Origin of the sequence: Parabacteroides sp. AM17-47, from assembly GCF_003434625.1 — a bacterium.
GTDB classification, from domain to species: domain Bacteria; phylum Bacteroidota; class Bacteroidia; order Bacteroidales; family Tannerellaceae; genus Parabacteroides; species Parabacteroides distasonis.
Map to the genome: position 1 here is coordinate 58,251 of NZ_QTLI01000008.1, position 57,671 is coordinate 115,921.

Genomic DNA, 57,671 nt, shown 5'->3' on the forward strand with positions numbered 1-57,671 from the left:
GTAGTTCTGTATGAACTTAGTTAATCAACCATTAAAATGCAGAGAAAACATTTTTAAGTATATAGTTAATAAATAAGTGTGTTTATGAAGAAAAAGTTGACTTCTGTGCTACTATTTCTTGCATTGAGTGCAGGTGTGGTTTCAGCACAGACCTCGAAGGTTACCGGTAAGGTAATTGGGGAAGATGGAGAGCCGGTGATCGGTGCCTCTATTATCGTAAAAGGGACAACCGTGGGAACAGTCACGGATTTTGATGGAAACTTTGAACTAGAAGTACCTGCGAATGGTAAACAATTGGTTATTTCATACATCGGTATGAAATCTCAAGAAGTTGCGGCCACTTCTAATGTAAATGTAAAACTATTAGCCGATACCCAGAACTTGGATGAGGTCGTGGTTACGGCTATGGGTATCTCAAAGGAAAAGAAAGCTTTAGGTTATGCGGTTCAAGATGTGAAAGCGGATGAGTTGACGAAAGGAGCTAATACTAGTTTGTCTGGCGCATTACAAGGTAAGGTTTCTGGAGTGGAGATCTCTCCTTCTTCCGGTATGCCGGGTGCCTCTTCTAAGATCACGATTCGTGGTTCCAGATCTTTTACAGGGGATAATACTCCTTTGTATGTGATTGACGGTATGCCTGTCGCTTCAACGGCTGATGTGGACACCGGTAGTTCTGTTTCCGGTACGGACTTTGCATCTCGTGCGGTGGATATCGATCCAAACGATATTGAAAGCATTAATATATTAAAGGGACAGGCCGCATCTGCCTTGTATGGTATGCGTGCAACAAATGGAGTAATTGTCATTACGACCAAAAGTGGAAAGGGAGCCCGTAAAGGTAAACCTCAGGTCGCTTTTAATACCAGCTTATCTTTTGATAAGGTTTCAACGATGCCTGAATACCAAAAAGTGTATGCGCAAGGTACAAATGGCAAGTATAGCCCGTATGCTTCAACTTCTTGGGGACCACTAATCAGCGAATTGCCTAACGATCCGACTTATGGAGGAAATACGGATAATGAGTTTACCAAGCAATATGGTAAGCATGAAGGTATGTATTATGTACCTCAGCGGGCCGCTGCGGGATTAGACCCTTGGGCTCAACCACAAGCTTACGACAATATCAAGGATTTCTTCAACGTGGGTACGACATGGAGTAACTCCGTGAATGTAGCTCAAGCTTTTGATAAAGGTAACTATTCCTTCTCGATCGGTAATACTACGCAAGATGGTATTATTCCAAATACAGGCATGGACCGATACAACGCAAAAATGAGTGCCGAAGCTCAATTACACAAGAACTGGTCTACTGGATTTACCGGTACCTATGTAAATTCGAAGATCAGCAAGCAGTCTAGTGCCAATAATGGAATCTTAGCTACTGTTTACGGAGCTCCTTCTAGCTACGATTTAGCCGGTATCCCAAGTCATGTTGAGGGTGACCCGTATACACAAAATACATTCCGTAGCACATCAGGTTTTGACGGAGCTTATTGGGCGGTAGATAACAACGAGTTCTTGGAACGTTCACAACGTTTCTTTGGAAATACTTATTTGAAATATTCTACGAAGTTCAATACCGATAATCACAAATTGGATGTCAAGTATCAATTGGGTGTGGACTCTTATACGACTAATTATACGGATTCTTGGGGTTATGGACATGCAAATGGTTATGGAGAGATTGATCACTATGGATATTCAATCACGGAGTTGAACTCTTTGTTGACCGCTGCATATACTTGGAATATCAATGAAGATTGGTTGTTCGATGCCCTTGTTGGTAATGAATTGGTAGAGAATCAGCGGAAATTTTACGAGTCTTATGGAGCGAACTATAACTTCCCGGGTTGGAATCATATAGATAATGCTACAACTATGGTAGCATCCGAGTCATTACGCCGGAAACGCACAGTTGGTAACTTTGCTAGCATTTCATTGTCTTACGCTAACATGGTTTACTTCAACGCAACTGTTCGTAACGATATCGTATCTAATATGCCTCGTAACAACCGCTCATTCACTTATCCATCTGTTTCCTTGGGCTGGATTTTCACAGAATTAGAACCATTGAAGAATAATGTCTTGACTTATGGTAAATTACGTGCTTCTTACGCCGAAGTAGGACAGGCTGGAGATTATTATGATTCTTATTATACTACACCTGTTTACGGTGGTGGTTTTTATGGTTCTACGCCTATACAATATCCTATGAGTGGAATTACGGCGTTCACTCCATATGCTCGTGTGTATGATCCGAATTTGAAACCTCAGAACACGAAGTCTTATGAGTTAGGTGTGGATTTGACCTTCTTGAATGGTCTTTTCTCATTGAACTATACCTTCTCTCGGCAGAATGTGAAAGATCAGATATTTGAGGTTCCTTTGGCTGGTTCTACAGGCTCTGCAGAATTAGTAACCAATGGTGGCGCTATCCATACGAACGCTCATGAGATTACGTTGGGAATCAATCCGATCAATACGAAGAATTTTAAATGGGATATGGCATTTAACTTCTCTAAGATCGATAACTACGTAGATGAGCTGGCTCCGGGTGTAGAGAGTATTTTCTTGGGAGGTTTCGTTGATCCGCAGGTACGTGCAAATATTGGCGATAAATTCCCTGTAATCTATGGTACGACTTTCTTGCGTAATGACAACGGTGATATTGTCGTAGACGAAGATGGCTTGCCTCAGATCGGTAGTGAGGGTGTGATCGGTAAGGTTTCCCCGGATTTCCTCTTGGGTTTTAATACTAATTTTGAGATTTACAAATTCCGTATCGGCGCTACGTTCGATTGGAAATGTGGTGGACAGATGTATAGCGGTACATTGAACACGTTGAACTATTATGGTACAAGTATGGAGTCTGTTGAAAGTCGTACGGCCGAGACTTTCCGTTTTAGTCATCCGGCTGTAAAGCAGTTGGAAGATGGTTCCTATGTAGCTAATGACATAGATATCAAAGGCGAAGACGCTTTATCATATTATGACCGCATGACGCTTATTTCCGAAGCTGGTATCTATGACAGTGGTTTCTTGAAACTACGTGAGTTGTCCGTTAGTTATCCGGTATGGGATAAGAATGGAATCAACGTGAACTTAAATGTTTTTGCCAGAAATATCATTCTTTGGTCTGAGTTGAAAGGTTTGGATCCTGAGGCTTCTCAAGGTAATAATAATATGGGCGGTGGCTTCGAGCGCTTTTCTATGCCGGGTGCTTCGAGCTATGGCTTCGGTTTAAATGTGAAATTCTAATAAAGGAAACAAAAGATGAAACTTCAAAATATCTCAAAAAAATTATTGACGGGAGTTGTTTTCACCGCAGCCTTGGTCTCTTGCTCTGAGGATAAGATGGATGAGATCAACAAAGATCATAATCATACCACAGCAGTTCCCGCAAAGATGATCCTTACGGATGTCATGACTTCGACTGCGTTTAGCGTGGTTAGCGGCGATTTCAATTTATATGGTGGTATGTATGTGGAACATGAGACAGGTTCGCATAATCAATTCTACTATGCGGAAACCCGTTCTTCTTGTACATCGGCTTCTACCTTTAATAACTCATGGGGGGGAACCTATTCGACACTGAAAGATGCTTTGATCTCTGTCAAAGTCGCAGAAGAAGAGCAGAACTTCATAACAAAAGGCATTGCGGAACTTTTCGTGGCTTACAATTTGGCGATCTTGACAGATATGTATGGTGATACACCTTGGAAAGAGGCTTGTGACTATACAGTATCTATGACTCCCGCTATCGATAAACAAGAGGAGATTTATAAGGATATCATGGCCTATGTGGATGCCGCAATTGAAGATCTTCAGAAATCAGATCTGACGAGCCTGTCTAATCAAGATTTGATTTATAAAGGTGACGCTTCGGCTTGGCTAAAGACAGCTTATGGCTTGAAGGCTCGTTATACGATGCGCTTGATGGGACGTAGCGCTGATGTTAAGGGCGATATGGAAAAGGTGTTGGATTATATTTCCAAGTCGTACACCTCGGCAGCCGAGCAATGTAGCTATGCTATGTATGGTGTGGGTGTTAATATCAACCCATTTTTCGGAGTATTCTATTCTCGTTTAGGTGAAGTAGCCAGCCGAAGTATGTTTGATAAATTGAATGAGCGTAATGATCCGCGTATCAGACGTTGCTATGTGGAGGCTAACAGCCAAACGATGATTGCTTCTAAGGATGATCCATTATTGAATCTTGCTCATAATGGTGATTTAGTGCAAAGTCAGTTAGAATATACTGTTTCCATGTTCTGTGCAGCTCAAACCGCTCCGACTCACATCTTAAGTTATCATGAGGTATTGTTCTTAAAGGCAGAGGCTTTGTGTCGTTTAAATCGTAAGGATGAGGCAAAAGCAGTGTTGAAAGAGGCTGTTGTCGCAGGTATGGCTAATATGGAGGTTAATATCAAGTCTGCCCTCGCTTCTGATTATTGGGGAGGTTTCTTGAATGTAACAAACGAGGTGACACCGGAGGAGGCCGCTTCTTACTTTGATGAGAATGTCGCTCCCTTATTCGATGCTAATCCTTTGAAAGAGACGATGATTCAGAAATATATTTCTTTCTGGAACGCGGATGGAGAGTCTACCGAGTGCTATAATGACGTACGTCGTTTGAAGAGCTTGGGTGAGGATATTTATGGCTTGCAAAATCCGGGTAAGTTCCCGTTAAGATGTCCGTATGGTAACGATGATACTACGACTAATCCTAATATACAAGCTGCTTATGGTGATGGTCAGTATGTGTTTACCGAAAACGTATGGTGGGCTGGCGGAACTCGCTAATCAAGATATAAAAGCATAACGAGTGACAACATTCAAAAAAGGGGAAGAATATCTTAATGATATTTTTCTCCTTTCTTATAAATCCACATTCTAGCCGAACTTCAATCGTGTCTCAATCTTCTCAAGATCGCGGACAATCGTCATATCCATGATATTGCTATAGATCTCGGTAGTACGAACACTTTTATGCCCTAACAACTTTTGTACCGTAGTTATATTCGCTCCATTATATAATAATAAGGTAGCATTTGTATGCCGAGCCGTATGAAAAGATACCTTCTTATCAATACTTGCCAATTGGCTGATTCGGCGTAATTGCTTATTCACGTTTGAATTAGAGGATAAGGGAACACCAAACAGGGTTCTCGGCGCATTCTTATATCGCTCATAGATAGGTAAAGATTTACCCTCGAACAAGAGAAATAGCGGCAAACGGACACTCACGTCTGTCTTCACCGATGAATAAACCAGCCAAACCTTATCATCAATAATCAAAAAGTTCTCTTTCGTTATACTTACTATGTCTGAGAAACGTAATCCCGTGTAGCAACTAAATAAAAACATATCCAGACACCGGCGCAATGTACGCTGCCCATCCAGCTTTAAGTTTTCCAAACGACCTAACTCCTCAGGCGTTAAATGAGTACGCTTACTCTCTTGATATTTAATCTTATATTTCCGAAATGGATATTTGTGCAACTCGAACAACTCCTTATTAATCGCCAAGTTGATATATCGTTTCAAATGCTTCATATGTTTAGCGATCGTATTTCGATGATACTCCTGCTTCAATAAAAAATATTCAAAATCGCATAAGAAATTGAAATTAATATCCTTAAACAGAACGTCCTTCTTGTATAAGGATAGAACATGCAAAGTGGACAAATGGTTTTTTAACGTCGATTCTTTTAAATTACTATGTAAAATCTCCTCACGCATGAAAACAAGAAAAGAGGAAGACGTAGATATCGAAGAGGTCTCCTCACGCAGATCCTTCAACGAAAAACCGTTATTCGCTTGTCTCTTCTCCAGCTCATCTCTCTCCAACTCCATAACATAGTTCTGAAGATACAGGTTTAACGCATCCATATTCGGATGATTCTTTATGGAACGTCTCTTGTTGTCCCATTGACAAGGTTTCACATAAACCTTCGTTGAAAAATACCTCTTTTGCCTATTCAAATAGGCCTCTACTTGAATCAAAGCTTTTCCTTCCGCATTCAATTGCTTTTTTCGATTAAACACTAAGTTGTAAATTACTTTTTCCATGATACATTTATATATTATCTGATTGTAAACACGAAGGAACAATAATAAGTTCTTTGTAGCACAATCTACAAACTAAAAGTTTGTTATCACGGATTACCAACTAATAAAAAACCATATATCAAAGTAAATAAAAAGGGCCTGCCAAATACATGGCAGGCCTCTCCTACTTTTCAAGATATTAAATCATATCAATAATCTTCACCTTCCCAACCTGTTTTACGGAATCCTTTAACCGTCATCGACTTTCCATTTTGAGTCAAGGTAAATTCAATGGCATCCACTTTTGTATTGGCTTGAGTAGTATAACCATCCACAATTACTTTACCAGAGATATTGAAGGTTACAGTAGAATTTATACCATCATCCGCATGGAGCAGATTAGCGATACCATCCCCATCAAAAGATTTAGAAGCTACATCGCAATGAATCTTGCCACGTACTCCCCAGTCGTTTGTGGCAACACTCATTTTTATCCACATCTTATCCGTGGCATCATCAGTCGTATTGTAAGTATTGCAGGTCACACCTTCCGCCAAGACACCACCATCCTCACCTGTAACATTAACTACCCATTCGCCACATAAAGGATAAATGGCCGTGTATTCTATCTCGTAATCACCATAGGTCTCACAAGAAGAAAAGGTGACCAACGCCAATAAGATAACCAGTAATTTATTTATCTGTTTCATATTCAAAAAGCTTTTCTGATTAATATACATTTATAACACCCATTTATTTATGCCACCATTGTTTTTCCGCTAACGGAACTACCGCCGGAGTATTAGGGTTATAGTCTGAAGATGACTTCGGATACAATAAACGACGAGGATATTCACCCGGAGCCAACGCAGAACCAATGCAAGGAGTCAACTGCCCCCAAATATATCCTTCCTCATCCACATGCTTTGTCCCTAAAACAGGAATACCGGTACGATTGATATCAAACCATGCGTCCCATGCTTGACAACGAGTGGAAGCGATCCACTTCTGGGTCAAAATAGAGGTAAGCATTGAATTTTGGTCCGTACTATCGAAAGCATAAGGAGCACCTTCCGAAATAAACTCGGCAGCAGAATATCCCCAACGTTCAAACGCATAGTTCACACCTTGTTCATAAGCCACTTTCGCTTTAGCCACATCATTCAAACGAGCGTAAGCTTCCGCTTGCAGGAACGCTACCTCAGCAGCAGACATAAAATAAACAGGATCCGTAGGACCTAGCTTAGCCACAGAGATCATACGAGTTGTTACCGCTACCGAGTTTGGGCGGTCACCATACTTCAAAGCTGTTGTCTCGCCGGAGCCATCCGTATTAGGTGAATAAAAATCATTTAAACGAGGATCCTCATATTTTTTCAAATAATCGCAAACCGTAGCGCACGCACGAATATTTACAGTTGAATTCAATTTACGACGGTCATTCTCATACAATGGATTTGATTTATTTTCCAAATCTTGAAAACAGTCCATCTTAGCGTCTACACTCAGCAAATCTCCTTCGTCGAGCAATGCCTTGATAGCAGCTTTATTCGTATCGAAATCACGCATCAACAATTTTAGCTTTAAACTCTTCGCAAATTGAATCCACTTATTCACGTCACCAGCGAACACCAAGTCTTGTTTTGTAACCGAAGGCAAACCACCTGCGGTAGCCTCCGCCTTTTTAGCGATAATCTCATCCAACATCGCTAATAATCCCGGATAAACCACAGTCTTACTGTCATCATACTTTGGTGTAGTATTCTCATTTCCAAGGATAGCTTCTGTAAAAGGAATAGAGCCATAAGAGTCCACTAGGATATGATACATAAAGGCAGTCATAGTCTTACCCATTACCCAATAATTCCATTCTTGAGCCGATTCAGAGCTTTTGATAACCAAATCCAAGTCTGGCAGTGCTATTGAATAAGGTATAGACCACAAACGAGAATCGGATGCGTTAGTTATCGTATAGTTAACCAATGTATTATACTGGTTGGATGTATGTCCCTGCGTACATTGCTGAGACCACATGCTACCATATAATTCGTAAGTACCACCTACAATACTTGCTACTCCTGCGATACCAGAAGGAAGCAAAGTAGAAGAAGAGGCTTCCGTTGGATATTCCGGATTCTGGTTAATATCCAAATAATCGGAACAAGCTGTAGTCGCCATCAACAAGCAGCTAACCAGTCCTGTATATATTAAATTGTTTCTTTTCATACTATCTTTACTTTTTAAAGTTACTTATTATAATACGACTTTAATACCACCACCAAACGTACGGTTTGTCGGAGCCGCACCAAATTCACCAATTTCAGACAAGATGTCATTACCATAATTCGTACCTTCCGGATCTACGTAGTTGTTCTTTTTCGGGGTCCACATAAATAAATTACGTCCGATCAAACTAACTTGAACCATAGAGAATGGGGTTTGTTTCAACCATGCTTTCGGCAAAGAGTAAGAAAGTGTAATCTCTCTTAATTTCAAGTAATCTTTAGGTAAAATCCAATTTCTATACTGAGCGTAGTTGGAGGCGTTATTATAGTAGGTATTAACAGCGCTAGAAGCACCTCCCCAATGTACGATAGGTATATCATTCTCTACGTATTGACCATTTACGACTTTCACGGAATTAGGAACCACAAATGGTTCACGATTATTAAACACCGTATAAGTAGAGTTTCCGGCAAATGTAAGCAATTGAGAGGTATATGAATAGAACTCACCGCCATTACGCCAATCTAATACCGCTGATAAAGTAATCCCTTTCCATGTGAAATGCGTATTAAAGCCCATCAAGAAATTAGGAGTAGACGTTCCTACGATCTCTTTCTTGCTAGCATCAATTGTCGGCATACCGTTATTATCAACGATCACCTTACCATCATCGGTCGTGGCCAAAGCCGGAACCTTGAAAACGCCCAAAGGCTGACCTACTTCCGCAACGAAATCCACTTGATAGGAACTTGTCAATTTATACTCAGTTACATCATCCCATAACTCTTTCACCTCACTCCAGTTCTTACTGAAAGTAAAACCTAATCCCCACTCGAAATCTTTCGTACGAACAGGAATGCCATTCACTGCCAACTCGACACCTTGATTCGCAATCTTACCTACGTTGCGGGTCATAGACGTATAGCGAGACTCCGGAGCCAGACTAGCAGATATTATCTGATCTTTCGTACTCTTATTATAATAAGCAGCATCAATATCCAAGCGATTGTTAAACAGATGCGTTGTTAAACCGAACTCCCATTCTGTCGTGATCTCCGGACGAAGATCCATACTCGGCAAACGATTATACTCTGTCAAGCCTAATGTATTATTAATAGGTAAATATAAATCTCCAAAACCTAAACTGATTTGAGTCGGTGTAAAATAACTGCTAGTACGGTAAATCGGGGCATCGTTACCAGTCTGTCCCCAAGCTGCACGAACCTTCAAGAAATTCAGATAATCAGATTTCAAATCCTCAAACATATCCGTGATGATCAATGAAGTATTCACGCCACCATAGAAAAAGCTATTATTTCCTTGAGGTAAAGTAGATGACCAGTCGTTACGAATAGAAGCATTCACAAACCAGAAATTCTTGTAACCAAACTCACCTTGAGCGAACAAACCAACCAAACGGCGTCTATCAGAGTAAGTCGTAGTCATGGGCTTATCAACACCATTCGCTAGGTTAAACCATCCCGGTTGCTCCAAACCATACAGATAAGATTTCAAATAAGAACTCGTTTGTTGATTCAAGTTCCATCCAATCATACCATTCAAAGCGATATCCTCACCGATTTTATAATCCGCGTTTAAGAAAGCGGTCGCATCAATTTGCTCCACCTTGTCACGACGTTCCGTATAAGTACCGGGCTGCTGCTTCTTACCACCTAATTCACTCCAAGACCCTGAAGCGAAAGTCACTTTTTCATTCCATCTCTTTTGAGTAGCGTTCGTAAAGTCACCACCTAAACGTCCAACTGCCTTCAAACCTTTCATAATCTCAAAAGCAAGCTCGATCTTACCATAGACACGGTCGTCTTGATATTTATTACGATTATGATCTAACACCCAATATGGATTCTCCGCATAAGCTGTATAGAAGTTATCCGTATTAAAATAAGGATTCGTATAATCTTTCATTGAGCTAATATCTACATCCACGGCATGTTGCAAAATCTCAGAAAACATCGTTGCACCATCATCTCCTTGGCCAGCAGCAGCTTGTGTGATATCTTTACGGACATAGTTCAAGTTTAATTCCGCAGAAAAACGTTTATATTTCATATTACCTCTTAACGAGATTGTATTACGAGCATATGAATCAGCGTCACCCGGTAATACACCGTCAGACTTCACATTACCATAGGAGGCAACAAAACCAAGTTTATCATTACCCATACGAATCGAGACGTTATTATTCGTCTCAAAACCAGTTTCATAAAAATCACGAAGATTGTTCTTTACATACGAGAAAGGCTTAGAAAGCGGAGTTAATAAACCTTCTGAGCCGTCTGAGTAAGGTCCCCAGATATGATCACGACCATCCAAAACCGGTCCCCAAGAACCATTCTCCATAGGTCCGAAAGATCCCCATCCTTGTCCGAAACGATCTTGTGTTTGAGGAACACGCAATACGCTAGATCCCATAAATGAGCCATCGTACGTAACAGAAAGCTTCTCAGCCCCAGCCCGTTTTGTTGTCACCATGATAACACCATTAGCAGCCCGGCTACCATAAAGGGCAGTAGCGGAAGCACCCTTCAAGACTGTTACAGACTCAACATCCTCTGGGTTAATGTCATTAGCTTGGTTACCAAAATCCACGGAGTTAGAGAAAGAATCCTCACCTTGGAAATCATTCATAATAGGCACACCATCCACCACATACAAAGGTTGATTAGCACTGAAAGAACTGATACCACGCACGATTACTTTCTGAGAAGAGCCTGTAGCACCACCGCTAGTAATATTCAAACCCGCAACCTTACCAGTCAAGCCTGACATCACTGATCCAGACTTAGCGGCATTCAAATCTTCACTCTTCACAGTAGAGGCTGCATAGCCCAACGCCTTTTCCTGCTTTTTCATACCAATCGCAGTTACGACAACCTCCTCAAGATTCTGGGTACCAGACTGAAGGACTACCCTCAACACATCTTGTACCGGAACCTCACGAGCAATCATGCCCACATAAGAAATTACCAGAGTCTTCGCGGAACTTGGTACATCCAAACTGAACGCACCATCAAAATCCGTTACTGTTCCTGTAGTAGTACCTTTGACTATTACAGACGCACCAATAATCGGTTCACTGTCTTCGGCGGAAATAACAGTTCCTGTTACTTTCCTCGTCTGAGCTGTGGCCAATCCAATGCCTAAAACTAGGCAAAGTAAAAGATAAGTCAACTTCTTCATAGACACACTCTTTTTTTGTTTAACTTACATATAATTAATTCGCAATAGATTTATAGCAACATGGAAATTAAGGTTCGGACAAATGCAAATGTAACAATAAATTTATTATAACAAATAAATAATTAAAAAATTTCAATAAAATAATAAGAAAAGATAAACGGGGTAGAAAATTTGGAGACTTTTTTAGCCCCTAATTTAAATATTATAATATATACACAAGAGATTACGGCTTACATCAAGTATAAAGAATTACATATTTAACACTATGAGAGATAAAAATATACATAAAATAACAGCGAACGATTCCTGCGTACATCATGATTTTCAGACTATAACGAGGTTCCGCGAAAACTAAGTAATAATAAAAAATAACATATTGTTCATAGGTTCCGCGAAGACTCTGGTATTCTCTTATGTGGGAATGGTGGCGAAAGAAGTTCCTATCGAGCCTGTAATGAAAGTGGAGCTACAATCAGGGGCACAGAACCTAAGTGAAGTCGTTATTACAGCCATGGGTATCTCCAAAGAGAAAAAAGCTTTAGGTTATGCGGTACAAGATATAAAGTCTGATGAGTTAACGCAAGCGGCAAACTCCAGCCTATCGGGAGCCTTACAAGGAAAAGTCTCCGGATTAGAGATTAAACCATCTAGCGGTATGCCCGGTGCTTCTTCTCAGATAACGATTCGTGGAGCCCGTTCATTTACAGGGGATAACTCTCCTCTATATGTTGTAGATGGCATGCCTATTTCTTCTGCCGCAGACATGAGTACTTACGATAGCGTTAGCGGAGCAGATTATGCGAACCGAGCAGTCGATATCGATCCTAACGATATCGAGAGCATTAACATCCTGAAAGGACAAGCAGCTTCCGCCTTGTATGGTATCCGTGCCTCTAATGGTGTAATCGTTATTACAACAAAAAGTGGTAAAGGGGCAAAAAAAGGGAAACCACAAGTATCGTTTTCTTCTAACTTGAGTTTTGACAAGATTTCCAGAAAACCTCATCTTCAGAACATATACGCTCAAGGTAGTAACGGTAAATTCAATCCTAACGCTTCAACTAGCTGGGGACCTAAAATCTCAGAATTACCCAATGATCCTACCTACGGAGGAAATACAGATAATACATACACCAAGCAATCGGGCAAACATGAAGGTATGTATTACGTTCCTCAACGTGCCAATGCAGGAATGGATCCATGGACTACTCCACAAATTTATGATAATATAGGAGAGTTCTTTGATTTAGGTACGACTTGGAACAATTCATTAAATGTCGCACAAGCATTGGATAGAGGCTCTTATTCCTTTTCTTTGGGTAGTACTACCCAAGATGGTATAGTCCCTACTACAGGTATGGATCGTTACAATGTAAAATTAACAGCGGAATCCCGATTGGAAGAGCATTGGACTACCGGTTTTTCCGGAAACTTCGTGAATTCAAAAATCCAAAAATCTACCGGAGCTAATGACGGTATCGTGGCGACCGTATATCCCGCACCCGCTCATTATGATTTAGCAGGTATACCATCCCATTATGCCAATAATTTATACCAACAAAATACGTATCGCGGCACAGGAGGATTCGACGCAGCCTATTGGTCTGTCAACAACAATGAATTTACAGAAAAGACCAATCGTTTCTTTGGTAACGCATATGTAAACTTCGGTACTAAATTCAATACCGAAAATCATAAGTTAGATGTAAAATATCAAATGGGTGTAGATGCTTATACTACCCATTATCAAGATATTTGGGGATATGGACATGCGAACGGAAAAGGACAGATAGAAAACTCGGGATGGACAACAACAACGTTCAACTCTCTATTAACCGCGACTTACGCATGGAAGATCTCCGAAGCTTGGGACTTTGATGCCTTACTAGGTAATGAGATCGTACAAGACAATAATAAATATTACTGGCAATATGGTGGTACATATAATTTCCCGGGATGGAATCACATCAATAACACCGTAACTAAAGATAATGAAGAAAAGCAGAGCAGCCAACGTACAGTAGGTTTCTTTGGCAGTCTTTCTGCTTCGTATAAGAATATGTTATATTTAAATGTTACGGGCCGTAATGACTATGTATCTACAATGCCGGCAGGTAACCGCTCATTTTTCTACCCCTCCGTATCGGTAGGCTGGATATTGACAGAATTAGAACCTTTAAAGAATGAAATCGTAAATTACGCAAAAATACGTGCTTCGTACGCTGAGGTTGGACAAGCCGGGAAATACTATCAGAACTACTATACGACTCCTTCTTTTGGTGGAGGATTTTATAGCGGGACACCTTTGATGTATCCTATCGATAGCCAAAATGCTTTCACGGAATATGGGATCGTGTATGACCCTAATTTGAAACCTCAAAATACTCGTTCTTATGAACTAGGAGCGGATATTAGTTTCTTCAACAATTTGGTATCGATTAATTACACTTACTCTCGCCAAAATGTAAAAGATCAAATTTTCGAAGTACCATTAGCTTCTTCCACGGGATCAAGCAGTTTTATGACAAATGGAGGAAAGATTCACACGAACGCTCATGAGTTAACGGTGAATATCAATCCAATCCGTTTGAAGAATGTAGATTGGAATATCGGGATCAACTGGAGTAAGATCGATAATTATGTAGATGAATTGGCTCCCGGAGTAGAAAGTATCTTCTTAGGCGGATTTACGACTCCTCAAGTACGTGCGGGTATTGGTGATAAATTCCCGGTAATATACGGAGTCTCTTACGCAAGAGACGATAACGGTAACTTGATTGTCGACGAGGATGGAGTTCCCATGGCTGGTAAAGATGATGTAATCGGTAAAGTCTCTCCTGATTTCATCCTTGGTTTCAATACAAATTTACGTTTGTGGAAATTCAACATTAGCGCTGTATTCGACTGGAAGCAAGGAGGACAGATTTATTGTGGTACAAATGGTCTTCTTGACATGTATGGTGTAAGTAAAAACACTGAAAATCGAGAAGGATCATTCCTTGTTGAAGGAGTTAAGGAAGATGGTTCCAAAAACACGACACCTATATCCGGAGCGAACGAGATGCAACATTATTATGAGACTATCAATAATATCAATGAATCTTCCGTATATAATAGCTCGTTTATTAAATTAAGAGAATTAGCTGTTAGTTATCCTGTATTCCAGAAAAAATGGTTAGAAGTCAACTTGAATGTTTTCGCAAGAAATATCTTGGTTTGGTCCGAACTTGCTAACATAGACCCGGAATCCACTCAAGGAAACACGAATATGGCTGGTTCTTTTGAACGTTTCTCATTACCAACAACTTCTAGTTACGGTTTTGGTCTAAATGTTAAATTCTAAAATGATTACTCATATGAATAAATATAAGTTAACGCATGGATTATTGGCTCTGGCATTGCTGGCAGTTCCTATGATTTCTTGTACAGATAGCGTAATGGACGATATTAATGTAGACAAAAATCACGCACAGGATGTACAAGCCAAATTTATTGTAACAGACTTGATCACTTCTACCGCATTCAGCACCGTAGGAGGCGATTTCTCTACTTATGCATCTGTATATATTGAGCAAGAAGCAGGTATTCATAATCAGTTATTCAATGCCGAGACTCGAAATGGAGAACCATCTTCAACAAATACTTATAACAATGTATGGTCTTCTACCTATACCAACCTAAAGAACGCTAAAACAGTAATAGCTAAGTGTTCCGGAGAAGGAGAAGAAGCAGGTAACCAAATCACGCTAGGAATCGGACAGTTTTTCGCCGCCTATAACCTAGCGGTACTTACCGATTTATTTGGAGATGTGCCTTGGACAGAAGCTTGCGATATGAATATTAGCATGCAGCCTAAAATAGACTCTCAAGAATCTATTTACAGTGACATCTTTAAATTAATAGATGACGCTATCAGTAATTTCGATGGTACAGATGCCATGGGAGCGGTAGGAACAAACGATCTGGCTTATGGGGGCAACGGAGGTAAATGGAAAAAAGCGGCTTACGCCTTAAAAGCCCGATTAACAATGCATCTCTTAAATAGAGCATCGGACAAGACCGCTTCATTGAACACTGTCCTAGATTGCATATCTAAATCGTTTGAATCTTCAAGCGAAGAGTTAAAATTTAATTTCTATGATGGTGTTACCAATATCAATCCTCTATTTGGGTTCTGCTTTACTCGTGATGCTCTAGCCGCTAGCCAAAGTATAGTGGAAAAGTTTGTAGAACGTAACGATCCGAGGGGAACACGTGCCTTTATGGACCCGGACTGGGTACAACGTGAAGATCCTTCAGAGGTTAACGCCGCACCAAACGGGAAGCCTGAACAAGTGCAATTCACATACGACACATCCATATTTTATGGCTCTTCTTTAGCTCCGACAATGATGCTAAGTTATCATGAATTATTATTCCTGAAAGCAGAAGCTCTTTGTCGATTGAATAAAAAAGACGAGGCTGAACCAATACTAAAAGAGGCGATACAAGTAGCATTTAATAACATGAATCGTTCTATCCAAGCAACGATCAATTGCCCGGATTTATTAAATTATGGAGGGGCTACAGCAAAAGCCGATCTAACAGAAGAGGTTGCCGCTGAATATTTTGATAAGAACGTAAAACCGTTATTCGAGGCTAACCCGCTGAAAGAAACCATGATCCAGAAATATCTTGCTTTCTTTGGCGCATCAGGTGAGGCTGTCGAGGCTTATAACGATTATCGTAGATTAAAAGCGGCGGGTGAAGACTTTATCACATTAAAAAATAAAGGTAAATTCCCATTACGCTTCATTTATGGCTCTGGTGACGCAACAGCAAATAACAATATCAAGGAAGCTGTTGGCGATGGCCAATATGTATACAGCGAACCGGTCTGGTGGGCGGGTGGTAGCCGTTAAATGACCTTATAAATTCATAGTTATGATTTTTTCAATTCATACTTATCTTTTGAAAAATCATAACTATGTTTTTTTCAAGTCCTTATAAGGATAATTTACGCATGCTTCACTAGCTCGAACCGCTTGTCTACGCAAGCAGGTAATTCATGCGGGTAATGGGTTACGTAAATCAAGGTTTTCCCCGGGCGATCGCAGAATTGCTCAATAATAGCAGCCGCCTTTTTCTTATTGCTCACATCCAGACCGTGGAGAGGCTCATCTAATATAATTAAATCGGGATCTTTCACGAAAGCTCTCGCTAATAAAGCCAAACGTTGTTCTCCCGATGATAAGGTCAAGAATAAACGGTCTTTCAAATGTTCGATGCCAAAAACTTTCATCCACTCCAAGGCTACCGTTTCTTGCTCCGCATTACACTTACGAAACAAGCCGATCGAATCGAAAAAGCCGGAACCGACAATATTCAAGGTAGGGACATTCTCTTTATAATATAAGTGCATCTCCGGCGATACATATCCGATACGCTTCTTGATATCCCAAATACTTTCCCCGGAACCTCTCTTTCTATCAAACAAATACAACGTATTCGCATACGACTGGGGATTATCCGCGTAAACCAAACTCAGCAAGGTAGATTTACCAGCGCCATTCGGACCGAATAACGCCCACTTCTCCCCGTTCTTGATTTCCCAATCCAAATCTTTCAAGATCGTACGGCTACCATAGCGTATTTTCACATGTTCCATGCGTAAAGTCACCTCATGTAAAGAGGCTATCTTGTTCATATCCACAGGTAAACGAACCTTACCAACTTCCTCGCATGCATGAATGCCTTCCGTTGGAAAAAGACGGGCGATTAATTCCGTATCCGACATAAACTCCTCTCGAGTCAGCGGAGGCAAGCAAGTACGATCATGGATAGGCAATACATGCGTGATCATTGCCGGTATGTCATTGGGGTTAGATAATAACAAGACAACTTGAACACCATTCAATTTTGTCATTTGCCCTAGCATCTCTACCAATAAATCCCGGGAAGGAGCGTCTAAGCCGATAAAAGGATTATCCAAGATCAAGACACGAGGACGGCTAAGCAACGTCCGGACAATCAAGAATTTTCGTAATTCACCACTTGATAAGAAGATCAACCGCTTAGGCAATAAATCCTCTATACCGAAAAGAGTCAATATCTTCGCTAAATTATCAGAGCCCGCATATTCCTTCAACAATTCCTCGACAATAGGCATCTCCTCCGTCTCTGTCGAATGCCAACGTTGTTGGTAATAAGAATTCCGGCAATCCGCCAACGAATAAATATCCTTAAACGCTATACTCTTGATAAAGTCACTCACCTTACCATCCCCGGAGAACACGACCTCACCTTCCTTAAAAGCGAATTTACGCTGCATAATATCCGCTATCAAGGTTTTACCAGCACCATTCGGACCGATTACAGCCCATTGCTGCCCTTCATCAATTCTCCAATTCACGGGTGTCGTAAACCGCAATTCCGGCAAACGAGTAACGATATTCTTAATATCGACCACCATCATTCCTTCTTTTTCCATCTTTTTTCTAAATAAGCCGGACAAAGGTACATAGTTTATTTAAAAATGACAGCATAATGACAAAAAAAGGGGCCACTCATCACGAGCAGCCCCTCTATAGTATACAGGCACTTGGTATGTCTATGTTAACTAGTAGTTAATGAACGCCTGTACGTGTATCCCACCACATTTGTTTACCCCACAAATTATCCACGACTTCCGCATCGAACGGAGCGCAATTCGCATTGTTCAAATTACGTTCCTTATCAGGATACGGAGAGCGGAACGGGGGTACGTTATGATTAGAATAGTTTGCCGGACGGCCCGGAGCCGGATACAAGTTGTCTGGCACGCCTGTACGGCGATACAATGACCAACCTTCCATTCCTTGCTTGAACATGGCAACCCATTCCTCATAATAAATCTGTTTCTTATCATTCGTGAACTTACCCGCGTTCGCAAGGTAATCCGCTATATCTTCGGCAGATACGCTATTCTCTTCCATGGAATAGGTAACAGCCTTATTGTATGCGTCCTCTGCGGAGATTCCGGTATTCCATCCCAACATAGATGCCTCAGCGACACAGAACCAAGGCTCAGCGACACGCATATAAGGAGAAAAACCAGCCAAGTCCGTGAAGAAACGTGCTCCCCAAATGGAATATTTAGAAGCTACCGCATTCGCTTTCGCCCCGATCGTATAACCTACATACTTAGGCTCACCGGCCTCCACACTTTCTTTTGTGGGTTGGAAATAAGATGAGCGACGAGGGTCCTCACGTGTATTCATATGATCCACGATCACGTCTGCGGCACAATACTCCGTCTTACGTGTACGATAACCGTCTGCCATCGGTTCGTAATAGTTGGGGTCTGTTCCGATCCACCAGAAGAAAGCATTATCATCGTTGCTTTCCATGATCGGATACTTAGTGGGATTACCCATGACTTCCTCTACGGTCTCCTTAGCCAACGCCGGGGAAACCTCTGAGATACGCATCGCTAAACGAAGACGCATAGAATTACAATATCTCTGCCACTTCTCGATATCACCACCGAATAACAAGTCTCCCTCGCCTAAGTCATCACTACCACCATCGGCAAAGCCATCCGCAGCTTCCTTCAACGTAGCCAATAAGCCCGGATAAATATCCTCTTGCTTATCGTATTTCGGCTGCAAGACCCCATCTGTCATCTTAGCGGCATCCGTATAAGGGACATCCCGCCAACGATCCGTGGCTACCTGCATCAAATGAACCTGCATAACCTTCGATACGTTCAGCATATTAGGAGTCTCATTAAACGTGGCACGCTTCTCGATATCTTTTAGGTTATTCAATATACGATACAAATACTCCCAGTTCGTATCCTGTACACCCGTACGGAAATTATAGCGGGACTCGTCGATATAAGTCATCTTCGAAGCATATCCGCAGAAAGTCATCGGCTCATCCATCGCGAACCACCGATCATACAGACGATAGGATGTGTAATATAAAGAATACGCCAGAAGATTCGTCGTAGGCACATCCGTAGGGCTATCCGGGTCTGTATTGACCTCCTCAAACGAATCGGTACACGAGCTACCGAATACAGTAGCACCGATCATCATAGCCATCATGAAATTCTTGATATATCTTTTCATATTAAATTCCTCAGATTAATGTTGATTAAAATGTTACACCTAATTTAAGACCAAAGCTACGAGAAGGAGGATAAGAGTTGGACTCAAAACCTACACCAGAGTTAAATCCTCTGCTTGTAGCCGTAGTCTCGGGGTCATCACCACCGGTACTTGTAGACTCCGGATCAATATGAGCGATATTTGACTTATGCACCCAAAGCAATGCCAAGTTCGTACCAACCAATGATACATGAGCGGCCTTGATACATTTAGTCTTCTCTAGAATTGATTTCGGGAAATTATACGTCAGGTGAGCCTCACGCAATTTCAAGTAAGAACCATCGAATACCGACATCTCACAAATCGTATAATAATTATAGAAGAAGTCCTCTGCGTTGACAGCGACATCATTAATCTTACCATCAGCGGTCTTGAAGACCTTGTCCGTCATATAATTCTGGCCAAGTACGACGCCATTCTCACGCAAATCGCCTTCTGCTGTGTGTTTCAAGATACCTGTCTGAGAACCGAATGCTTGTGTAACAGAATACACGTCACCGCCCAAACGGAAATCCAATAAGAAACCGAAGCTCCAATCCTTATAAGAGAACTCATTGCTGAAACCAGCCAACCACTTCGGCGTAACATCACCGATCTCTTTTCCAGCCTCGTAGACAGGAATACCATCCTCTACCAAGATCGAGCCATCCTCATTATATACGTAACCAGTACCTACCAAAGTACCCCAGCTTTTACCGACCATCGCATAGTTCTTCACGCTCCAGCTACTACCGATTTGGTAAGCGTCCAAAGACTGTCCGGTAACGGGATCTGTATAAAGCTCATCGATTCGACTCTTATCCTTCGCCCAGTTCAACGTAGCCGTCCAGTTGAATCCCTTCGGATTCTTGATGATATCACCGGATACCTGCAACTCGACACCCTTGTTGCTGATCTTTCCAGCGTTAATATACATAGAGGTATAACCGGTAGAGGTAGCCACGTTCGCATTCATGATCTGATCGCTCGTCACCTTATTATAATATGCGGCATCAATATGCAAACGATTGTTGAACAAATTAGCCTCAACACCAACTTCCCAAGTCTTTACGCTCTCCGGACGAAGATTTGTAGGAGGAAGGATTGTCGGATTATAGAACAATGTAGTACCATTGAACGAAGAACTGATCAATGAATAATAAGCGTTCGAACGATACGGGTCCGTTGCGGAACCGATCTTTGCCCAACCACCACGCAATTTCAAGAAATTCAAATAATCGCCATTTTGCAATCCGGGGAATGTCTCGGTCAAGATCCAGCTACCACTGAAAGAAGGATAGAAGAAAGCGTCCTTGATCGTAGAGTCCCAGTCATTACGGACACTGACCTCGGCATAAGCCATATTCTTGTAGCCGATAGAGGCATTAGCGTATACAGAGTTTGAACGACGTTTCTCATGGTCGTTCAAGGTGTACGGGGTTCCATGAGCGTTCGCTACGGTAAACAATCCCTCTGCGGTCAATTCGTCCGCACCTGTCCCCATGATAGCTGTTTGATAATCACGATAGTTGGCTCCAGCCAAACCATTCAAGGCCCAATCACCGAAGTTCTTGTTCACGTAGGCGATAAAGTCCGCGTTAAACTCAGTCATCGAACGGTCGAAGCTACGGAAATATCCATTCGGATAGTCGATATTCCATAAAATACGAGAGAACTGATTAGAATCGTAATGATCCAAGCCCATACGACCTTCAAACTTTAACCAATCGGTCGGTTTGATATACAAGGAGGTCTTGCCATAGAAACGATTACGATCATAACTATTGGTATTCTTATTCAATGTCCAATACGGATTCGCATGGAAAGACTGTATCCAGTTATAATGCGTATATTTTCCATACTCATCCACTTGATCCCAATTATTCTTCAAATCTTTCAAATCAACTTGACGACCAAACCACTGCATGATAGACTGCAAGGCATTCGTACTGTTATATCCCGTACCCGGCAAGTTTGCGCTTTTCGTGCGAATATAATTCGCGGACAAGTCGAAATCAATATACTTATTAAACGTCATTTTCGTGTTCACTGCCATAGCATAGCGCTTCTGATCAGTGTTCGGGGTCGTACCGCCTTGATCACGGAAAGATAAAGACGCGCGTGTAGACGTTTTATCCGTAGAGGCAGACAAAGCCACCGTATGATTCATAGAATAACCCGTTTGGAAGAAATTCTTGATATTGTCCGGGCTGGAAACCCAAGGAGTAGCCTGACGCACGCCATCGATCACCGGGCTATTGTATTGCGGCAAATTCAATCCGATATCCAAGCGAGGTCCCCAAGACTCATCTGCGTTATCGTTGATACCACTACCCATACCATCTACATAATTGTAACCATTCTCCAAGGCAAAAGCTTGATAATCGCCAGAATATCCCCCCGCTTGCGCTTCCTTCCAATCATACTCGGAAGCGTAATAGCCTTGTCCGTACTTATTCTGCAATCTAGGCAAATTATAAACCCGGTCAATCGTGATATCACCCTCATAAGAGATAGATACACCCTTGTCTTTCTTACCGGATTTAGTAGTAACCAAGATAACGCCATTACCGGCACGCATACCATACAAAGCGGCAGATCCACCCTTTAACACAGAGATAGACTCTATATCCTCCGGATTAATATCATTCAAGCCGGAACCCAAGTTTACAGTGGCACCTTTCGCGTTATCATTAGCGATAGGCACACCATCCACAACGATCAACGGTTGGTTATTACCAAAAGAGGAATTACCGCGAACCACGATATTCTGCGACGCACCAACCTGTCCACCTTGAGAAGTAATCTGCACACCGGCGATCTTACCGGAAAGTGAGGTCGCCAAGCTCTGTTGGCCAGCTTTTGTCAACTCATCAGATTTCACCTCTTGCAGGGCATAACCCAAGGCTTTCTTCTCACGAGTCAAACCCATAGCGGTTACAACCACCTCATCCAACGCTTTTGAATCCGAGTCCAAAACAACGTTGATCACGGATGCCACAGGTACTTCCTTCGTTTTCAATCCTACATAAGAAATAAAGATCATCTTAGCGTCTCTCGGTACATCTAAACTAAAGTTTCCCTCAAAGTCCGTAACCGTACCAATCGTAGTGCCTTTCACAACGACAGCCGCACCGATCACGGGTTGCTGATCTTCCGATGATATAACATTACCTGTTATCTTCATCGTCTGTGCCGTTGCGACTCCTATGCCTATAAACAAGCATAATAACAAAAAAGTCAACCTTCTCATAAACACACTTTTTTATTTAACAATTAATTATTTAAATCAAAATTCACACATAACTTACCATAGTCTACGAAGAACTTAGTTTAAAACAGCAGGATTATACATGCATATATATAAAATTACATTAAAATATTCACTTTACTTTCACATACAATCATACATACACCTAATCTTCACACCGCGAATATAAAGAATATTTTCTGTTAAAAACAAATAATACAATGATTTTATGTCATCAAAACAGTCAAATATATTTCATAACGTCATTTTTAGACTTATTAAATGCATATTTTGATACACAAGCAATATCATAATAACACAAAACCAATCAAGCAATAGGTAATTTTCAGTTAATCTATTTTACAACAATAAAGATTATACAAGATTTTAATATCATTTTAACAAACTATTTGATTTTTGATAAAAAAAGAAGATTTCCTTAAGAATCATAGCATTTCAACCTATTTCGCTTTCACTTGTAAATAAAATCGTTCTTCGTAGACTATGTTCCTTCCAAAATAAATGAATACATTTGCCTCACGTAAATCTTTAAAACTAATAGCATGAAACATTTTCTTTTAGCCATGGCTACTTTATGGTGTGTGGCAGGTACATTCTCCTTATTCGCGGCAGATAACAATAAATGGAAGCCTCTCTTCGGTAAAAATCTGGAAAACGCCAACTACAATCCGGAAGTTTGGAGCGAGACTGATGGCGTGTTAGGTGCCGTGAAGGACGAGTCTATCTGGACAAAGGATGAATATGAGAACTTCGAGCTGGATCTTGATTTTAAGACCGACGTGGGCACGAACAGCGGAGTAGTCGTTTACTGTACGGACACGAAGGATTGGATACCCAACTCGGTAGAAATACAGATAGCGGACGACCATTGTGAAAAATGGGGAAACGGCAAGCCGTATGAGAAATGCGGAGCCATTTACGGACATCTAGGCGCCGTGCAAGACAAGGTAGTCAAAAAACCCGGGGAGTGGAATCATATGCGTATCAAATGCTCCGGACAACATATCATGGTTATCCTCAACGGAAAGAAAGTTACCGAAATGGATATGAGCAAATGGACTTCCGGCACCAAGAACCCGGATGGAAGCGATATCCCAAGCTGGTTGCCCAAACCTTTCGCCGAATTACCGACAAAGGGATTTATCGGATTACAAGGAAAACATGGGGATTCATTAATCTGGTTCCGTAATATCAAGATTCGGAGTCTTTGATAGACCTATTATATTTTGATAGACCTATTATATAATGTACGTGAGGGGCCATAAACAGCCCCTCATTTATTTAAAAGACTCTCGTCCCTTTTCCTTGGTGAATCTCCGAGGCTTGCGTAATAATCACTTGCTTCACCCCGGCGTCTATCGCTTGGTAAGCGTTTTCCAGTTTCGGGATCATGCCCCCTTGGATAATTCCTTGTTCTACATATCCCTTAAACGCTATACGATCGATTTCCGGTATCACGCTCTCATCATCGTTCTCGTCCAACAAAACGCCTTTTTTCTCGAAACAGAACATCAATGTCACCTCAAAATGTTTCGCCAACGCTTTAGCGGCTTCTCCCGCTATCGTATCAGCGTTCGTATTCAACATATGGCCTTGCTTATCATGTGTAAGAGGAGCCAGTACCGGCACGATACCTTGATGAATAAGAGAGGCTAGCAAATCAGCATTCACCTCTTTCACGTCGCCTACGAAACCATAATCCACCTCTGCCACGGGACGTTTATCCGAACGCATCAAGTTCATGTCCGCACCGGTCAAGCCTAAAGCATTTACGCCCAACGCCTGCAAGCCCGCTACGATGTTTTTATTCACCAACCCGCCATAGACCATTGTCACGACCTTCAAGGTCTCGGCATCCGTAATACGGCGACCGTTCACCATCTTGCTCTCGATCCCTAGTTGAGCGGCAAGCTTGGTAGCCGAGCGTCCTCCCCCATGCACCAAGACCTTATATCCCTCGATAGCAGCGAAATCGTTCAATAATTGACGAAGCGTTTCTTCTTCCTCAACGATCTTCCCTCCTACCTTTATCAAGACTAGTTTTTCCATACTTAATTCTTTTTTATAAAATTTTCTCGCCAAAGTTACTAAAAAAAGAAAGATTTGTATACATTTGCACTCGCAATGCGGTAGTAGCTCAGTTGGTAGAGCATCAGCTTCCCAAGCTGAGGGTCACGAGTTCGAGCCTCGCCTACCGCTCTATCAGGCATTAGGCGATTATCCAAATAAGGATGGTCGCCTAATTTTGTTTTATCTCCTCAATGCTCCTTCTAAAAGCAACGTCCGTTTCTCTAGCTAGAAACTAGAGTTTTGTGCAAGGGAAACTTCTGTTTCCTCATAGGAAAACTTTTGTTTTCCCTAGAAGAAACTAAAGTTTCTTAAAAAAAAATCCGTAAAAACTGCAACACTCTTATAATCAAAGACGTAACCAAGTTTCCTTTTCCCTTTATAATAAAAACAAAGTTATCTCTTTTCTCGACATAAAGCCATATGTTATGCTTAAACGATCTATACTGTTTAAGAAAAATAATCTACCTTTGCGTCAAATAATCAAGAAGAGAATGACAAAAAGCATATTTCTATTCCTGCTGGGGATTCTTTCCCTATCGGCGATAGCGCAACCCAAACTGAGCGAGGAAGCCCGTATCAGTCTGATGACCAGCGCACCGTACGATGAAGAGGTATTCACCGTGTACGGGCATGCCGCTCTACGCATATACGATCCCAAGCAAAATATAGATTATATATTCAATTACGGTATATTTGATTTCTCCAAACCTAATTTTATCTACCGATTCGCTAAAGGAGAGACGGATTATAAACTGGGAGTAGCCGATTTCCAAGACTACGTGATCGAGTACCAAATGCGGGGCAGCGATATCACGGAGCAAGTATTGAACCTCACCCAAGAAGAGAAAGAGCATATATGGGATGCCCTGCTTATTAATTACAGGCCGGAAAACAGGGTATATCGTTATAACTTCTTCTTCGATAATTGCGCTACCCGCCCTGCCGCGATCTTGGAAAAGGAGATCAACGGGAGCGTCGATTATCAGTATCCCTATCAATCCCAGACCTTCCGGGATCTTATTAATTATTGTACCCGAAACCATCCGTGGCTCACATTCGGATGCGACCTAGCGCTAGGCAGCCCCTCCGACCGGGAGGCCACCCAGCACGAGATGCTCTTCCTCCCCCCTTATCTAAAAGAAGCGTTCTCTAAAGCCACCATCACGGGCCCGGACGGGACAATCCGCCCATTGGTGAGCGAGACCCACGTGATCGGAGCCGGGGAAGCCGACGAGCCGGAAAAAGATATCTGGGATTTATTCACCCCTTTAGTCTGCGCTTGGCTTCTGTTCGGAATCGTTTTAGGGTTTACTTGGATCGAATGGCGCAAAAAAAAATACTTCTTGTGGGTGGATTGTGTCCTTTTCTCGGTAGCCGGAGCCGGAGGTGTCATCCTCTTCTTTCTTAGCTTCATATCCGTCCATCCCTGCACGTGGCCGAACTGGTCTTTGGTATGGTTACAGCCGCTCGATTTGATCGCTGTTATTTTGTTTTGCGTAAAAAAGCTGAAGAAGGCTGCATATTACTATCATTTTATTAACTTTGCGGCGCTTACGCTGATGTTACTGGGATGGTATTTCATTCCGCAACATCTAAACAGTGCCTTTATTCCGCTTGTAGCCTCGATTTGGGTTCGTTCGGGTTGGGGTGTTTACAGAAATATATGGAGAATCGGATGAGAAAAATTATAACGTCACTTATCGCTATCCTCGTGGTAACAAACCTCGAGGCGCAGCAACGTACCCCCAAATTGGTTGTATGTATTACTGTGGATCAGCTAAGGGGCGACTATATAGAATACTTTTATAATACATTTGGCGAACGGGGCTTCAAGCGTTTGATGAACGAGGGGTTGGTGTACAACAATATCCGCTTCGAGTTCTCGGACATAGACCAAGCCAGCGCGTTCGCGACTCTTTTTACCGGAAGCAACCCTTGCTTCAGCGGTATCGCGGGGGAGAAGACGTTTGATTTCGAGAAAGAGAAAGAGGTCTCGATCTTAAATGATCCTGAATATCTGGGTAATTACACGAAAGAGAATTATTCGCCCAAGAATTTATTCAGTTCCACGATCGGCGACGAGTTGAAAATCGCCTCTCAAGGAAGAAGCGACGTATATTCCATCGCCCCGGATGCCGAGAGCGCCATCCTTTCCGCCGGACATGCGGCGAACGGAGCTTTCTGGATGGATAACACCAACGGGAAATGGGCTACCACGACGTACTATAAGGGAATCCCTTGGTACGTAGACCGCTATAATAACGGCCCGGAATCCTTGGCGTCACGCTTGGAAACCATGGTATGGACTCCTACCCTTCCGATGGAGAAATACGATGCCTTTCCTTACGTATTGGATGATCTTCCTTTCCGCTATACGTTCAGCGAGAAGTTCGCGAACTGCTATCCGAACCTGAAGACCTCGCCGTTCATCAATAAGGAGATCAATCGCTTGGCCCTCCAGTTCCTAGAGTACGGAGGGTTTGGTACACGCAGTTGCCCGGATATGTTGTCTATCACGTACTACGCGGGCAATTACCGGGGTACGATGAGCAAGGAATACACCCGGGAGATTCAAGATACGTATTATCAACTCGATCAAGATATCGAGAAGCTACTGGATACGATCGACAAGAAAGTGGGCTTGGCCAATACATTGGTAGTCTTCACCGGTTCCGGTTATTATAAAAGCGAGGAGTCTTATCCGGACGGCCTGATGGTGAACGGTGGCGAGTTCCACCCGAAACGTTGTCTGGCCCTGCTTAATATGTACTTGATGGCCATTTACGGCCAACATACCAGTTGGGTACAAGGATACTACAACAACCAGATCTACTTGAACCGCAAGGCGATAGAAGACGCCAAGCTGGATTTGACGACTTTACAGAACAAGGCCGCCGAATTCATACAGGAATTTAGTGGCGTACAACTCGTCACCACGGGCAGGAGCTTGCTTACGGGCGACTGGAACGAGGGAACCGCCAAATTCCGTCAAGGTACGCACCATTTGAGACGGGGCGATCTGATCATCGAGTTGCAACCCGGTTGGAAAGTAAACCTCGACAATCCGAAAGAAAAAGTCAAGATTATACGCAATAATGCTGTTATCACCCCGCTGGTATTTATGGGCAACGGGTTGAAACCCCAACATATCTACCGCGAAGTCAAGGCCACTGAGGTAGCCCCCACGGTAACCCATGTGCTAAGAATCAGGCCACCAAACGCTACTCAAAGCCTACCGCTTTGGGAATTGAAAATTGGTAATTGAGAATTAAAATTATCATAGAAGGGAAAGGTAGGTGGTTCCCCCCTAAGTATTTTATCTGAATTCAAACAACAAAGTAATAACAGACGATGATTGCTCATTGACAATCGGAAGTTGAACTCTCAATTTTCAATTTTCAATTTTCAATTATCAATTATCAATTAACATAAGAATCATGGGATTTAATGAGTTTATGACGAAGCTGTTCGGCAATAAGTCGCAGCGTGACCTTAAAGAAATCACACCTTACGTAGATAAGGTAAAGGCCGTATATCCGTCAATCAAGGCACTCTCGAACGACGAGTTGCGTGCGAAAACAGATGAGATCAAACAACGTATCCAGGACTACGTAGCCGAGGAGAAAGCGCAAGTGGAAGAGCTTCGCAAAGGCATCGAGGATAAGGAACTGGAAGAACGTGAGGCGATCTGGGCCGAGGTAGATAAAATCGAGAAAGCCATCACGGACAAGATGGAAGTGGTACTGGAGCAATCCTTGCCCGAGGTATTCGCCATCATGAAAGATACGGCCCGCCGTTTCGCCGAGAATGAGGAAGTGGTAGTTACCGCTAACCAATTCGACCGGGATCTGGCCGCTCGTTTCGACTTTGTCCGCATCGAGGACGATAAGGCGATTTACGCCAATCACTGGAAAGCCGGTGGAAACGAGATCACATGGGATATGATCCATTACGACGTTCAGCTATTTGGTGGCGTCGTTCTTCATAAAGGTAAGATCGCCGAGATGGCGACCGGTGAAGGTAAGACCTTGGTGGCTACCCTTCCGGTATTTTTGAACGCCTTGACACGTAACGGTGTACACGTGGTAACCGTGAATGATTACTTGTCAAAACGTGACTCCGAGTGGATGGGACCGCTTTATATGTTCCACGGACTTTCCGTAGACTGTATCGATAAGCACCAGCCGAACTCCGAGGCTCGCCGTAAGGCTTACGAGGCGGATATTACGTTCGGTACGAACAACGAGTTCGGTTTCGACTACTTGCGTGACAATATGGCGATCAGCCCGAAAGACTTGGTACAACGCAAGCATAACTACTCCATCGTCGATGAGGTGGACTCCGTATTGATCGATGACGCTCGTACGCCGCTGATCATCTCCGGACCGATCCCTCGTGGCGAGGAACAATTATTCGAGCAATTCCGCCCGAACGTGGAGGTTGTCGTGAACGCGCAGAAAGACCTTTGCTCCAAATTATTGATCGAGGCCAAGAAGAAAATGGCTAGCGACGACCAGAAGGTCGTTGAGGAAGGCTCTATCCTTCTGTACCGCTCCTTCAAGGGATATCCCCGCAACAAGGCGTTGATCAAGTTCTTAAGCGAGCAAGGCGTAAAAGCTCAAATGTTGAAGACGGAAGAATATTTCATGTCCGAGAATATGCGCCATATGCACGAGGCGACCGATGAGTTGTATTTCGTGATCGACGAGAAGAACAACAGTATCGAATTGACGGATAAAGGTATCGACCTATTGACCGGTAAGACGGACGACCCGACCTTCTTCGTACTTCCCGATATCACTTCCCAATTATCTCAATTGGAGAACATGACAGGAACCGAGGAAGAGAAACAAGCTCAAAAGGACGAGATCTTGGCGAACTATTCCGTTAAGAGCGAGCGTGTACATACCATCAACCAGTTGTTGAAAGCTTACACCTTATTCGAGAAGGATGATGAGTACGTGGTTATGGACAACAAGGTTATGATCGTTGACGAGCAGACGGGTCGTATCATGGACGGACGTCGTTATTCCGATGGCCTGCACCAAGCGATCGAGGCTAAGGAACGTGTAAAGGTAGAGGCCGCTACACAAACATTCGCCACGATCACCTTGCAGAACTACTTCCGTATGTACCATAAATTATCCGGTATGACCGGTACGGCGGAGACGGAAGCAGGCGAGTTCTGGGATATCTACAAATTGGACGTAGTAGTGATCCCGACCAACCGACCGATCGCCCGTAACGATATGAACGATCGTATCTACAAGACAAAACGTGAGAAATATAACGCTGTTATCGAGGAAATCGTTCAGCTGACGGAAGCAGGCCGTCCGGTATTGGTGGGAACAACATCCGTAGAGATCTCCGAGCTATTGAGCCGTATGCTTACGATGCGTAAGATCCAGCACAATGTATTGAACGCTAAGTTGCACCAGAAAGAGGCCGAGATCGTGGCCTTGGCGGGTCAAAAGAGTACGGTTACGATCGCTACCAACATGGCCGGTCGTGGTACCGATATCAAGCTGTCCAAGGACGTGAAAGACGCAGGCGGTTTGGCTATCATCGGTACGGAACGCCATGAGAGCCGTCGTGTAGACCGTCAGTTACGTGGTCGTGCCGGACGTCAGGGAGACCCGGGTTCTTCCGTATTCTTCGTTTCACTGGAAGACGACTTGATGCGTTTATTCGCTTCCGAGAAGATCGCCGGCTTGATGGATAAGCTTGGTTTCAAGGAAGGCGAGGTTCTGGAGCACAATATGCTGAGCAAGTCCGTAGAACGTGCCCAGAAGAAGGTCGAGGAAAACAACTTCGGTATCCGTAAACGTCTGTTGGAATACGACGACGTGATGAACTCGCAACGTAACGTAATCTACACCCGCCGTCGCCACGCCTTGATGGGAGAGCGTATCGGTCTGGACGTATTGAACACGATTTACGATACTTCTACAGCTATCGCCGATCAACACGCCGAGGACTTCGAGGGCTTCAAGTTAGAATTGTTCAAGACATTCGCCATGGAAAGCCCGTTCACGGAAGACGAATTCAAGAGCATGAAACCGGAGCAACTCGTAGAGAAATTGTTCGAGGAGGCATTGAAGACTTATAAACGTCGTATGGAACGCATGACGCAAGTCGCTCACCCGGTCATCAAGCAAGTGTACGAGAATCAAGGAGCGATGTACGAGAATATCATGATCCCTATCACGGACGGCAAGCGCATGTATAATGTATCTTGCAACCTGAAAGAGGCTTACGACACGGAATGTAAGGCAATCGTTAAATCCTTCCAGAAATCAATCGTATTGCATATGATCGACGAGGGATGGAAAGAGCATCTACGTGAGATGGATGAGCTGCGCCACTCCGTACAAAACGCTAGCTACGAGAACAAGGATCCTTTGTTGATCTACAAACTTGAATCTTACAACCTGTTCAAGACAATGGTAGACAACATGAACCGTAAGACAGCCGCCATCTTGATGCGTGGACAGATCCCGGTACGTGAGGAGCCGACCGAGGAGCAACGCCAAGCCATGCAAGCCCGTCAAGCGGCCGTAGCCCAGCAAGCAGCCCAAGCGATCGCCGAGGAAAGAGCCCGTCAACGTATCGCCGTACAAGAGGCCGCCCCGGAGAAGCACGAGGATATGAGCCGTTACCGCACGGAGAAAACAGACTTGAGCGGAAACAACACCCAAGCCGAGGCACCTCAGCCGAAGCAAGCTCCGGTCCGTGCCGAGAAACGAGTAGGACGCAATGATCCATGTCCTTGCGGAAGTGGCAAGAAATACAAGAACTGCCACGGACAAGGTTTATAAGGAACAAGAAATAAGATAAAAAAAGAGGGACAGAATACCAATCTGTTCCTCTTTTTTGTATATTGCAGGCATATAAACCCATTAAATGCTACCATTATGATTATTGGAATTCCAAAAGAAATCAAGAACAACGAGAACAGGGTAGCTCTTACTCCCGCCGGAGCCAAAGAGTTGGTGAAAAGAGGTCATACCGTGTATGTGCAACACACGGCTGGTATAAACAGTGGTTTCGCCGATGATGCCTATGTGGCGGCAGGGGCCCGGATACTCCCGTCCATTGAGGATGTATATGGAATTGCCGAGATGATCGTAAAAGTAAAAGAACCGATCGCCAGCGAATATCCCTTGGTACGCAAAGGACAGCTTGTCTTCACCTACTTCCATTTCGCATCCGACGAGGCTCTCACCCTTGCCATGATAAAGAGCGGCTCCATCTGTCTGGCTTACGAGACCGTGGAGAACCCAGATCATACGTTACCCCTTTTGATTCCTATGAGTGAGGTGGCCGGACGCATGTCCGTACAGGAAGGCGCTCGTTTCCTTGAGAAACCGCAAGGTGGCAAAGGCGTATTGCTAGGTGGCGTGCCGGGCGTGAAACCGGGTAAGGTATTGGTTTTAGGCGGTGGCGTGGTAGGCCACAACGCCGCCTTGATGGCCGCCGGGCTAGGTGCCGATGTCACGATTGCCGACATCTCGCTTCCCCGCTTGCGCTATCTGTCCGAGACGATGCCGAAAAACGTGAAGACGTTGTTCTCTTCCACGCATACGATCGAACAGGAATTACCCACTACCGATTTAGTGATCGGCGCCGTATTAATCCCCGGAGCCAAGGCCCCGCACTTGATCACCCGGGATATGTTGAAGTTATTAAAACCGGGCAGCGTATTGGTAGACGTAGCCATCGATCAAGGCGGTTGCTTCGAGACCTCCCACCCGACTACGCACGCCAATCCGGTTTATGAGATAGACGATATCCTCCATTACTGCGTAGCCAACATTCCGGGAGCGGTCCCGCAGACTTCCACATTAGCCTTGACCAACGCTACCCTGCCGTACGTGATCAAGCTTGCCGACAGAGGTTGGGAAAAAGCCTGCGAGGAAGATCCGGGCCTAGAACTAGGATTAAACATCGTGGAAGGAAAGATTGTCTACCCCGCCGTAGCAGAGGCTTTTCCTTCACTCAAAGCATAAGTTCCAAAGAATCTTTCATTAGTAGGGATTGCTTGCGGCAATCCCTTTTTTATGTTTTCTATTTTTATTGTTTTCTAAAAAACGTAAAATATCTTGGCTCCTTTTCCCGCACACCTTAACTTAGAGCACAAAATCAATTAAATTTAATAATTACCATGAAGAAAATTGTTTTATTAGTGGCTTTATGCCTATGTGTCGGAAACCTATTCGCACAAGACGCTGACAAATTAAGAGATGAAGGTGACGCTGCTTTGAAAGCAAAAGATTACGCTACCGTCGTAACAAAATACGGCGAATACTTGAAACAAAACAATTACCAAGACACCGCCCGTATCTTCAATTGCGGATACGCCGCTAATCAAGCGAAGAACTACGCCGAGGCCGCCAAATACTTCGACATGGCCGTTAAGATGAACTACAACGTAGACGACTCTTATGTAGGCGAGGCTATGGCTTACCGTAACTTAAACAAGACTGAAGAATTCCTGACTACGGTAAAAGAGGGATTAAAAGTGATTCCCGATGGAAACAAGAATAAGACCAATCTGGAAAAGTTGCTTTACGGTTACTGCATCAAACAAGGACAAGCCGCCCAAAAGAAGGGAGATCTGGCCGGTGCCGAGAAAATGTACAAAGAGGTCCTAGCCGTATCGAACAAGGATTACCAGAGCAACGCTTACTACAGCCTTGGCGCCATGCTGTATGGCAACGGAGCGAAGATATTACAGGCCGCTACCCCGATCGCTACTTCCGAGCCGGATAAATACAACGCCGAGAAAGCGAAAGCCGACAAAGACTTCAAGCAAGCGAAAGAATATTTGACAAAGGCTGTCGAACTCGACCCGAAAGACGAGAACTCCAAGAAGATCCTCGCTTCTATCAACGACATCCTGAAATAAGAAAGAGGACTTTATTCATACAAAAAAACCTCCCGGATCACATAGAAAAGTGATCTGGGAGGTTTTTTGTATCTAGTTGTAGAGACATACGCTACTTGAAGAAGAAGCGGAAGATGTCATTTCCATTCGCATAGATCAATAAAGCGAACAGGATAAACATACCTGCCATTTGGGCATACTCTAGGAATTTATCGCTCGGTTTGCGACGGGCCACTACCTCATAGATCAAGAACATCACGTGTCCGCCATCCAAGGCCGGAATCGGCAAGATATTCATGAACGCCAAGATGATAGATAGAAAAGCCGTACGTTCCCAGAAAATCCGCCAATCCCAGACAGACGGGAACAATCCGCCGATCGTACCGAAACCGCCCAAACTGGAGGCACCTTCCTTCGTAAACACATATTTCATGTCGTTCACATATCCCTTCAAGGTATTAATACCTAATTTAATACCGGCGGGGAACGACTCGAAAAAGCCGTATTCGCGGGTCACGGTCTGATAGAGATCCGTAGGCAACATCACCGCTACGCCAATTTTCCCGGCCGAGTCCGTCCTCATGGTCAAGGACTCCAACTGGCCGTTCCGGTAGAAATCTACCGTCACCTCTTCGCCCTTATTCTCTAACAATAACCCGGAGGCATCATAAAACGTCGGGGTAGCCACACCGTTAATAGCCACCACGCTATCCTTCGGCAGCATGCCAGCGAGAGCCGCCGGGGCATTCTTGTCGGGAAGCTCACGAACAACCATCGGGATACGCAAAGGATCGGCGAAGCCTTTTCCGTCACGCATGCAACGTTGCATCATATCCTCCGGTATGGAGATCACGGTCTCCCGCCCGTCACGGAGCACCGTCACGGTCTTCGCCTCCACCACCTTGCGGAAACTGTCGCTACCGAAACGCTCCAACTCCTCATTGTCCGCTCTCAGCAAGATATCACCGTCCTGAAAACCGACGTTCTGGAACGTCTCGCTATAATTCATACCCATCTTCATGTTCTTCAAAGGCAAGTACGTATCGCCCCACGTAAACAAGATCATGGAATAAATAAACAAAGCCAGCAAGAAGTTGAACACCACGCCCGCTACCATAATCATCAAACGCTGTCCGGCCGGCTTGGAGCGGAACTCGTAAGGCTTGGGCGGCTGGGCCATCGCCTCCTTGTCCATACTCTCGTCGATCATACCGGAGATCTTACAATATCCTCCCAACGGAAGCCAGCCTACGCCGTATTCCGTGTCACTGTTTTTCGGCTTGTACTTGAATAGCGAGAACCACGGATCGAAGAAGAGGTAGAACTTCTCTACCCGCACCTTGAAAATCCGGGCAAAGATAAAATGCCCGAACTCGTGGACAATCACCAGTATCGATAAGCTCAAGATAAGCTGTAACGCCTTAATCAAAAAAGTTTCCATCTACTATTGTTTGTTCTGTTTTAAATTATTTCAAAATAACTCGGCCGCCAACCGCCTAGCCTCGGTGTCGGTAGCCACGTAATCCTCATACGAGGGATTGACGATAAACGAGGCTTTCCGCATGGTCTGCTCAATCACGTCGCTCATTTGCAAGAAGCCGATACGATCTTGCAGGAAAGCGGCCACCACCACCTCATTGGCGGCATTCAAGATACAGGGTATATTCCCTCCTTGGCGGGCCGCCTCGAAAGCGAAAGCCAAGTTGCGGAAACGTTCCATATCCGGCTCCTCGAACGTCAAGGTCGAATATTGGTTGAAATCCAGACGGGGCGCCATGCTCCTCATACGTGTCGGGAACGAGAAAGCGTAGGCGATCGGCAATTTCATGTCGGGAATTCCCAGCTGGGCGATCACGGCGCCATCCTCAAACTGCACCATCGAGTGGATCACCGACTGCGGGTGCACCACCACCTGTACCTGATCCGGCGTGACATCGAACAACCATTTCGCCTCGATCATCTCGAAGCCCTTATTCATCATCGAGGCCGAGTCTATCGTGATCTTCGCCCCCATCGTCCAGTTCGGATGCCTCAAGGCCTGCGCCTTCGTCACGGTAGCCAGCTCCTCCAGCGTCTTCTGTCGGAACGGGCCGCCGGAAGCCGTCAGCAAGATCTTCTCGATCGGATTATCGTACGCACCTGTTAAACATTGAAAAATGGCCGAATGTTCCGAGTCCACCGGCAAGATAGGCACCTTATGCTCGGCGGCCAGCTTCATGATCAGCTCGCCGGCCACGACCAAAGTTTCCTTATTCGCCAAGGCGATCGCCTTTCCCGCCTTGATCGCCGAGATCGTCGGTCGCAAGCCGGAATAGCCCACCATCGCCGTCAGCACCATATCGATCGGCTCCGACTGCACCATCTGGGCGATAGCGTCGGCACCCGCCCATACCTTGATCGGCAGGTCTTCCAAGGCCTCTTTCAGCTCGGGATATTTCCGCTCATTGGCGATCACCACCACCTCCGGCATATATTTCCGGGCCTGATTGATCAATAAGTCCACTTGGTTATTCGCGGTCAAGGCATACACTTCGAAAAGATCGGAATGCTCGCTCACTACCTCCAAGGCTTGGGTCCCGATGGAACCGGTCGAGCCTAATATCGCTAACTGTCTTTTTTTCATGGATTATCAAAAAGCTATATATTCTTCCGGATTCACCGGATTGCCCTTATACCACAACTCGAAATGCAGGTGCGGTCCGGTAGACAACTCTCCCGTATTCCCGACCAGAGCGATCGCCTCACCGGCTACCACATGGTCTCCCACCTCTTTCAGCAACAATTCGTTGTGCTTATAAACCGAGATGAATCCGTTCTTATGTTGTATTTGAATTACGTTTCCGTGGTTCGGATCGAAACCGGTATAGATCACCGTACCATCCAACGTAGCCAAGACACTCTCCTTCGGGGCCGCGGCCAGATCCACGCCATAATGATGGACATCCGTCTCATAATGAGAGGTGACCACGCCATTCACGGGCTTATAGAAAAAGACCCCCTCGGTCGGTACCTTGCCCGGGTCGGTCAATACCGATAAATTATATTTCTCCTCTTCCTCGTAATCTTTCACGAAACGAATCTCTTCCTTGCTACGAGGAATCTCATAGTTAATATCGTTGCTAGCCAAAGAATCTATCTGACGGATCGAGTCCAAGGGCATCGTACCGGAAAGGATTCCGGCCACGTTATCCAGATAAAGGGACTGGATCTCCATCATACGCTCCAACGAATCCGCCCGCAAGGCATTCTGCATAATCTCCTTGCGAACCTCCACGTCGAGATAGCCCGGCAAGTAGTTGCGAATCGGTGTCTTGATGATGATAAAGGCGGTAACGGCGATCAAGAAAAAGGCGAACACCGCCAAAGTGACAAACGCCGATAACTGCGAAAGCCGGAAAGACCACACCTCCTCCAACGTCCCCTCATTGATGAAGGAAAGTTTATATTTAAACCGGATCCGGTGCCAAAACGATTTCGTATTCTTCTTTTTCAACCCCTAATCTTCAATTATCAATTATCAATTCTATAAGTCCCTCCGGCAAAGACACCGTGAGACTACGGGCCTCATGGTCGGCCTCGGTGATCAACTCCTCCACGGCGGGGATCAACAGCTCCTCGCCTTTATGATCGACACGCAGAAGGACGTTGATTGTCGTCTCATCCACGTCTGTTATCTCTCCTAAATAACCTTTCTGTACGTCCGTCACGGTATAACCGATAAAACTGTCCCACGTCATATCCCCCACGAGATCCTCCTCGTCCACGGCGTCCAAAGGATAAAACACCTCCTTGCCCACAAACATGCGGGCATCCTCCTCGGAATTCACGTCCTCCAGTTTCACCAAGACCACCGTATCGGTCTTATAGCGGAAATCCTCCACGAAGAACGGAACCAAGATACCATCCATCTCGCAAACAATGTACGGGTCCTCGGCATCTTCCAGCACATCGCTGTTCGTCACCAACGACAACTCCCCCTTGATACCATGGGGCTTGGCAAACTGCCCGATCTTGAAAACCTCTTCTTCTCTAATCATCGCCTAAAATCTTTAAATCCTCGTGATACGTGCCCCGATCTGGTTCAATCGCTTATCGATCCCTTGATATCCCCGGTCGATCTGGTCTATATTATGGATCGTGCTGGTACCTTCGGCGCTCATAGCGGCGATCAGCAAGGCGATACCCGCGCGAATATCCGGGGATACCATCGTAGAGCCCCGTAACTTGAAGCGGTTACCCAGCCCGATCACCGTAGCCCGGTGCGGGTCGCAAAGGATGATCTGGGCTCCCATATCGATTAGCTTGTCCACAAAGAACAAACGGCTCTCAAACATTTTCTGGTGGATCAGCACGCTCCCCACGGATTGCGTAGCCACTACGAGAAATACGCTCAGCAAGTCCGGCGTAAGCCCCGGCCAAGGAGCGTCGGCGATGGTCATGATAGAACCATCGATAAACGTATCGATCTCGTAGGAATCATGCCGAGGGATATAAATATCATCGCCTCGCTGCTCCACGGTAATACCCAAGCGGCGAAAAGCGTCCGGGATGATCCCCAGCTTATCATATCCTGTATTCTTGATGGTGATCTCCGATCCGGTCATAGCGGCCATACCGATAAAGCTACCCACCTCGATCATATCGGGGAGGATGGTATGCTCCGTGCCGGAAAGCGACCGTACACCTTCTATCGTCAATAGGTTAGAACCGACACCTGAGATTCTCGCTCCCATGCGGTTCAGCATCGTGGAAAGTTGTTGCAGGTAAGGCTCGCAGGCGGCGTTATAGATCGTCGTCACCCCCTCGGCCAGCACGGCAGCCATCAAGATATTCGCCGTTCCGGTCACGGAAGCCTCGTCGAGCAGCATATAAGCGCCTTTCAACTGGCGTGCCTCTATCTCGTATACTTGCCGCCCGGCGTCGTAGCTAAAGCAAGCGCCCAGCTTCTGGATTCCCACGAAGTGCGTATCCAGCCGGCGTCGCCCGATCTTGTCGCCACCCGGTTTCGGGATCAGCGCCCTGCCGAAGCGGGCTACCAACGGGCCTACGATCATCACGGAACCCCGCAGGCTACCACTCTTGCGCAGGAACTCCTCAGTACTCAAATACTCCATGTCCACGTCGTCCGCCTGAAAGGTATAGGTATCGGCGGACGGATGCTCCACCTTGACCCTCATATCCCTAAGGAGCTGGATTAAGTTATTCACGTCCAAGATATCAGGCACATTGTGTATGGTCACCTTCTCCGGTGTTAGCAATGTCGCGCAGATCACCTCCAACGCCTCATTCTTGGCGCCTTGCGGAACGATCTCGCCGGACAAGCGATAACCACCTTCTATAACGAACGAGCTCATCTGCCTTTACGCGTAAAGTTCCTTTTGTTGCCGCCACTGTTATTACGGGCCAAGATATCACGGCTCTCGGCCAATTTGTGTTCCTCCTCGCTCAATACGATCTTGCCGCTAGACAGCTCGTCCAGATCCTTGAAGATCTTACGGTCGTCCACGCTTTCCTTGTTCCAAGTAAGGAACGATTTCTTCATCTGGTTGGCCAGCAGTCGCACGAGCTGGTCTTTCTCCATACCGGGTTGCAGCTCCGTGGCCTTGCGGATCATCAGCTCCAAGGTCTTTCCGTAATGGCGGTAGCGTATACGGTTATTGTTGTACGGGATACGAGGCGGACGGCTATACAGGTTCTCCTTCTTGATGATCTCGTACGGATAGTCTATATCGAGCTTAAAATCGGCCATGATCGCCAAATGATCCCAGAGGATATGCTTAAAGTCGTTTACGTCACGCAGGTGCGGGAACATGTTTCCCATGATGTTGATAATCGTGTTGGCGCAACGCTTACGCTCTTCCCTGTCTTGGATAGTCACGCAATAGTCTACCATATTTTGGATATTGCGACCGTATTCGGGCAAAGTCAATCTTTTTCCTTCTGTATTATATTTCATTCTTTACATTTTGTTTATGCGCAAAGATAGGCATAATTAATGGAAATTGAAAATTGAGAATTGAAAATTGAAAATTAACTCAAAAGCCTACAGACTATTCATTTTCAATTTTCAATTCTCAATTCATAATCTACCACGTCTAGCCACCGCTCGAATTTCAGCCCTACTTTCTCGAAGTGGGATACCTTCTTGAACCCCAGCTTCTCATGCAGCGAGCAGCTAGCCTCATTCCCCTCGGTAATGCAGGCAATCAAGGCGTGGTAGCCGCCTGCCCGACATTCCTCGATCAGCCTTTCCATAAGCTGCCGGCCGATCCCCTTGCCCTTGTATCTCGGGGATAAATAAACGGTGGTCTCAAGCGTATATTTATAAGCTGCCTTTTCTTTCCACGCATGGGCATAGCAATATCCCACGACCTCATCATGATCTACGTATACCAGATAAGGATAACTCGCCGAGATCCCGGCTATGCGACCCTCCATCTCCTCCACCCGCAAAGGTTCCGTCTCGAACGTAGCCACGCTATTCACGACATATTCATTGTATATATCCACGATCGCCTTGGCGTCTCGCGAACTCACATTTCGAATCATATTCATTCCGTTAAAACAATCCGATCCGGGAAAGAATCTCTCTCTGCCCGGACCGGATCTATCATCGAATCAAATTACTAATTTTTCGGCTTTCTACTCAGACAACGCCTTGATCACCTCTTGGTTCGCCTTGCGCACCTCGGCCTCATTGATCTTGATCACCTTGCGATCGTAGGTCATAAGGCCGTTCACCTCACCTTCTACGTCCGTGGTTTGCGTATAGACAGCGGCGGAGAAGCCCTTCGGAACCATTTTCTTCAGCTCACGGGCGTACTTCACGTACTCGGCGGTCACCTCATCGCTATTCTTAAACTGTACATAGCCCCAGTTGCGTTTGTTCCACCACAAATGGTTCTCCACGGCCAAGCCGATACCACCATACTCGCCCAATACGTTCACACGCACCGGATCGAACAGGAACATCGCCGGGCCCGGGTAATTATGCAAATCCAAGATATCGCCGCACGCACGGAAATTACCGCCACTGGCCGGATTCACCAGACGGGAAGGATCGTATGTTTTTGTCCACTCGGCAGCCTTCTCGGTATCGAACTGGCCCCAAGCCTCGTTGAAGGGCACCCATACTACTACGCTAGGATTCGAGACGCACAGGTCCATGATCTCCTTCCACTCCTTGTAATAATTACGGATAGACTCCTCGGTACGCTCCTTGTCGGTTCCACCGTTATACGTATGAGGCGCCCATTGGTTACCCATGTCGCCGCTAGGCATATCCTGCCAAACCAACATACCTTCCTTATCGCAATGATAGTACCAGCGGGCCGGCTCTACCTTCACGTGCTTGCGGATCATGTTGAAGCCCCACGCTTTCGTCTTCACGATATCATACAGCAACGCCTCGTCCGTGGGAGCCGTGTAAAGCCCGTCGGGCCACCAGCCTTGATCCAGCGGGCCGTATTGGAACAGGTTCTTGTTGTTCAAGCGCATACGCATGATGCCGTTGGCGTCACGCTCGGCGGATATCTTACGGAAGGCGGTGTACGATTTCACCTCGTCTACCTTCTTGCCATTCTTTGACAAGCTCACCTTCATATCATATAAATAAGGATTGGAAGGTTCCCACAACGTAGGATTTTGCACGGCCAAGCGTAATTCTGTCCCTTGTACGCCCTTGGCGGTAGCAACCACCTGCCCCTTATCGAGCAAGCTGACCTCCACGATGTCCGACACCGGGGAGTCGGAACAAGCCCCGACCGTCACGCTCATCACGCCATTATCGATATTCGGGATCGCCTTGATAGAGGTGATATGCGAGGAAGCGACCGGCTCCAGCCATACGGTCTGCCAGATTCCGGTGACCGGCGTATACCAGATTCCCTCCGGGTTGGCCACTTGCTTTCCACGGGGCTGGTAGCCTTTATCGCTCGGGTCCCATACACGCACCACCAGCTTATGCGTACTTTTGCCATTCAGATAGGGAGTGATATTCAAGGAAAACGGGGTAAAGCCTCCCGTGTGGGAACCGATCAGGATATCATTCACGAACACGTCCGCTTTCCAATCCACGGCGCCGAAGTTCAACAAGATATCTTTTCCTTTCCATGAGGAGGGCACCGTAAAGGTTCGTTTATACCACAACTCATTCTTCTCCCCCACTTCTTTTTGCACGCCGGACAAGGAGGATTCCACGGCGAACGGCACCAAGATATTCCCATCGAAACTCGTCGGCTCTGCCTGTCCTTTTGGAAGGATAGCGTATTCCCACTCGCCGTTCAAATTCTGCCAATCCGCACGTTCCATCCCGGGGCGTGGATATTCTGGCAATACATTCCGGGGATCTACTTTCTCAGCCCAGTCCGTCTTGATCTTGTCTCCGGCGGGCTTCCACTGCGCCCCGGCGCTACAAATCGTTGCGAACGCACAAAAGGCTAACAATAATTTTCTCATGATATTATTTACATTTTGAATTGATAATACACTTTCAGCAGACAAAGATAATAGAAAATATCCAAAATCCACATCGTCCTCGGATACCAATAGGAGAACCGTACCCAAATCGATCTAACCATAAAATACCCGGAATATCTCTTATGACAGAATCTCAGAAGGTAAGGTTATTGTCTTTTTTTAATGTTCCTATTTTACATCAATATCATTTCCGGAAAAACACGTACGTGAATTTCCCAAAACACGTACGACTTTTCGGAAAAACATGTACGTGTTTTAACGCAAACATTACGATGTTTTTTACGACTCTGATTTTCAACCCCTTGCAAACAAAACCTCATTTTCTGCTTATTGTAAAATTCTTCTGATTCAAGGATACCCGGAAAAGAAGGAGTAATGGCACGACCTATTAAAAAGGAGCCGGATTATTTCCCGCTCGACACGGATTTACTAAGCAACCGTAAAATCCGTCAAATAAAGCGCAAATACGGATCTGACGCTTTTCATTATATATTGCCCTGCTTTGTGACATCTATGCCAATGGCTATTATATCACGGCCTACAAGAAAGAGCGTGAGCTTGCCTTCCTCCGCAAGGTATTCCAGCAATACAAGGCCGGTTACCCACTGGAACGTCTCTACCCCGCCCATGTCTACCAATCCCTGCAAGAGCGGAGATTGATCAACGACCCCCCCGAGGAGAAACGCCACGCCATGAGCCTCTTCGCCTATTGGCGACCACCGGGTCACCTGCCCATCAGCGAGGACTATCGGCTGACGATGGTGCGACAGCAGGCGATGGCGTGGTTGCTGCGGAGGTATTTCGATGGGCCGATAACAGAAGAGAAAGCAAAACGAACCATCTCCTTTGGAGATTAAGAAATAAAACATACACATTGTTAATTTAATGCAAAATCATAAATATAATACTTTTTCAAGCCAATAAATAATAATTAAATCATATCTTTGGAAAAAAGATAAAATAAAATTACAAGTCATGCTCTAACAGCCTTCATGTTTCTATAAAATGTAAGACTGAATCTAAACTAGCCAAACCAACTTCTACTTTTTAGTAAAGCGTATGGTTTTCTATTTCTAATAATAAAGATATTAAATTAACATTCTATTTATGAAAATCATTATTTTGCAATTCATGGCAATAATCGCTATGATCCTTATAAGTTGTAACGATAAGGAAAACAGCGTGTACCTAAAAAATGGTTCCTACTCGGAATGCGCCACGGGGAAAAACTTGACCAAGGCGCAAGAAGAGACCGCTTATGTAGAAATCAGTGCAGTTAACACAAACACTCTAAGAGTGGACATGTACCATGTCCAACTGAATTGCGCTCTGGAAAAAATAGAGTCGAGTATCAGTTATAATGAAAAAGTAATCATAATTAAATTCACGCCAATTGGCGATGATGCTAATTGTCTTTGTGGAAGACAATTAACATATGAAATCAGCAACCTTCAAGAAGGGCAGTCTTATGATTGTGTGATCATGCAAGAGAATAGTGAATATGCCTCTTTTAAATTTGATTTCACAAGAGATCTAACACAAACAATTAATCTAAATTAAATTACGACATTATGAAAAAAATGTATTTTATCATCATTTATGTGCTTCTACTATCTATAGGAGCCATAAACAGCGCAAATAAATCCATAACTAAACTCGAAGCTTATAATATAGTTATTAGTGGCATTGATTCGACTACATTAGATTCCACTGAAATATTTGTATCCAAGCAGATATTACCAGCCAACACAGTCATTGAGATTGGTGATAAAAGTATAGAATCCCCGGATTATGGCTCTTGGATGTTTTTCATAAATAAGTATCCTTTATCCAATTGGGGACACTCTTGTAACTATATGCTTATCGGAAGTAACAATGGTGAAGTAGATATAATAGAGAGTAATTTCTACCCTACTAAACCATCATTGGCTGATATGGATAAAATAAAGTCTAGCGTAGTTACATTTGATGAGTCTGTTTTTGTCAAGCCTATGGCAAGGCCTCAGCTCCTTCAAACAAAGGCAACATATGATAGCAACAAATATGCAGTAATAATTAGTGGAGGAGGAAATCCCTCTGTCAATTACCCGAGATATTGGAACGATTGCTCTTCTATTTATCAGACATTGCTTTATACGTATAATTATGACTCTGCCCATATTACCGTTATAATGTCAGATGGAACGAGCAGCAACATCGATAGAAGCACTGGCGATTCTTCGCCGTTAGATTTAGACGGAAATGGAACAAACGATATACAATTTGCGGCGACAAGCAATAATATCAAGACTACTTTTAGCAATCTTGCGTCGAGGCTTACCTCCAACGACTATCTTTTTATTTTCACAATAGATCACGGAAATTATGACTCTTCCGGGAACTCTAGTTTAACATTATGGAACGATGAGAATTTGTATGCATCAACTTTCGCTCCTTGGGTGAATGCCATTAATGCCAAAGCGATCAATATCGTAATGGGACAATGTTTCAGTGGCGGTTTTATCTCTTATTTTAAAAATAATCCAAAGGTTTCCATATCAACGGCTTCCACTAAAGATCAGCCATCTTCTTCCATGAGTGACGGCCGTTACGATGAATTCGTTTACTATTGGACGGAGGCTGTCACGAAGAAAGCTTCTTCTGGATATATGGTAGGAGATGTTAACCAAGACGCTTTTACAACAGCTCATGAAGCATATGATTACGCAAGGACTCATGATAAGAAAAATGAAGATCCACAACACTATTCTTCGGATTTACTCTCTCATTTTTTAGCCCTAAATGGGATGAGAGCAAGAACTACGAGCGGAACGATTGCAGTAGAACGTGGAGAGACATTTAATTATTCCGGTATGGAAACTATCAACTGGACTATTCCCTTAAATTCACCTGTAAATATATCAATCAAATTCCCAACGAATATAGTGTACAAATGGAATTGCAGCGGTGGAAATCCCGGTAATTTTTATTCTTCATCATCTACAACAGCCTCTGTGTTAGCAAATTCAAGTAGCACATCGCCTATTGTCATTACAGCTAAAGCTGATGGCTCCACTTTAACGCAGACATTCCGCCTATATCTAAAAAACACCTATAGCATCATGAATGACAATTCATCTATACTAAATATCAATTTAGAGAATCAAGAAACTAACAATCTATTAAGTAAGTCGCAAGACTCTTATGAAATATACTCTATTAATGGAACAAAATGTAAGTCTGGATTACTAAATAGATACAATTCCATAGATATATCTTCTCTGGCGAATGGAATGTACTTTGTTACGATTCATAATTCGAATTCGATCTTGCAAAAAGAGCAATTCATCGTTAATCATTGAGAAATAAGAAGACTATCCGAGCCGGGTAAGAAATTCTCTTTACCCGACCCATTTCAATCAGTCCTTGCAAGAGCGGGGATTGATACACGATACCCCCGAGGAGAAACGCCACGCCATGAGCCTCTTCGCCCATTGGAGACCACCGGGTCACCTGCCCATCAGCGAGGACTATCGGCTGACGATGGTGCGACAGCAAGCCATGGCATGGTTGCTGCGGAGGTATTTCGATGGGCTGATAGCTAAAGAGAAAGCATAAGAACGAGTAGTATGCACTTGCATATCTGTTAATAATTCGCCAATAAAAACATTGATTTACAAAATATATAGTTATATTTGCATCGTCATGTGGCTATAGCGTTAGTTGAAAAGCATGGCGACATATTATGTATTAGAGCATCGAGTGTTATTCTAGGCATTGTCAAACATCCCTAAAAGCAAAGTCAACTAGAATAACAAACTTCATGCTCACGCTGTTGTATTATCTCAAATATACAATAATGGCGTGAGCTGTCGTTTGTTATAGTTGACAAAGGTATGGGGATACCTGACAAGCCTATAACAATATAACGGCAGCTTCACGCTTTTTTTTTGTGTCTGCCCATAAAAACTCTATTTCTCCAATAATTATACATTTGGCCTATAATTAATCGAATTTAACAACATGGCTTTTCAGAGGAAAAGCTTGGTTATTTAGTTAAATAAAGAAAAGAGCTATCTCGTTCGTGAGAATATAGGTAGCTCACTATTGTTTAACCTTTTTAATGCGTTCACATCCTATTGATGGTAGACTTGTGCCAATAGGCTATAGTTAAATTTTATCATCATTACCCATAATTTCCTTCAAACTATAATGGTATGATAAAAACTAATTGTACATTTAGGGCAATCCTATTTTAGTTGTTAACTAATTAAAACTGATTCAGAAACATGAGAACTTCTTTATTTATATTTTTCATGGTCATTTTTATTGGTTGTAGTGAAAATGACATTATCGATGAAGGGGAAAAACCAGAAGATCCTCAAGCCGAAATAGAGGTTTATTATGACCAAGAAAGTACAAGCTCAAGAAAACCTGATGCAGGCGCAAAAGTGTATTTGTATTATGACATTAATATAACGACAGAGTTTGGTGGCCTTGCATCTTATGAAGGAAATGGAATATTAAAGTATAAAAGGTATAATACAGTCATTAAGCCAGATTCTGTTTTATATACAGATTATTTAGGAAAGACTGTTTTTGATCTAAAGCCTATGGATGAGATGTCTATAGTGGCAGAAAGCTCTTATTTTCCAAATATGATAACCTATACAGTTTGCTTTCATCTAGATGAAAGCATGAAAATAACATTTGTATTCTCATAAGGCTAGGTACGCCCCTAGGTGATATAAAATGGGAACTATCCTTCTCACGCAAGAGAACACCCGGAAAGTATCGGACAAATAGACAACTCAACCCGAAAACCACCGAGGAAAGATTGTCCTCTTATTAAACTTCATCGTGCAATTTGATTATACAATTTAATAACGTACATTCGCGTACAAATAAATTAAATCTGTAGTCCGATGAGAACGCATTTACGCGAAAGCATGCTGGCGCTTCTTTTGATAGGTATCTTAGCCACGGGTTGCGATACCGGAACGAAGAAGGCTTCCGAAAACAGTATCACGTTTGATTCTATCAGCGTGGAAAAGACTTACCATTTGTTAGATAATCCGGATAATCCCAATTGCAATCTAGAGATCAAGTTCGTTTATCCCCGGAAATATTCGGATAAAGAGGTTCTTAAGAATCTACAGAGACAGTTCGTCTCCTCTTATTTCGGCGAGAATTATGAGCAATTATCCCCCGAGGAGGCGGTACGGAAATATACCGACGACTATCTGGCCGCTTATAAGGATCTGGAAGAGGATTACAAGGCTGAGGTGGCGAAATCCGACGAGACACCGGTGGGCTCTTGGTTCTCTTACTATGAGATGTCGTCGGATGATATCGCCTTCAACCAAGACGATATCATCAGCTATACGGTAAGCTTCGAGAACTATACGGGCGGAGCGCATGGCGCACATTCCTACAATAACCATGTAGTGAACCTCAAGACCGGTAAGCCGATCACCGAGGAGGAGATATTCGTGGACAACTATCAAGACAATCTGGCGCGAATATTGGTAGATCAGATCGCCAAGCAAAACAACGTATCCGACGCCAAGGAACTGGAAAATATCGGTTTCTTTAGCGTGGACGAGATCTTCCCGAACGGTAACTTCCTCGTAGACGAGACGGGTATCACCTATTCTTTCAACGAATATGAGATAGCGGCATACGTGGTAGGCGTCACGAACGTCCATCTCCCTTACAAGGAAATCCGCTATTTGCTGCGGGATGACAGCCCGATAAGTCAGTTAATTGAAAATTGAGAATTGAAAATTAATGATAGATAAACCTATAAACAGATGTCCTATGGAACAAAATACAGAGAAATTTTCAATTCTCAATTCTCAATTTTCAATTCTCACATCTTATTTCCCCGATCTCACCGACCGGCAAAAAGAGCAGTACGCCGCCCTATATGACCTATATACGGATTGGAACGCCAAGATCAACGTGATCTCACGGAAGGATATCGAGAACCTATATCCGCATCACGTGCTTCACTCGCTGGGTATCACCGATATGCTGCGTTTCAAGCCGGGTTCCTCGGTGATGGATCTGGGTACGGGAGGCGGTTTTCCCGGCATCCCCTTGGCGATCTTATTCCCGGAGACCCATTTCCATCTGGTAGACAGCATCGGGAAAAAAATCAAGGTGGGACAAGCCGTGGCCGAGGCGATCGGGCTGGAGAACGTATCCTTCCGCCATTGCCGGGGCGAGGAGGAAAAGCAGCTTTTCGATTTCGTGGTAAGCCGTGCCGTGATGCCTCTGGCGGATCTGGTAAAGATCGTCCGCAAGAATATAAAGAAAGAACAGATCAACGCATTGCCCAACGGATTGATTTGCCTGAAAGGTGGAGAGCTGGCGCACGAGATATTGCCTTTCCGGAACCAAGCGATAAGCATGGATCTGAAAGACCATTTTAAAGAAGAGTTTTTTGAAACTAAAAAAGTAGTGTACGTACCCTTATGATTACGATAAAATCTTTCGAAGTAAACTATTTCTCCGAGAATACGTATTTGCTATACGATGATACCAAGGAGGCGGTCCTTATCGATTGCGGCTGCCTGCGCAAAGAGGAACAAAAAGAAGTAAGCGACTTTATCGCCCAAAACGGGCTGACGCTGAAACGTTACCTTTGTACGCACCTCCATCTGGATCACATATTCGGTAACGAATTCATCCATGACACCTACGGATTGAGCCCGGAAGCCCATAAAGCGGACGTGGAGGGCCTTCCCTCTCCCGAGGAGCAAGCCAAGGCATTCGGCCTGCCGATGAAGGCGAAAAGCATCCCGGTAGGGAAATATCTGGTAAACGGGGAAATCATAAAGTTCGGGAAATCCGAGCTGGCGGTATTGAGCGTTCCCGGTCATTCGCCCGGAGGCGTGGCTTTCTATAACAAGAAGAACGGTTTCGTGATCGTAGGAGACTCCTTGTTCGCCGGAAGCATCGGCCGTACTGATCTATGGGGAGGCAACCAAGATGTACTGCTTGCCGCTATCAAGGACAAATTACTGTCGTTGCCGGACGAGACCGTGGTATACCCCGGCCATGGCCCCGAGACACGAATCATTGATGAGAAATTAAATAATCCTTATTTATAAAATACTAGAATTATGGACACAAATAAGTTTGTAAACCGCCACGTGGGCATCTCAGCGGAAGATATTCCCGCTATGTTGGAGACGATTGGCGTGAAGTCTTTGGACGAGTTGATCGATCAGACCATTCCGGCCAACATCCGTTTGAAAGAGCCGTTGAACCTCCCGGAGGCCATGACGGAACGTGAGTTCGCCGAGCATATCGCCGAGCTGGCCTCCAAGAACGAGGTATTCACCTCTTATATCGGTATGGGTTGGTACGACACGGTTTGCCCGGCCCCGATCCAACGTAACGTATTCGAGAACCCAGTTTGGTACACCTCCTATACTCCGTATCAGGCGGAAGTATCCCAAGGACGCTTGGAGGCGTTGCTGAACTTCCAGACCGTTATCTGCGAACTGACCGGATTGCCCTTGGCGAACTGCTCGCTACTCGACGAGGCGACCGCGGCAGCCGAGGCGGTTACCATGTTCCATGGTTCACGCAGCCGTGCGCAGGTGAAAGCGGAAGCGAATACGGTATTCGTCGACGAGAACGTGTTCGCCTCTACGCTGGCCGTCATCCACACCCGCATGATCCCGCAGGGCATCCAGGTGGTAGTGGGCGATTATAAGAAATTCGAGTTCACGCCGGACGTGTTCGCCGCCATCGTACAGTTCCCGAACGCGGATGGTTCGATCGAGGACTATAAGGAATTCGTGGCCCGTGCGGGCGCCGCCGGAGCCAAGGTAGGCGTAGCCGCCGACTTGATGAGCTTGGTATTGCTGACTCCTCCGGGAGAATGGGGAGCGGATGTCGTATTCGGTAGCAGCCAGCGCTTCGGTATCCCGATGTTCTACGGGGGTCCTTCCGCCGCTTTCTTCGCTACGAAGGACGATTATAAACGTACGATCCCGGGACGTATCATCGGTATCTCCAAGGACGCTTACGGCCATCCGGCTTATCGCTTGGCCTTGCAGACCCGCGAGCAACATATCAAACGTGAGAAGGCTACGTCCAATATCTGTACGGCTCAGGCGTTGTTGGCTACCATGGCCGGCTTCTACGCCGTATATCATGGAGCGGAGGGGTTGCGTAACATCGCCGGACGGATTCATTCCACGGCCGGATTCTTGGCCAAGGAATTGGAGAAACTGGGATATACGCAATTAAACAAGGATTATTTCGATACCTTGAAGATACAGCTTCCCGCGCACGTGTCGGTGAACGCGCTGCGTGAGATCGCCTTGGAGTGCAAGGTGAACTTGCGTTACTTCGAGGCCGGACAAGTGGGCGTCAGCATAGACGAGACGACATTGCCTACGGACATAGGCGTATTACTATACATCTTCGCCGGTGCCGCCGGTAAAGACTATATGCTGGACGAGTCTATCCCCGCCCAGACTTATTTCGACGCTAAATTCGCCCGTACCTCCGATTTCTTGCGGCAAGACGTATTCAAGAAATATCATACGGAGACCGAGTTGATGCGTTACATCACCCGTTTGGGACGAAAGGATGTTTCCTTGGCTCAATCCATGATCTCGCTGGGATCTTGCACGATGAAGCTGAACCCGGCCTCCTCCATGCTGCCGCTCAGCCGTCCGGAATTCATGAATATCCACCCATACGCTCCGGAGGAGCAAGTGGAGGGCTATACGGAGCTGATCGAGAACCTGTCTTCTTACTTATGCACGATCACAGGCTTCAAGGGCTGTACGTTGCAACCGAACTCCGGCGCCGCCGGCGAGTACACGGGTCTTCGTGTGATCCGTGCTTATCAGGAAAGCATCGGCCAAGGCCATCGTGATATCGTTTTGCTTCCGGCTTCCGCCCACGGAACCAACCCGGCCAGCGCTATCCAATGCGGATATAAGACCGTAACCGTTAAATGCGACGAGAATGGTAATATCGATCTGGAAGATTTCCGCGCGAAAGCCGAGGAGAACAAGGAGCGTCTGGCTGCCAGCATGATTACCTATCCGTCTACGCATGGTATCTTCGAGGTGGACATCAAGGAGATGTGCGACATCGTTCACGCTTGCGGAGGACAGCTTTATATGGATGGCGCCAACATGAACGCGCAGGTTGGATTGACAAATCCGGGTACGATCGGCGCCGATGTATGTCACTTGAACCTGCATAAGACCTTCTCTTCTCCTCACGGAGGTGGTGGTCCCGGCGTAGGCCCGATCTGCGTGGCCGAGCATCTGGTTCCGTTCTTGCCGCAGCATCCGGTGCTTTGGGGCAGCGACTTGAATACGGTATCCGCGGCTCCTTATGGTAGCGCCGGTATCCTGCCGATCACGTACGCTTACATCCGCTTGCTGGGTACGGAAGGTCTTGAGACAGTGACGAAGACGGCCATCTTGAACGCCAATTACTTGGCCGCTAAGTTTAAGGATACGTACGGTATCGTTTATACCGGAGCGACAGGCCGTGTAGGTCATGAGTTGATCTTGGAATGCCGCACGGTAAAAGAGCGTTCGGGCATCGACGAGGGCGATATCGCCAAGCGTTTGATGGACTTCGGCTACCACGCTCCTACCCTATCTTTCCCGGTACACGGCACCTTGATGGTAGAGCCGACCGAGAGCGAGAGCAAGGCCGAGCTGGATCGTTTCGTAGAGGTAATGGAATGTATCTGGAGCGAGATCAAGGAGGTGGAGGAAGGCAAGGCATCCAAGGAGGACAACGTCTTGAAGAATGCCCCGCATCCGGAATACGAGGTGACCGCCGACGAGTGGAAACACGCGTATCCCCGCACGAAGGCCGCCTTCCCGCTGGAATGGTTGCACGACAGCAAGTTCTGGATTAACGTAGCCCGTGTAGATAACGCTTACGGCGATCGTAACTTAATACCGACTTTATGCGCTTGCGAGATATGAAGAAGCTCTTTATCGCTTTGGCGGCCGTCGCTCTGACGGCTTGCGTCAAGGCTCCCGAGAAAACAGTCAAGGTCTACGCATGGCAAGGCGAAGGTGGGAATACAACCGAGCAAACCTTACAGGCGGACTTTAGTAAATGGCATGCCCACGGAGTAGACGGGATGTGCTACAACGCCGGCCATGACACGGAGAAAATTCAGCGTGCCGCCAAAGCGGCCCATGCCAATGGCATGGAATATCACGCATGGATTCCCGCCATGTTGCAACATGGATTGGACTCCACCCTCTACGCCGTGAACCGGAAAGGCGAGTCGGCCTATTCCGTACAGGCGTATGTGCCTTATTACAAATGCCTGTGCCCGAACCAAGAAGGTACGGCGGAGTTCTTGCTGAATCTGTATGGCAAGGTAGCCGATATCCCGGAGGTGGATTATATCCATCTGGATTATATCCGTTACGTGGATGTCATCCTGGCCCGCGGACTTTGGGAAAAATACGGCTTGGTGATGGACGAGGAATATCCTACGGCGGACTATTGTTACTGTGACAAATGCGTGGCCGATTTCAAGGCCGCTACCGGTATCGACATCAAATCCGTAGAGGATCCTTCCAAATGCGCAGAATGGGCGCAGTTCCGTTGCGACTTGATCACGAAATTGGTAAACCGCATCGCCGACGAGGTTCACGGCAAAGGCAAGAAAGTGAGCGCCGCCGTATTCCCGGGGCCGGACTCTCACGCCAAGTGGATGGTTCGTCAAGAATGGAACAAATGGAATATCGACGCTTTCTTCCCGATGAATTATAACGATTTCTATCTGGAGGACGCTTCTTGGCTGGCTCCGATCGTGAAAGAGGAAGTAGCCTCCGTGCAAGGCAAGAAGCCGGTTTATAGCGGTTTGTTCATCTGCGAGGATTGGCAGAACAAGGCGAATATCAAGGACCCGGAAGGCCACGGACTGATCCCGTCCGAGATCGAGGAGGCCGTAAGAGGCTCCATGGAAAACGGAGCGGCTGGCGTGGCGTTGTTTACGCCGGGCAACATGACGGATGAGCATTGGAAAGCTTTCGATAAGGCGATCCACCAACCGTATACCGTAAAGCCCTAATTCGTAATTACTATACGATAAAACAAAGACGAGGAGGCGCAGCTCTTCATTTTCTCACCTGCGCCTCCTCTTTTACTTATCCATCTAATCTATCTTACTAATAAAAATATCATGACAACTAAGAAACAAGAGAAAATCAAGTTCAGTAAAGCATTCTGGGTAGCGAACACCGTCGAGTTGTTCGAGCGAGCCGCTTATTATGGCGTATTTATCGTTATCACCCTTTATCTTAGCCGCATCTTAGGCTTTAACGACATTCAGGCTGCCAGCATCGCCGGTATCTTTTCCGCCTGTTTGTATTTGCTGCCCACGTTCGCCGGAGCATTGGCCGATAAGATCGGTTTCCGCAACTCGATGCTACTGGCTTTCACTTTGTTAACTTGTGGTTATCTAGGACTGGCAGTTTACCCTACTTGGCTTCAATCCGCCGGACTTGTTGAATACAGCACGACGACTACCTTTACGGGATTGCTGGAGAGCAATCTTCAGTACGGCATTATCCCTATCATGGCCTTGATCGTATGCGGCGGGGCTTTTATCAAGAGCGTTATCTCCGGTACAGTCGCTAAAGAGACTACGCCGGAAACCCGGGCGAAGGGTTTCTCTATCTTCTACGCAATGGTAAATATCGGGGCTTTCTCCGGAAAGACCATCGTGAAGCCGCTTCGCGAGGCGTTGGGTAACGAGGGGTTGATTACCTTGAACTATTTCTCGGCGAGCATGACCTTCCTCGCATTGATAGCGATCTGGTTCTTCTACAAAAGCACTCAGCATTCGGGCGAGGGCAAGACGTTCGGGCAAATCTGGAACGCCCTGATCAAGGTTTGTAGTAACGGACGGTTATTGATCTTGATCCTCATCATTACAGGCTTTTGGATGGTTCAGCACCAGCTGTATGCCACGATGCCTAAATACGTGCTTCGTTTGGCCGGCGAGGGGGCCTCTCCTTCTTGGTACGCCAACGTAAACCCGCTGGTCGTCGTGCTTACGGTCAATCTGGTCACGCAGATGATGCGGAAGCGGACAGCGCTCACCTCCATGACGGTCGGTATGTTTATCATGCCGGTGTCCGCCCTTTGCATGGCATCCGGGAATATGCTGGACGGGAATACGAATATACTGGGCATGCATCCCGTAGCTTTCATGATGGTAGTAGGTATTGTCTTCCAAGGGCTGGCGGAGACGTTCATTTCCCCTCGCTTCCTCGAGTATTTCTCCTTGCAAGCACCCAAGGGAGAGGAAGGTCTTTATCTTGGATTCAGCCATTTGCATTCTTTCCTCTCCTCTATCTTCGGATTCGGGCTGTCTGGTTTCCTTTTAAGCAAGTATTGCCCGGAGCCAACCCTGTTTGCCTCTCACGAGGAATGGCTGGCGGCAAGCGCGAACGCCCATTACATCTGGTATTACTTCGGTGCGATCGCCTTGGTATCCGCCGTAGCGTTGATCGTGTACGGACAAGTCGTAAAGAGGCTGGATAGCCAAAAGATTTGACCCGGTAAAACTACGGGGTCAAATCCATTACCTTTGATTTGACCTCGTAGTTCTAAAATATCTAATCCAAACACATGGATTTGACCTTTAAGACTTGCGATATCCAATCATAATCCGTAGATTTGACCCGGAAGAATCGCAAGATCAAATCCTTGAGAAAAAACAACCTTAAAACAGATCATCATGGAAGAAACATTCAAGAGAATCCCCCCGGAAGATGTCTTTATCACCGTCTTCAAGCGTAAACCCACCGAAGAAGAGCTTTGGATGGGCGTCCCTCCTGACTTCGACGGCAACCGCCCCTCGGGCAACAACCTGATCGATCTCTTCGCCTATCTCATCCGCAAGTACGGCCGGATGGACACCAGCGAATACGCCCGCATAATGCAACTCAAGACCAGCGAGCTCCGGGGCGCCATCCTCGCCATCGGCGGCATGTCGGCGATGGAATGGCGCAACCGCTACCTTCTCCTCGAAGCTCAGGAGCTGATGGAGCGGACGGACATGAGCATCACCGCGATCGCCGCCAAGCTGGGTTTCTCGCAGCCCTCGGTATTCTCCAAGTTCTTCCGCACGCTGACGAAATCGCAGCCTTGGGAATGGCGCGTCGAGAAAAAAAAACCGGGCTCAAACCGGAAGAGAACCTATCATTGCTACGAGTAATCAGCAGGCAATACATGCTCAAACACACGCCAAGTGTGCAATTTCCTCCGCAAAGTTCTTTGTTATAAAGAATGTTTGATTACTTTTGCACCTCGAGATTAACAAGAAAGTAGAAGTATTACATCAATATAAAAATCTAATATTCCTATATAATATGAGTTTAAGAATTATAGTTTTAGCGAAACAGGTCCCGGATACACGAAACGTGGGAAAGGACGCCATGAAGGCGGACGGTACGATCAATCGCGCCGCCTTGCCCGCGATCTTTAACCCGGAAGACCTGAATGCGTTGGAACAAGCGTTACGCTTGAAAGACGCTTACCCCGGGACGACAGTTACGCTGCTGACGATGGGCCCGGGACGTGCCGCCGAAATCATCCGCGAGGGTTTGTATCGTGGTGCTGACGGCGGTTTTTTGTTGACCGACCGTGCGTTTGCCGGAGCCGACACGCTAGCCACATCCTATGCGCTTGCCACGGCTATCAAGAAAATCAACGATTATGATATTATCATCGGTGGTCGCCAAGCGATCGACGGCGATACGGCACAGGTAGGTCCGCAAGTCGCCGAGAAACTGGGACTGACCCAGATCACGTATGCCGAGGAAATCCTGAACGTAGATAAAGAGGCCGGACGTATCACCGTAAAACGTCATATCGACGGGGGTGTCGAGACCGTGGAAGGTCCGCTTCCGATCGTAATCACCGTGAATGGTTCCGCCGCTCCCTGCCGTCCTCGTAATGCGAAGTTGGTACAGAAGTACAAATACGCCATGGGTAAACAGGAACGGAACACGCAACCCGCCTGTCACCAAGATGGAGAACCGACCGTTCGCTACCCGGAATTGTACGAGACCCGCCCGTATCTGGATATCCAGGAATGGAGCGTAGCCGACGTGAATGGAGACTTGGTTCAATGCGGCCTTAGCGGTTCGCCGACAAAGGTAAAAGCGATCCAGAACATCGTCTTCCAAGCCAAGGAAAGCAAGACGATCTCCGGTTCCGACCAAGAAGTAGAGGATTTGATTGTCGAACTGTTAGCTAACCACACCATCGGATAAGATTATGAACAACGTATTTGTATATTGTGAGACAGAAGGCACGAGCGTTGCCGATGTAAGTCTTGAGCTTCTGACCAAAGGTCGTAAGCTAGCCAATCAATTAGGCTGCCAACTGGAAGCGATTGTTGCCGGCTCCGGCCTTGAGGGTGTAGAGAAACAAGTATTGCCTTTTGGCGTCGACAAGGTTCATGTGTTCGACGCTCCGGGTTTATTCCCTTATACATCACTTCCTCATTCTTCCATCTTGATTAATTTGTTCAAGGAGGAGAAACCGCAGATCTGCTTAATGGGCGCTACGGTGATCGGTCGCGACTTGGGTCCTCGTGTATCCTCGGCCTTGACAAGCGGCTTGACGGCCGATTGTACCTCTTTGGAGATCGGCCCGCACGAGGATAAAAAAGCGGGTATTACCTATGAGAACTTATTATATCAGATCCGTCCGGCGTTCGGTGGTAACATCGTAGCCACGATCATCAACCCGGAACACCGCCCGCAAATGGCGACCGTTCGTGAGGGCGTGATGAAAAAAGAAGTCCTTGACGAGAACTATAAAGGTGAAGTGATCCGCCACGACGTAGCGAAGTATGTCCCCGAGACAGACTATGTGGTGAAGGTGATCGACCGTCATGTAGAGAAAGCGAAGCACAACCTGAAAGGCGCTCCGATCGTAGTGGCCGGAGGTTATGGCGTAGGCTCCAAGGAGAACTTTAATTTATTGTTCGATTTGGCGAAAGAGCTTCACGCCGAGGTAGGCGCCAGCCGTGCGGCTGTCGATGCCGGTTTCTGCGACCACGACCGTCAGATCGGTCAGACCGGTGTCACGGTGCGTCCGAAATTGTATATCGCTTGCGGTATCTCCGGGCAGATCCAGCACATCGCCGGCATGCAAGACGCCGGTATCATCATTTCGATCAATAATGATGAGAACGCCCCGATCAATACGATCGCCGATTACGTAATCAATGGTACGGTAGAAGAGGTGATTCCTAAGATGATTAAGTATTACAAAAAGAACAGTAAGTAAAGATGGCTAATTATTATACAGACATACCGGAACTCAAGTATCACTTGAACAATCCGATGATGGAACGTAT

At 45.4% G+C, this 57,671-nt stretch carries 40 protein-coding genes and 1 tRNA gene (1 of these 41 only partly in view); 25 read left to right on the plus strand and 16 right to left on the minus strand.

Annotated elements, in window-relative coordinates:
* Positions 1 to 84: 84 nt before the first annotated feature.
* Both DW205_RS07865 and DW205_RS07870 read left to right on the plus strand, forming a co-directional pair.
* On the plus strand, positions 85 to 3,258 hold the full coding sequence (locus tag DW205_RS07865; RefSeq protein ID WP_005865351.1) for a SusC/RagA family TonB-linked outer membrane protein: 3,174 nt from the start codon (positions 85 to 87) through the stop codon (positions 3,256 to 3,258).
* 15 nt (positions 3,259 to 3,273) lie between these two features.
* On the plus strand, positions 3,274 to 4,803 hold the full coding sequence (locus DW205_RS07870) for a SusD/RagB family nutrient-binding outer membrane lipoprotein (protein WP_005865349.1): 1,530 nt from the start codon (positions 3,274 to 3,276) through the stop codon (positions 4,801 to 4,803).
* Positions 4,804 to 4,893: 90 nt separating this feature from the next.
* On the opposite strand, the gene DW205_RS07875 is transcribed toward DW205_RS07870, so the two are convergent.
* From DW205_RS07875 to DW205_RS07890, 4 genes are all read right to left on the minus strand, one after another.
* Complete coding sequence (locus tag DW205_RS07875; protein ID WP_005865347.1) at positions 4,894 to 6,072, minus strand: site-specific integrase; 1,179 nt, start codon at positions 6,070 to 6,072, stop codon at positions 4,894 to 4,896.
* Between the two features lie 188 nt (positions 6,073 to 6,260).
* The gene (locus tag DW205_RS07880; protein ID WP_008771702.1) at positions 6,261 to 6,761 is read right to left on the minus strand and encodes a lipid-binding protein; all 501 of its coding nucleotides are present in this window, start codon (positions 6,759 to 6,761) and stop codon (positions 6,261 to 6,263) included.
* Positions 6,762 to 6,804: 43 nt separating this feature from the next.
* The gene (locus tag DW205_RS07885; protein ID WP_005865342.1) at positions 6,805 to 8,277 is read right to left on the minus strand and encodes a SusD/RagB family nutrient-binding outer membrane lipoprotein; all 1,473 of its coding nucleotides are present in this window, start codon (positions 8,275 to 8,277) and stop codon (positions 6,805 to 6,807) included.
* A gap of 27 nt (positions 8,278 to 8,304) precedes the next feature.
* Positions 8,305 to 11,478 carry a SusC/RagA family TonB-linked outer membrane protein gene (locus tag DW205_RS07890; RefSeq protein WP_008778503.1) on the minus strand — a complete coding sequence of 1,058 codons (3,174 nt, stop codon included), beginning with the start codon at positions 11,476 to 11,478 and terminating at the stop codon, positions 8,305 to 8,307.
* Between the two features lie 400 nt (positions 11,479 to 11,878).
* Between DW205_RS07890 and DW205_RS07895 the strand changes: the two genes are divergently transcribed.
* The gene (locus DW205_RS07895; RefSeq protein ID WP_082210345.1) at positions 11,879 to 14,821 is read left to right on the plus strand and encodes a SusC/RagA family TonB-linked outer membrane protein; all 2,943 of its coding nucleotides are present in this window, start codon (positions 11,879 to 11,881) and stop codon (positions 14,819 to 14,821) included.
* A 13-nt stretch (positions 14,822 to 14,834) separates the two neighbouring features.
* On the plus strand, positions 14,835 to 16,379 hold the full coding sequence (locus DW205_RS07900) for a SusD/RagB family nutrient-binding outer membrane lipoprotein (protein WP_005865336.1): 1,545 nt from the start codon (positions 14,835 to 14,837) through the stop codon (positions 16,377 to 16,379).
* A gap of 95 nt (positions 16,380 to 16,474) precedes the next feature.
* On the opposite strand, the gene DW205_RS07905 is transcribed toward DW205_RS07900, so the two are convergent.
* From DW205_RS07905 to DW205_RS07915, 3 genes are all read right to left on the minus strand, one after another.
* A complete protein-coding gene (locus DW205_RS07905; protein WP_008778506.1) occupies positions 16,475 to 17,947 on the minus strand; it encodes an ATP-binding cassette domain-containing protein in 1,473 nt (490 codons plus the stop codon).
* Positions 17,948 to 18,083: 136 nt separating this feature from the next.
* Positions 18,084 to 19,571 (minus strand): SusD/RagB family nutrient-binding outer membrane lipoprotein, encoded by a 1,488-nt coding sequence (locus DW205_RS07910; protein WP_005865332.1) that lies wholly within the window; start codon positions 19,569 to 19,571, stop codon positions 18,084 to 18,086.
* A gap of 25 nt (positions 19,572 to 19,596) precedes the next feature.
* Positions 19,597 to 22,842, minus strand: a complete 3,246-nt coding sequence (locus DW205_RS07915) for a SusC/RagA family TonB-linked outer membrane protein (protein ID WP_005865330.1) — start codon at positions 22,840 to 22,842, stop codon at positions 19,597 to 19,599.
* Positions 22,843 to 23,402: 560 nt separating this feature from the next.
* Between DW205_RS07915 and DW205_RS07920 the strand changes: the two genes are divergently transcribed.
* Positions 23,403 to 24,071: a DUF1080 domain-containing protein gene (locus DW205_RS07920; protein ID WP_005865328.1), complete on the plus strand. Its 669-nt coding sequence runs from the start codon at positions 23,403 to 23,405 to the stop codon at positions 24,069 to 24,071.
* A 70-nt stretch (positions 24,072 to 24,141) separates the two neighbouring features.
* Here the strand turns inward: DW205_RS07920 and argB are convergent, their stop codons facing one another.
* Positions 24,142 to 24,909 (minus strand): acetylglutamate kinase, encoded by a 768-nt coding sequence (gene argB / locus DW205_RS07925; RefSeq protein WP_005855613.1) that lies wholly within the window; start codon positions 24,907 to 24,909, stop codon positions 24,142 to 24,144.
* 77 nt (positions 24,910 to 24,986) lie between these two features.
* Here argB and DW205_RS07930 point away from each other — a divergent pair.
* From DW205_RS07930 to DW205_RS07955, 6 genes are all read left to right on the plus strand, one after another.
* A tRNA-Gly gene (locus tag DW205_RS07930) sits at positions 24,987 to 25,059 on the plus strand.
* A 362-nt stretch (positions 25,060 to 25,421) separates the two neighbouring features.
* On the plus strand, positions 25,422 to 26,609 hold the full coding sequence (locus DW205_RS07935; protein ID WP_008778507.1) for a DUF4105 domain-containing protein: 1,188 nt from the start codon (positions 25,422 to 25,424) through the stop codon (positions 26,607 to 26,609).
* The gene (locus tag DW205_RS07940; protein WP_005865323.1) at positions 26,606 to 28,195 is read left to right on the plus strand and encodes an alkaline phosphatase family protein; all 1,590 of its coding nucleotides are present in this window, start codon (positions 26,606 to 26,608) and stop codon (positions 28,193 to 28,195) included. Before DW205_RS07935 ends, DW205_RS07940 begins: the two co-directional genes overlap by 4 nt.
* Positions 28,196 to 28,367: 172 nt before the next feature.
* A complete protein-coding gene (gene secA, locus DW205_RS07945) occupies positions 28,368 to 31,748 on the plus strand; it encodes a preprotein translocase subunit SecA (protein ID WP_005855607.1) in 3,381 nt (1,126 codons plus the stop codon).
* 96 nt (positions 31,749 to 31,844) lie between these two features.
* The gene (gene ald / locus DW205_RS07950; protein WP_005865321.1) at positions 31,845 to 32,939 is read left to right on the plus strand and encodes an alanine dehydrogenase; all 1,095 of its coding nucleotides are present in this window, start codon (positions 31,845 to 31,847) and stop codon (positions 32,937 to 32,939) included.
* Between the two features lie 155 nt (positions 32,940 to 33,094).
* A complete protein-coding gene (locus DW205_RS07955) occupies positions 33,095 to 33,838 on the plus strand; it encodes a lipopolysaccharide assembly protein LapB (RefSeq protein ID WP_005855602.1) in 744 nt (247 codons plus the stop codon).
* Positions 33,839 to 33,929: 91 nt separating this feature from the next.
* Here the strand turns inward: DW205_RS07955 and rseP are convergent, their stop codons facing one another.
* From rseP to DW205_RS07995, 8 genes are all read right to left on the minus strand, one after another.
* Positions 33,930 to 35,258, minus strand: a complete 1,329-nt coding sequence (gene rseP, locus DW205_RS07960; protein ID WP_005865319.1) for an RIP metalloprotease RseP — start codon at positions 35,256 to 35,258, stop codon at positions 33,930 to 33,932.
* Between the two features lie 30 nt (positions 35,259 to 35,288).
* Positions 35,289 to 36,440, minus strand: a complete 1,152-nt coding sequence (locus DW205_RS07965) for a 1-deoxy-D-xylulose-5-phosphate reductoisomerase (RefSeq protein ID WP_005865317.1) — start codon at positions 36,438 to 36,440, stop codon at positions 35,289 to 35,291.
* Between the two features lie 6 nt (positions 36,441 to 36,446).
* Positions 36,447 to 37,310: a M23 family metallopeptidase gene (locus DW205_RS07970; protein ID WP_005865314.1), complete on the minus strand. Its 864-nt coding sequence runs from the start codon at positions 37,308 to 37,310 to the stop codon at positions 36,447 to 36,449.
* Positions 37,311 to 37,320: 10 nt separating this feature from the next.
* Positions 37,321 to 37,854, minus strand: a complete 534-nt coding sequence (gene rimM, locus DW205_RS07975; protein WP_005865312.1) for a ribosome maturation factor RimM — start codon at positions 37,852 to 37,854, stop codon at positions 37,321 to 37,323.
* Between the two features lie 12 nt (positions 37,855 to 37,866).
* A complete protein-coding gene (gene murA / locus DW205_RS07980; protein ID WP_005855586.1) occupies positions 37,867 to 39,171 on the minus strand; it encodes a UDP-N-acetylglucosamine 1-carboxyvinyltransferase in 1,305 nt (434 codons plus the stop codon).
* Positions 39,168 to 39,773: a DUF4290 domain-containing protein gene (locus tag DW205_RS07985; protein ID WP_005855584.1), complete on the minus strand. Its 606-nt coding sequence runs from the start codon at positions 39,771 to 39,773 to the stop codon at positions 39,168 to 39,170. Before DW205_RS07985 ends, murA begins: the two co-directional genes overlap by 4 nt.
* Before the next feature lie 104 nt (positions 39,774 to 39,877).
* A complete protein-coding gene (locus DW205_RS07990) occupies positions 39,878 to 40,366 on the minus strand; it encodes a GNAT family N-acetyltransferase (protein ID WP_005865310.1) in 489 nt (162 codons plus the stop codon).
* Positions 40,367 to 40,459: 93 nt separating this feature from the next.
* A complete protein-coding gene (locus DW205_RS07995; protein ID WP_005865308.1) occupies positions 40,460 to 42,274 on the minus strand; it encodes a glycoside hydrolase family 2 protein in 1,815 nt (604 codons plus the stop codon).
* A gap of 396 nt (positions 42,275 to 42,670) precedes the next feature.
* Here DW205_RS07995 and DW205_RS22490 point away from each other — a divergent pair, with 396 nt between their 5' ends.
* From DW205_RS22490 to DW205_RS08070, 14 genes are all read left to right on the plus strand, one after another.
* Positions 42,671 to 42,955 (plus strand): hypothetical protein, encoded by a 285-nt coding sequence (locus tag DW205_RS22490; RefSeq protein ID WP_227793693.1) that lies wholly within the window; start codon positions 42,671 to 42,673, stop codon positions 42,953 to 42,955.
* Positions 42,956 to 43,402: 447 nt separating this feature from the next.
* A complete protein-coding gene (locus DW205_RS08005) occupies positions 43,403 to 43,855 on the plus strand; it encodes a hypothetical protein (RefSeq protein WP_005865306.1) in 453 nt (150 codons plus the stop codon).
* Positions 43,856 to 43,866: 11 nt separating this feature from the next.
* Entirely contained in the window at positions 43,867 to 45,636 is a 1,770-nt protein-coding gene (locus tag DW205_RS08010; RefSeq protein ID WP_005865305.1) for a T9SS type A sorting domain-containing protein, read from the plus strand.
* Between the two features lie 927 nt (positions 45,637 to 46,563).
* Positions 46,564 to 46,998, plus strand: coding sequence for a hypothetical protein (locus tag DW205_RS08020; RefSeq protein ID WP_005865304.1), 435 nt, complete (start codon positions 46,564 to 46,566; stop codon positions 46,996 to 46,998).
* Between the two features lie 201 nt (positions 46,999 to 47,199).
* Positions 47,200 to 48,051 carry a DUF3298 and DUF4163 domain-containing protein gene (locus tag DW205_RS08025; protein WP_005855566.1) on the plus strand — a complete coding sequence of 284 codons (852 nt, stop codon included), beginning with the start codon at positions 47,200 to 47,202 and terminating at the stop codon, positions 48,049 to 48,051.
* A gap of 13 nt (positions 48,052 to 48,064) precedes the next feature.
* On the plus strand, positions 48,065 to 48,757 hold the full coding sequence (rsmG, locus tag DW205_RS08030; RefSeq protein WP_008778511.1) for a 16S rRNA (guanine(527)-N(7))-methyltransferase RsmG: 693 nt from the start codon (positions 48,065 to 48,067) through the stop codon (positions 48,755 to 48,757).
* Positions 48,754 to 49,392: an MBL fold metallo-hydrolase gene (locus tag DW205_RS08035; RefSeq protein ID WP_005865301.1), complete on the plus strand. Its 639-nt coding sequence runs from the start codon at positions 48,754 to 48,756 to the stop codon at positions 49,390 to 49,392. Before rsmG ends, DW205_RS08035 begins: the two co-directional genes overlap by 4 nt.
* A gap of 12 nt (positions 49,393 to 49,404) precedes the next feature.
* Positions 49,405 to 52,257, plus strand: coding sequence for an aminomethyl-transferring glycine dehydrogenase (gene gcvP, locus DW205_RS08040; RefSeq protein WP_005865299.1), 2,853 nt, complete (start codon positions 49,405 to 49,407; stop codon positions 52,255 to 52,257).
* The gene (locus DW205_RS08045; protein ID WP_008778512.1) at positions 52,254 to 53,363 is read left to right on the plus strand and encodes a hypothetical protein; all 1,110 of its coding nucleotides are present in this window, start codon (positions 52,254 to 52,256) and stop codon (positions 53,361 to 53,363) included. The genes gcvP and DW205_RS08045 overlap by 4 nt, the downstream gene beginning before the upstream one ends.
* A gap of 111 nt (positions 53,364 to 53,474) precedes the next feature.
* Positions 53,475 to 54,854 carry an MFS transporter gene (locus DW205_RS08050; protein WP_005865295.1) on the plus strand — a complete coding sequence of 460 codons (1,380 nt, stop codon included), beginning with the start codon at positions 53,475 to 53,477 and terminating at the stop codon, positions 54,852 to 54,854.
* Between the two features lie 183 nt (positions 54,855 to 55,037).
* Entirely contained in the window at positions 55,038 to 55,517 is a 480-nt protein-coding gene (locus DW205_RS08055) for an AraC family transcriptional regulator (protein ID WP_005865293.1), read from the plus strand.
* Positions 55,518 to 55,671: 154 nt separating this feature from the next.
* Positions 55,672 to 56,577: an electron transfer flavoprotein subunit beta/FixA family protein gene (locus DW205_RS08060; protein WP_005865291.1), complete on the plus strand. Its 906-nt coding sequence runs from the start codon at positions 55,672 to 55,674 to the stop codon at positions 56,575 to 56,577.
* 4 nt (positions 56,578 to 56,581) lie between these two features.
* Complete coding sequence (locus DW205_RS08065) at positions 56,582 to 57,601, plus strand: electron transfer flavoprotein subunit alpha/FixB family protein (protein ID WP_005865289.1); 1,020 nt, start codon at positions 56,582 to 56,584, stop codon at positions 57,599 to 57,601.
* 2 nt (positions 57,602 to 57,603) lie between these two features.
* Positions 57,604 to 57,671, plus strand: the 5' end (the start) of a protein-coding gene (locus DW205_RS08070) for an acyl-CoA dehydrogenase family protein (protein ID WP_005865287.1). Its footprint extends 1,642 nt past the window's final position; 68 of the gene's 1,710 nt are visible here — the first part of the coding sequence; it begins with the start codon at positions 57,604 to 57,606; its stop codon lies off the right edge, out of view.

Bases quoted from the DNA above. Each gene is read 5' to 3' on its own strand.
- DW205_RS07865 (WP_005865351.1), top strand. From the start codon at position 85: ATGAAGAAAAAGTTGACTTCTGTGCTACTATTTCTTGCATTGAGTGCA.
- DW205_RS07870 (WP_005865349.1), top strand. From the start codon at position 3,274: ATGAAACTTCAAAATATCTCAAAAAAATTATTGACGGGAGTTGTTTTC.
- DW205_RS07875 (WP_005865347.1), bottom strand. From the start codon at position 6,072: ATGGAAAAAGTAATTTACAACTTAGTGTTTAATCGAAAAAAGCAATTG.
- DW205_RS07880 (WP_008771702.1), bottom strand. From the start codon at position 6,761: ATGAAACAGATAAATAAATTACTGGTTATCTTATTGGCGTTGGTCACC.
- DW205_RS07885 (WP_005865342.1), bottom strand. From the start codon at position 8,277: ATGAAAAGAAACAATTTAATATATACAGGACTGGTTAGCTGCTTGTTG.
- DW205_RS07890 (WP_008778503.1), bottom strand. From the start codon at position 11,478: ATGAAGAAGTTGACTTATCTTTTACTTTGCCTAGTTTTAGGCATTGGA.
- DW205_RS07900 (WP_005865336.1), top strand. From the start codon at position 14,835: ATGAATAAATATAAGTTAACGCATGGATTATTGGCTCTGGCATTGCTG.
- DW205_RS07905 (WP_008778506.1), bottom strand. From the start codon at position 17,947: ATGGAAAAAGAAGGAATGATGGTGGTCGATATTAAGAATATCGTTACT.
- DW205_RS07910 (WP_005865332.1), bottom strand. From the start codon at position 19,571: ATGAAAAGATATATCAAGAATTTCATGATGGCTATGATGATCGGTGCT.
- DW205_RS07915 (WP_005865330.1), bottom strand. From the start codon at position 22,842: ATGAGAAGGTTGACTTTTTTGTTATTATGCTTGTTTATAGGCATAGGA.
- DW205_RS07920 (WP_005865328.1), top strand. From the start codon at position 23,403: ATGAAACATTTTCTTTTAGCCATGGCTACTTTATGGTGTGTGGCAGGT.
- argB (WP_005855613.1), bottom strand. From the start codon at position 24,909: ATGGAAAAACTAGTCTTGATAAAGGTAGGAGGGAAGATCGTTGAGGAA.
- DW205_RS07935 (WP_008778507.1), top strand. From the start codon at position 25,422: ATGACAAAAAGCATATTTCTATTCCTGCTGGGGATTCTTTCCCTATCG.
- DW205_RS07940 (WP_005865323.1), top strand. From the start codon at position 26,606: ATGAGAAAAATTATAACGTCACTTATCGCTATCCTCGTGGTAACAAAC.
- secA (WP_005855607.1), top strand. From the start codon at position 28,368: ATGGGATTTAATGAGTTTATGACGAAGCTGTTCGGCAATAAGTCGCAG.
- ald (WP_005865321.1), top strand. From the start codon at position 31,845: ATGATTATTGGAATTCCAAAAGAAATCAAGAACAACGAGAACAGGGTA.
- DW205_RS07955 (WP_005855602.1), top strand. From the start codon at position 33,095: ATGAAGAAAATTGTTTTATTAGTGGCTTTATGCCTATGTGTCGGAAAC.
- rseP (WP_005865319.1), bottom strand. From the start codon at position 35,258: ATGGAAACTTTTTTGATTAAGGCGTTACAGCTTATCTTGAGCTTATCG.
- DW205_RS07965 (WP_005865317.1), bottom strand. From the start codon at position 36,440: ATGAAAAAAAGACAGTTAGCGATATTAGGCTCGACCGGTTCCATCGGG.
- rimM (WP_005865312.1), bottom strand. From the start codon at position 37,854: ATGATTAGAGAAGAAGAGGTTTTCAAGATCGGGCAGTTTGCCAAGCCC.
- murA (WP_005855586.1), bottom strand. From the start codon at position 39,171: ATGAGCTCGTTCGTTATAGAAGGTGGTTATCGCTTGTCCGGCGAGATC.
- DW205_RS07985 (WP_005855584.1), bottom strand. From the start codon at position 39,773: ATGAAATATAATACAGAAGGAAAAAGATTGACTTTGCCCGAATACGGT.
- DW205_RS07990 (WP_005865310.1), bottom strand. From the start codon at position 40,366: ATGATTCGAAATGTGAGTTCGCGAGACGCCAAGGCGATCGTGGATATA.
- DW205_RS07995 (WP_005865308.1), bottom strand. From the start codon at position 42,274: ATGAGAAAATTATTGTTAGCCTTTTGTGCGTTCGCAACGATTTGTAGC.
- DW205_RS22490 (WP_227793693.1), top strand. From the start codon at position 42,671: ATGGCACGACCTATTAAAAAGGAGCCGGATTATTTCCCGCTCGACACG.
- DW205_RS08005 (WP_005865306.1), top strand. From the start codon at position 43,403: ATGAAAATCATTATTTTGCAATTCATGGCAATAATCGCTATGATCCTT.
- DW205_RS08010 (WP_005865305.1), top strand. From the start codon at position 43,867: ATGAAAAAAATGTATTTTATCATCATTTATGTGCTTCTACTATCTATA.
- DW205_RS08020 (WP_005865304.1), top strand. From the start codon at position 46,564: ATGAGAACTTCTTTATTTATATTTTTCATGGTCATTTTTATTGGTTGT.
- DW205_RS08025 (WP_005855566.1), top strand. From the start codon at position 47,200: ATGAGAACGCATTTACGCGAAAGCATGCTGGCGCTTCTTTTGATAGGT.
- rsmG (WP_008778511.1), top strand. From the start codon at position 48,065: ATGATAGATAAACCTATAAACAGATGTCCTATGGAACAAAATACAGAG.
- DW205_RS08035 (WP_005865301.1), top strand. From the start codon at position 48,754: ATGATTACGATAAAATCTTTCGAAGTAAACTATTTCTCCGAGAATACG.
- gcvP (WP_005865299.1), top strand. From the start codon at position 49,405: ATGGACACAAATAAGTTTGTAAACCGCCACGTGGGCATCTCAGCGGAA.
- DW205_RS08045 (WP_008778512.1), top strand. From the start codon at position 52,254: ATGAAGAAGCTCTTTATCGCTTTGGCGGCCGTCGCTCTGACGGCTTGC.
- DW205_RS08050 (WP_005865295.1), top strand. From the start codon at position 53,475: ATGACAACTAAGAAACAAGAGAAAATCAAGTTCAGTAAAGCATTCTGG.
- DW205_RS08055 (WP_005865293.1), top strand. From the start codon at position 55,038: ATGGAAGAAACATTCAAGAGAATCCCCCCGGAAGATGTCTTTATCACC.
- DW205_RS08060 (WP_005865291.1), top strand. From the start codon at position 55,672: ATGAGTTTAAGAATTATAGTTTTAGCGAAACAGGTCCCGGATACACGA.
- DW205_RS08065 (WP_005865289.1), top strand. From the start codon at position 56,582: ATGAACAACGTATTTGTATATTGTGAGACAGAAGGCACGAGCGTTGCC.